Source organism: Streptomyces sp. NPDC051987 (assembly GCF_040680735.1).
Classification (GTDB): Bacteria; Actinomycetota; Actinomycetes; order Streptomycetales; family Streptomycetaceae; genus Streptomyces.
The window spans coordinates 1-40,446 of sequence record NZ_JBFAXI010000078.1 but is presented as its reverse complement, the minus strand read 5'-3'; the positions used below and the strand labels follow the sequence as shown (position 1 = coordinate 40,446).

The following is a 40,446-nucleotide window of genomic DNA, read 5'->3' as shown; positions in this document are numbered from 1 at the left end:
CCTGCGCCCACCCGTGCCGCCCCAGCGGCACGACTGCCCGCGGCAAGGGTGAAGGACACGGCTGGACAGCGCGCCCCAAAGGGGCGCGGGGAACTGCGCGAGCACCCCCCACCCACCCGCAGTCGCGCGACCGCCCCCACCACCCCACCCGCAGCGCACCGCACCGCACCCCCGGCACCCCCCTCCCACACCGCACCCCCCGGCCCACCCCTCCGGTCCGGCAGTGCACCGCACCCCCGGCACCCCCCTCCCACACCGCACCCCCCGCTCACCCCTCCGGTCCGGCAGCGCGCCCCCGGCTCACCCCTCCGGCAGCGGAACCCCCAGTACCGGCAGCAGTCTCGACGGCCCCCGGTTCAGCAGCCACGGCGGCAACAGCAGCAACGGGTCCAGGTACACGTCCCCCCTGAGCAGGCCCCAGTGCACGCACCCCCGCGCTCCGCAGTGCGCGCCCCCCGCCTCCACCCTGCCCACGACCTGCCCCGCCGCCACCTCGTCCCCCGTCCGGACCATCGCCGTCACCGGTTCGTACGTGGTCCGCAGCTCCGTGCCGGTCAGCCGCACCGACACCACGCCCGTCCCCGCGACCCGCCCCACGTAGGAGACCCGGCCCGCCGCCACCGCCCGTACCGGGTCGCCGGCGGACGCCTCCAGGTCGACCCCCCGGTGCCCGGGGCCGTACACCGTCGCCGGGGGTTCCCAGCCGCGCAGGACCGGTGGCCGCACCCCCACCGGCCAGGTGCGGGCGAGCGCCGGCACCGGTGGCGTGGCCGGGGACGGCGGAGCGTCCGCGCCGACCCAGGCCCGGGCCGCGGTCGCCGCCAGGGCCAGCGGCAGAGCCGTCGCCGCCCACATCCATCGCATCGCGCGTCGCATGACCACCATGGCCCCACCGTCCCGCGACCTGGCCGATCATGGCCGGTACCTGTGGATTACTCCCGGGTTGTGGACAGCGGCGTCACCCGCTGCCTCGCCGGTCCCGTACACTTCTTCTGGCGATCCGGGTCACCGGGTCGACTTCGCACGCCCCGACATCCGGCCGTCACCAGCAGATGTCAGCGCTTCTCGGTCCTCAGCGGCACAGCGCACCCGGGCGTCAGGCGCGGGAGCCGTCCGGCCCCCGCGGCACAACCGAGAAATTCAAGGAGATACGGCCATGGCCGTCGTCACGATGCGGGAGCTGCTGGAGAGCGGCGTCCACTTCGGTCACCAGACCCGTCGCTGGAACCCGAAGATGAAGCGCTTCATCTTCACCGAGCGCAACGGCATCTACATCATCGACCTGCTCCAGTCGCTGTCGTACATCGACCGCGCCTACGAGTTCGTCAAGGAGACCGTCGCCCACGGCGGCACGGTCATGTTCGTCGGCACCAAGAAGCAGGCGCAGGAGGCCATCGCCGAGCAGGCCACCCGCGTCGGCATGCCCTACGTCAACCAGCGCTGGCTGGGCGGCATGCTCACCAACTTCTCGACCGTCTACAAGCGTCTGCAGCGCCTCAAGGAGCTCGAGCAGATCGACTTCGAGGACGTCGCCGCGTCCGGTCTGACCAAGAAGGAGCTTCTCGTGCTCTCGCGCGAGAAGGCCAAGCTGGAGAAGACCCTCGGTGGTATCCGCGAGATGCAGAAGGTGCCCAGCGCCGTCTGGATCGTGGACACCAAGAAGGAGCACATCGCGGTCGGTGAGGCCCGGAAGCTCAACATCCCGGTCGTCGCGATCCTCGACACCAACTGCGACCCCGACGAGGTCGACTACAAGATCCCGGGCAACGACGACGCGATCCGCTCCGTCACCCTGCTCACCCGTGTGATCGCCGACGCGGTCGCCGAGGGCCTCATCTCCCGCTCCCGTGTCGCCACCGGCGACAAGGGCGAGAAGGCCGCCGGCGAGCCGCTCGCCGAGTGGGAGCGCGACCTGCTCGAGGGCGAGAAGAAGGCGGACGAGGCCGAGGTCCAGACCTCCGCCGAGACCGAGAAGGTCGCCGACGCCGAGCAGGCCGAGGCTCCGGCCGCCGAGGCTCCGGCCGCGGACGCCGAGCAGGCCTGACCCGTCAGCGTCGACGGCGGGGGCGGCGACATCCCGAACGCCCCCGCCGTTCACCCACAGGTTCGCGCTCTACATCTACGTGTAGATCGTGGATCGGGCAGATCTCCCGACTTCGAGAAAGACTCACAGACTCATGGCGAACTACACCGCCGCTGACGTCAAGAAGCTCCGCGAGCTCACCGGCGCCGGCATGATGGACTGCAAGAAGGCCCTGGACGAGGCCGAGGGCGACGTCGACAAGGCCGTCGAGGCGCTCCGCATCAAGGGCCAGAAGGGCGTCGCCAAGCGCGAGGGCCGCTCCGCCGAGAACGGCGCCGTGGTCTCGATCATCGCCGACGACAACTCCTCCGGCGTCCTCGTCGAGCTGAAGTGCGAGACGGACTTCGTCGCCAAGGGCGAGAAGTTCCAGGCCGTCGCCAACACCATCGCCGAGCACGTCGCCAAGACCGCCCCGGCGGACCTGGAGGCCCTGCTCGCCTCCGAGATCGAGGCCGGCAAGACCGTCCAGGCGTACGTCGACGAGGCCAACGCCAACCTCGGCGAGAAGATCGTCCTGGACCGCTTCGCGCAGTACGCCGACGGTTACGTCGCCGCCTACATGCACCGCACGATGCCCGACCTGCCCCCGCAGATCGGTGTCCTCGTCGAGCTGGACAAGCCGAACGCCGAGGTCGCCAAGGGCGTCGCCCAGCACATCGCCGCCTTCGCGCCCAAGTACCTCTCCCAGGAGGACGTGCCGGCCGAGGTCGTCGAGTCCGAGCGCCGCATCGCCGAGGAGACCACCCGCGCCGAGGGCAAGCCCGAGGCCGCCCTCCCGAAGATCGTCGAGGGTCGTCTCAACGGCTTCTTCAAGGACGCCACGCTGCTCGGCCAGCCGTACGCGCTCGACAACAAGAAGTCGGTCCAGAAGGTCCTGGACGAGGCCGGTGTCACCCTGAAGCGCTTCGTGCGCATCAAGGTCGGCATCTGAGTCCGTACCGCGATCGAGGCGCGACCCACGGGGAAATCCCGATAGGGTCGGTCGACAGCAGTCGTCCGTACGCACCGCCACACCCACGGAGTGACGGACGGCGGCAGATCTGACGAGGAGGCCATTGCCGCGCATGGGCAGCGAAAAGCGACCCCACCGGCAATGGTCTTCTTCGTATGCGTATGTGCAACACGTGAAAGAGGCGGGATCTCCATGACCACCAAGGCCCAGAAGAGCGACGACGGCAAAGTACGCGGCCGGTTTCTGCTGAAGCTGTCCGGTGAGGCCTTCTCCGGTGGCGGGGGCCTGGGGGTGGACCCCGACGTGGTGCACAAGATCGCCCGCGAGATCGCGGCCGTGGTCCGCGACGGCGCGCAGGTCGCCGTCGTCATCGGCGGCGGCAACTTCTTCCGCGGCGCCGAGCTCCAGCAGCGCGGCATGGACCGGGCCCGCTCCGACTACATGGGCATGCTCGGCACCGTCATGAACTGCCTGGCCCTCCAGGACTTCCTGGAGAAGGAGGGCATCGACAGCCGGGTGCAGACCGCGATCACCATGGGGCAGGTCGCCGAGCCGTACATCCCGCTGCGCGCCGTCCGCCACCTGGAGAAGGGCCGCGTGGTCATCTTCGGCGCCGGCATGGGCATGCCGTACTTCTCCACCGACACCACCGCCGCCCAGCGCGCCCTGGAGATCGACGCCGAGGCACTGCTCATGGGCAAGAACGGCGTCGACGGGGTCTACGACTCCGACCCGAAGACCAACCCCGACGCCGTCAAGTTCGACTCCCTCGGCTACGGCGAGGTCATCACCCGCGAGCTCAAGGTCGCCGACGCCACCGCGATCACGCTCTGCCGCGACAACAAGCTGCCCATCCTGGTCTTCGAGCTGCTGGCGGAGGGCAATATCGCGCGCGCCGTCAAGGGTGAGAAGATCGGCACGCTGGTGGGTGAACAGGGCGGCCGGGACTGACCGGCACCGCCTGACGAGCCCTGGCCGGGGGATGGACAATGTCCTGCCGGTCGGGAACCGTCAGGGAAAGAAGACGCGACGCAGCCGGCCGCCGCCCCCGGGCGGAACCGCGGCCGGGCCTTACTCAAGACACGCAGGAGCAAGTGGTGATCGAAGAGACCCTCCTCGAAGCCGAGGAGAAGATGGAGAAGGCCGTCGTGGTCGCCAAGGAGGACTTCGCCGCGATCCGTACCGGCCGTGCCCACCCGGCGATGTTCAACAAGATCGTCGCCGACTACTACGGCGCGCCGACGCCGATCAACCAGCTGGCCTCGTTCTCCGTGCCGGAACCGCGCATGGCGGTCGTGACCCCGTTCGACAAGACGGCCCTGCGCAACATCGAGCAGGCGATCCGCGACTCGGACCTGGGCGTCAACCCGAGCAACGACGGCAACATCATCCGGGTGGTGTTCCCGGAGCTCACCGAGGAGCGCCGCCGCGACTACATCAAGGTCGCCAAGGGCAAGGCGGAGGACTCCCGGGTGTCCATCCGCTCCGTGCGCCGCAAGGCCAAGGACGCCATCGACAAGCTGATCAAGGACGGCGAGGTCGGCGAGGACGAGGGCCGCCGCGCCGAGAAGGAGCTCGACGACACCACCGCGAAGTACGTCGCACAGGTGGACGAGCTCCTCAAGCACAAGGAAGCGGAGCTTCTCGAAGTCTGATGAACGACTCATCCTGGGGAGCCCCGCCGCACGCCGGGCCGCATGCCGGGCAGCCCGGACCACCGGCCGGGTACTGGGCGCCGACCGATCAGGGCACCGGCCAGGGGTACGGCCCCGGCCCGGCCCAGGGGTACGTCCACGGTCCGGCCCAGGGTCCCGGCCACGGGTACGACACGGCTCGGGCCCACGGCTACCACCAGGGGCAGGCCCAGGGAGCCGTCCCGGCGGGTCCCACGTACGATGCGCAGAACGCGCAGCAGACTCGCCCCATGCCCGTCGTGCCCGACGACGTACCCGTGTACGGCTCGGACCAGGACGACGACCGGGGGGCCGCTCGGCTGAGCGGCCCCCTGTTCCGAGACGAGACGTTCCGCAACGACACCCCGTCGGCGCAGCCCCCGCCTCACGCGGCGGCGCCGCAGAATCCGGAGCCCATGCCCGACGTCCCCCAGCCGGCCCCCGCGCCGCAGAAGAAGAGCGCGGGACGCGACCTGGGCGCGGCCATAGGGGTCGGCGTCGGACTCGGCATCGTGATCGTGGCGTCCCTGTTCGTGGTCAAGGCCGTCTTCGTCGGGGTCGTGGCGGTCGCGGTCGTGGTGGGCCTGTGGGAGCTGACCAGCCGGCTCCAGGAGCGCAAGGGCATCAAGGCGCCGCTGGTCCCGCTGGCGCTCGGTGGCGCGGCGATGGTGGTGGCCGGCTACGCCCGGGGTGCCGAGGGCGCCTGGGTCGCGCTCGCGCTCACCGGGCTCGCGGTACTGGTCTGGCGGATGACGGAACCGCCGGAGGGCTATCTCAAGGACGTCACGGCGGGCCTGTTCGCGGCGTTCTACGTGCCGTTCCTCGCGACGTTCGTCGCGATGATGCTCACCGCCGAGGACGGCCCCTTCCGGGTGCTGACCTTCCTGCTTCTCACCGTGGTCAGCGACACCGGCGCCTACGCGGTCGGCTGGCGCTTCGGCACCCACAAGCTCGCCCCGCGCATCAGCCCCGGCAAGACCCGCGAGGGCCTGGTGGGCGCGGTGCTGTTCGCGATGGTCGCGGGCGCGCTGTGCATGCAGTTCCTGATCGACGACGGCACCTGGTGGCAGGGCCTGCTGCTGGGCCTCGCGGTCGCGGCCAGCGCCACCCTCGGCGACCTCGGCGAGTCCATGATCAAGCGCGACCTGGGCATCAAGGACATGGGCACGCTGCTGCCGGGCCATGGCGGCATCATGGACCGCCTCGACTCGCTGCTGCCCACGGCTCCGGTGGTGTGGCTGCTGATGGTGCTGTTCGTGGGGAGCGGCTGATTCGTTTCGCCGGCCGCGGTCGCCCCGGGGCCACGTCGCCGGTGGCCGGCCTGCCGCCGTCGTAGAGGAGCCCCCGTCCGCAGGGCCGGGGGCTCGGTGGTGCTCCGGCCCCGGATGACGCAGCAGAAATCGCAGGGGGACGCCGGTCAGAGGGAGACTCCCTGTGAGGACGCTGTGTTCTCCGACGTGCAGGGAGTTGCCCATGCCCCTCGACCCGGCCCCGGCTTCCGACCCGCGCCCGTCCGCGGCCCCGCCGCCGGTGCGGTTCTGGCCCGTCGGAGATCTGCCCGCCCTCGACCCGGACCCGTTCCTCGACGAACTGCTGCGGGACGAGCCGGTCACCCGGATCCGGCTCGCGTACGGCGAGGGGGACGCCTGGCTGACCACCCGGTACGAGGACGTCCGCTTCGTCACCTCCGACCCGCGCTTCTCCCGGGAGCTGGTCGTCGGCCGGGACGTCACCAGCATGCGCCCGGCGCCCGTGGCCTCCCAGACGTCCGGTCTGCAGTACATCGACCCGCCGGGGCACAACCGGCTGCGCCGGGTCGTCGCCCGTGCCTTCACCGGGCGGGCCATGCAGCGGCTGCGGCCGATGGCGGAGCGGCGAGCCGGTGAACTCCTCGACACGATGGAGGCCGCGGGCCCGCCGGCCGACCTCATGGAGCATCTGCACGGTCCGTTCCCGATCGCCGTGGTCCGTGACTTCCTCGGCGTGGACGAGAAGGACTGGCACCGCTGGGCGGCCACCGGCGAGGCACTGCTCTCCGCCGGCCCCGACGCCGAGGAGCGTGCCCGGGAGGCCGCCCGGACCACCCGGGCCCGGATCGCCGAGCTGCTGCACAGCCGCCGCGAGGAGCCCCGCGAGGACCTCGCCGGGGTGCTGGCGCAGGCCACCGCGGACGGCGAGATCACCGACGACGAGGCGGTCTCCCTGGCCACCGCCATCCAGGTCAGCGGCGGCCACGCGGTTCGCAACAACAGCGGCTCGATGATGTACGCGCTGCTCACCCACCCCGAACAGCTGGACCGGCTGCGCCGTGAGCCGGAGCTGGTGCCGAAGGCGGTGGACGAGCTGTTCCGCTTCGTCCCGCACCGCAACGGCGTCGGCATCCCGCGCGTCGCCGTCGAGGACGTCGAGGTCGGCGGTCGGCTGATCCGGGCCGGTGACGTCGTCTACAACTCCTACGTCGCCGCCAACCGCGACCCCGCCGTCTTCGCCGACCCCGACGACCTGGACTTCGACCGCGCGGACGGCCCCCACCTGGCCTTCGGCCACGGCCCGCACCACTGCATGGCCGCGATCATGGCCCGTATGGAGGCCGAGATCATGATCGGTTCGGTGCTCACCCGCTTTCCCGGCATCCGGCTGGCCGTGCCGGCCGAGGAGGTCGCGTTCCAGCGCCAGGGCCTGATCCGCGGACCGCGTACGCTGCCCGTGACCTGGTGACCGGCGAGGGCCGAGGAGGACCCGACCATGCTGACGACCACCTATGTCCCCGGCGCTCCCAACTGGCTGGACCTGGGCACCCGGGACATCGCCGCGAGCGCCGCCTTCTACGGGGCCGTCTTCGGCTGGCGGCACCGGTCGGCGGGACCGGAGGCGGGCGGCTACGGCTTCTTCGAGCAGGAAGGCAGCACGGTCGCCGGGATCGGGCCGCTCACCGCGGAGGGCGCGAGCCCGTCCTGGAGGGTGTACTTCCACACCCCGGACGCCGACGCCACCGCCAAGGCCGTCGAGCAGGCGGGCGGCAGTGTCCGTATCGCCCCGGCGGACGTCTTCACCTTCGGACGGGCTGCCGCCTTCGTCGACCCGACCGGCGCGGACTTCGCCGTCTGGCAGCCGGGCGAGACCCGGGGCCTGGACCTCGTCGCGGTCCCCGGCAGCCTGGCCAGGGCGGAGCTGTACACCACCGACGCGGACGCGGCGAAGGCGTTCTACGGGTCGGTCTTCGCCTGGCGGACGACCGACGTGCCGATCGGCCCCGCCCTGACGTACACGGTCCTCTTCCCCTCCGCCGGTGACGCGTCCGCGCACGGCGGGCTGATGCAGCTGCCCCAGGCCAACCTCGACGCCGGCTCCACCTCGGAATGGCACCCCTACTTCGAGGTGCGGGACTGCGACGCCACGCTCGCCGCCGCCACCGAGGCCGGGGCCACCGTCCTCATCCCGGCCACCGAGGCCCCGGGCATCGGCCGCTTCGCCATGTTCCTCGACCCCGCCGGCGCCGCCTTCGCCGTCATCACGACCGCCACGGGCTGAACCGGGACCGTCCCGGGCCGCACCGGGCCCCACACCGCCGTCGCGGGCCACCTGAGTGGATCTGCGACACTGGTACCACCATGCCCAAGCCCGGAGAACTCACTTTCGTCGCGCCGCGCGGAGCCAAGAAGCCGCCGCGGCATCTCGCCGATCTCTCGCCCGCCGAGCGCAAGGACGCGGTGGCCGAGGTCGGGGAGAAGCCGTTTCGTGCCAAGCAGCTCTCGCAGCACTACTTCGCGCGGTACGCGCACGACCCCGAGCAGTGGACGGACATCCCGGCCGGCTCGCGGGAGAAGCTGCGGGAGGCGCTGTTCCCTGAGCTGATGACGGTCGTCCGGCATCTGTCGACCGACGAGGGGACGACCCGCAAGACGCTGTGGCGGCTGTTCGACGGGACGCTCGTCGAGTCGGTGCTGATGCGCTACCCGGACCGGGTGACCATGTGCATCAGTTCGCAGGCCGGCTGCGGGATGAACTGCCCGTTCTGCGCGACGGGGCAGGCCGGTCTCGACCGGAACCTGTCCACCGCCGAGATCGTCCACCAGATCGTCGACGGGATGCGGGCGCTCAGGGACGGCGAGGTGCCCGGCGGCCCCGCGCGGCTGTCCAACATCGTCTTCATGGGGATGGGCGAGCCGCTCGCCAACTACAAGCGGGTGGTCTCAGCGATCCGGGCGCTGACCGACCCCGCCCCGGACGGACTCGGGCTCTCCCAGCGCGGGATCACCGTCTCGACCGTCGGACTGGTCCCGGCCATCCACCGGTTCGCCGACGAGGGCTTCAAGTGCCGGCTCGCGATCTCCCTGCACGCCCCCGACGACGAACTGCGCGACACCCTCGTCCCCGTGAACACGCGGTGGAAGGTCCGCGAGGTCCTGGACGCCGGGTTCGAGTACGTCGAGAAGAGCGGGCGCCGGCTGTCCATCGAGTACGCGCTGATCCGGGACATCAACGACCAGGCGTGGCGCGGAGACCGGCTGGGCCGGCTGCTCAGGGGCAAGCCCGTGCACGTCAACCTCATCCCGCTGAACCCGACGCCGGGTTCGAAGTGGACCGCGTCGCGGCCGGAGGACGAGAAGGCGTTCGTCGAGGCGATCGAGGCGCATGGTGTGCCGGTGACGATCCGGGACACCCGTGGGCAGGAGATCGACGGCGCCTGCGGTCAGCTCGCGGCCACCGAGCGGTAACGCCGTCGGCGCCGAGCGGTAGGATCTGGCCAACACATCTTCATATTCCGACAGGGGAGCGCCACAGCGCTGAGAGTGCGGCAACCGGGCCGCAGACCCTCTGAACCTCGCCCAGGTCATTCTGGGTAGGAAGTTCGGTCATCACTCGAGCTGTTGCGCCCTGCCCGCACACCGCGGGCGGGGCCGCGTCTCTTCCTGGACCGCCCCAGGAGGAAAACAACCAGTGCACACCAGGACCTTCGTGGCCGCGGCCGTCGGGCTCGGGCTCGTCACGCTGTCCGCCTGCTCGTCCGCCGCCGACGGCGGCGCCGGCTCCAGGACCGTCACCCTCGTCAGCCACGACTCGTGGGCCGTCTCCAAGAACGTGCTCAAGGACTTCGAGAAGCAGTCCGGCTACCAGGTCAGGGTCCTCAAGGACGGCGACGCCGGGCAGGCCGTCAACAAGGCGATCCTGACCAAGGACAACCCGCAGGGCGACGTCTTCTTCGGCGTGGACAACACCCTGCTCTCCAGGGCCCTCGACAACGGGCTCTTCCAGTCGTACCGGGCGAAGGGGCTCGACAAGGTCGGCGCGGCGTACCAGCTCGACGCGGGCAGGCACCGGGTCACGCCCATCGACTACGGCGACATCTGCGTCAACTACGACAAGGCGTACTTCACCCGGCACAAGCTGACCCCGCCGACGTCGTACGCCGACCTCGTCAAGCCGGAGTACAGGAACCTCCTCGTCACCGAGAACGCGGCCACCTCCTCGCCGGGGCTCGGCTTCCTGCTCGGGTCGGCCGCCCGGTACGGGGACAGCGGCTGGCAGGACTACTGGAAGAAGCTCACGGCCAACGGCGTCAAGGTGGTCGACGGCTGGGAGCAGGCCTACAACGAGGAGTTCTCCGGCTCGGCCGGCGGCAGGAAGGCGGGCGGCGACCGGCCGCTCGTCGTGTCGTACGCCTCCTCCCCGCCCGCCGAGGTCATCTACGCCGACCCGAAGCCGAGCACCGCGCCCACCGGGGTCGCGGCCGGCACCTGCTTCCGCCAGATCGAGTTCGCCGGGCTGCTGAGCAACGCGAGGAACACCAAGGGCGGCAAGGCGCTCATCGACTTCCTGGTCTCCAAGGAGTTCCAGGAGGACATGCCGCTGAACATGTTCGTGTATCCGGTGGTCGACGGGGCGAGGGTGCCCGCCGAGTTCACGAAGTACGGGCCCGCCGCGAAGGACCCCGAGACCATGGCGCCCGACAGGATCGCCGCCGACCGTGACCAGTGGGTCAAGACGTGGACGTCACTCGTACTCAAGTAGCCCCCCGCACCGGGCGCCGGGGGAGCGCGGCGCGGCTCGGCCTGATGGCCGTGCCCGTCGCGTTCTTCGGCGTCTTCTTCGCCTGGCCGGTCGCGGCGATCGTGACCCGCGGGCTGAAGGCCGACGGGGTGTGGCGGCTCGGGAGGATCGCCGACGTCGTCGGGCAGTCCGACATCCGGCACGTGCTCTGGTTCACCACCTGGCAGGCACTTGCCTCCACCGCGCTCACCCTGCTGGCCGCCCTGCCCGCCGCCTACGTCTTCGCCCGCCTCGACTTCCCGGGCAGACAGGTGCTGCGGGCCGTGGTGACGGTGCCCTTCGTGCTGCCGACGGTCGTGGTGGGGACCGCCTTCCTCGCGCTCGTCGGGCGGGGCGGACTGCTGGACGAGCTGTGGGGGGTGCGGCTCGACACCACGGTCTGGGCCATCCTGCTCGCGCACGTCTTCTTCAACTACGCGGTCGTCGTGCGCACCGTGGGCGGGCTGTGGGCCCAGCTGGACCCCCGGCAGGAGGAGGCCGCCCGAATGCTCGGCCTCTCCCCGCCGGCCGCCTGGCGGAAGGTCACCCTGCCCGCGCTCGCGCCCGCCGTGGCCGCCGCCGCGCTGATGGTGTTCCTCTTCACCTTCACCTCCTTCGGGGTGGTGCAGATCCTCGGCGGACCGACGTTCGCCACCCTCGAAGTGGAGATCTACCGGCAGACCTCCGAGATCTTCGACCTCTCCACGGCCGCCGTCCTCACCCTCGTGCAGTTCGCGGCGGTCGGTGCGGTCCTCGCCGTGCACGCGTGGACGGTGCGGCGCCGGGAGAGCGCGCTCCGGCTGGTCGACCCCGCGGTGACGGCACGCCGGCCGCGCGGGGCCGGACAGTGGGCGCTGCTCGGGGGAGTGCTCGCCACCATCGCCGTCCTCCTCGTCCTGCCCCTGGCCGTGCTGGTACGGCGGTCGCTGGACGGCGGGTTCGGGTACTACCGCGCGCTGGGCGACGCCGACGGCGGGACCTTCCTGGTCGCGCCGATCGAGTCGGTGGTCAACTCCCTGGAGTACGCGGTCGCGGCCACCGCCATCGCGGTGGCGATCGGCGGGCTCGCCGCCGCCGCGCTGGCCCGGCGGGACGCGGGACGCATTGTACGGGGGTTCGACGCGCTGCTGATGCTGCCGCTCGGGGTGTCCGCGGTGACCGTCGGCTTCGGGTTCCTGATCGCGCTCGACAAGCCGCCGCTGGATCTGCGCCAGTCCTGGATCCTGGTCCCGCTCGCCCAGGCACTGGTCGGTGTGCCCTTCGTCGTACGGACCATGCTGCCCGTGCTGCGGGCCGTGGACGAGCGGCTGCGGGAGGCGGCGGCCGTGCTCGGGGCGTCGCCCTGGCGGGTGTGGCGGGAGGTCGATCTGCCCCTGGTGCGGCGGGCGTTGCTGATCGCGGCGGGCTTCGCCTTCGCGGTGTCGCTGGGGGAGTTCGGGGCGACCGTGTTCATCGCGCGGCCCGACAATCCGACCCTGCCGGTGGCGGTGGCCCGGCTGCTGTCCCGCCCCGGTGATCTCAACTACGGCCAGGCGATGGCCCTTTCCACGATTCTGATGGTGGTGTGCGCGGTGGCGCTGCTGGTTCTGGAGCGGCTGCGGACCGACCGGACGGGGGAGTTCTGATGCTGCTGACTCTCGACGCGGCCACCGTGCGGTTCGGCGGCCGGGCCGTGCTCGACGCCGTCGGCCTGGAGGTCGCCGAGCACGAGGTGGTGTGCGTGCTCGGGCCCAGCGGAAGCGGCAAGTCGACGCTGCTGCGGGCGGTCGCGGGTCTGCAACCGCTGGATTCCGGAAGGGTGTTGCTCGACGGACACGACCAGGCGCGGGTGCCGGCGCACCAGCGCGGCGTCGGTCTGATGTTCCAGGACCATCAGCTCTTCCCGCAGCGGGACGTGGGCCAGAACGTGGCCTTCGGACTGCGGATGCGCGGCGCCGGGAAGCCGGAACAGGCGTCACGCGTGGGCGAGTTGCTGGACCTGGTGGGGCTGCCGGGTGCGGCCCGGCGGGCCGTCGCCGGACTCTCCGGCGGTGAGCAGCAGCGGGTGGCGCTCGCCCGTGCGCTGGCGCCCCGGCCCCGGCTGCTGATGCTCGACGAGCCCCTGGGCCAGCTGGACCGCTCGCTGCGGGAGCGGCTGGTCGTCGAACTACGGGAGCTGTTCGGGCGGTTGGGGACGACCGTGCTGGCGGTGACGCACGACCAGGGCGAGGCCTTCGCACTGGCCGACCGAGTGGTGGTGATGCGGGACGGGCGGATCGCCCAGTCCGGTACGCCCCTTGACGTCTGGCAGCGGCCCGCCGACGAGTTCGTGGCCCGCTTCCTGGGCTTCGGCAACGTGGTCCCGGCGACCGTCGAAGGCACGGTCGCGGTGACGCCGTGGGGGAAGGTGCCGGTGCCCGAGGGGTCCGGGCAGGGGACGCGGACCCTGCTCGTCCGGCCGGCCGGCGTACGGCTGGTCGCCGCTGACGCGGGGCTGCCCTGCACGGTGGCCGCCCGTACCTTCCAGGGCACCCATGTCACCGTCCACCTCCAGCCCCAGGACGGCCCCCGCCTGGAGGCGGCCTGCGCGCTGCGGGCGGCACCGGAGGCCGGGGACGCGGTGGGCGTCGAGTTCGACGCGTCGGAGACCGTCGTACTGGACTGACCGCGTGCGCGTGTCCGTGCGCGTGTCCGTGCGCGCGTCCGCGTGCGCACGCGTACGGCCGAGGCCCGTCCCCGGGAGAAACGGGGACGGGCCTCGACGGTCCACGAGCGCGTACGAGCGCGTGGGGCGGGTCGGTTACCGCTGTGCTCCACGACGGCGCATGCCGAACCACACCGCGCCACCGCCGACCACCACGAGCGCGGCGGCGATACCGGCGATCAGGCCGGTGTTGGAGTTGGCACCGGTCTCGGCGAGGTTCGACTCGCCGACGGCCGGGGACGGAGCGTTGTCCGACGCGGACGCCGGAGCGGTGCTGCTGCTGTCCGAGGCCGACGGGGTCGGGGAGTCCGACTCGGCCGGGGTGGACTCGGACGCCGACGGGGACGGCGTGGCCGACTCCGACGGGGAGGGGCTGGAGCTCTCGTCGGACGCGCACGCGGTCGACGGGGTCGTCAGGTTGGGCGTGATGTCCGTGTCGATCCGGGTCTTGCCGCTGTCGACCTTGACGTGGACGCGGTACGTCGCGTTGGGCGCCCAGCCCTCGGAGAAGGTGACCTCCGTGCCGGCCCTGGAGCCCTTCACGGTCTGGGCGTCGCCGACCTGCTTGACGTCGGCACCGTTGTTCTCGAGGAAGACGGTGATGGTGGCCGGAGTACCCGTGGCGTCCTGGTCGGTCACCGTGATGACTCCGTTGGAGCCGTCGCAGGTGGCTTCGGCGGAGAACTCTTTGATGTTGCACGCGAGGGCGCTGCTGGAGACGCCCAGGACCAGCGCGGCCGATGCGGAGGCAACACCCAGGATGCGCACGGAACGACGTGCACTGCGGCGGGATATGGACACGTTTGTCCTTACTGAGTGCATGACTGCGGGGGGCAGAGGGGGAGTTGGCGCGACGATGCGGTGAAGCGTCAGAAACCCCAGGAGACTCACAGGTCTATAAGTGTTCCGTAAGTAGTGTCAACGCATATGCGGTCCACGGGTGTTGACTTTACTCTCCGTTTGCCAGCTGAGACGTTTCAGCGCCGGTGAAGCTTGCTCGATCCGGTCAACCAGGGCGATACGGGACGCCATCGGGCGCTGTCCCGCGAGCGAGGTCAGCAACTGCCAGGCGGGCAGCTTCTCGCTCCAGTGCGCCTCGTCCACGAGCACCATCGGGGTCGGTTCGCCCCGCGACTCGTAGTAGTTGGGCGTCGCGTTGTCGAAGATCTCCTGGACGGTCCCTGCGGCGCCCGGCAGGAACACCACACCGGCGCCTGAACGGGCCAGCAGACCGTCCTCGCGGGTGGCGTTGGCGAAGTACTTCGCGATGTGCGCGGCGAAGGCGTTCGGCGGCTCGTGGCCGTAGAACCAGGTGGGGATGCCGACCGAGGGTCCGCCGTCCGGCCAGCGCCCGCGGACCTCGAAGGCGGCGCGCGCCCAGTCGGTGACCGACGGCCGGAACGACGGTGCCTTGGCGAGGAGTTCCAGCGCCTCGTCGAGCATCCCGTCGTCGAAGGGTGCCGCGTACGCGCCGAGGTTCGCCGCCTCCATCGCGCCCGGACCGCCGCCGGTCGCCACCGTGAAACCGGCCCGCGCGAGGTCCCGGCCGAGCCGGGCGGCACCGGCGTACCCCGCCGTGCCGCGCTCCATCGCGTGCCCGCCCATCACACCCACCACCCGGGCGCCGACGAGGAGTTCGTCCAGCGCGTCGGAGACCGCGTCGTCGTGGATCGAGCGCAGCATCGAGCCGAATATGTCGCCGTCCGCCTTGGTCTGCTCGAACCAGGCGTACGAACGGGCGTCCGGGGTGGCCTCGTACCCCCTGTCGAGGGAGTCGAAGAGCTCGTCGGGCGTGTAGACGAAGGCGCGGTACGGATCGAAGGGCAGGTCCGGGACCGGTGGGAACACCAGCGCGCCGGACGCGCCGACCCGTGCGGCTGCCTCGGGCGACATCGGGCAGCCGAGGAAGACGGCGCCGGCGGTGTCCGTGGTCAGCAGGACGTCCGTACGGTCCGTCAGATCGACGGCCTGCACCCGGTACTGGCCGAGCGTGCCGTGCGCGGCGACCACCGCGTCGAACTCCGCGAGGGACTCGATCTCACGGTCGCGGGCGGCCCGGTGGCGCGGCTGCGGGCTCGCGGGGTGCGCCGGTTGCGGGTTCGCGGGGTGCGGCTGGGCGGGGTCTGGCTGGGCGGGTGTCGGATGCACCCGCCCATGCTAGGCGTCAGCCCTGGACCGCCGCCGGGTCCATCCACACGACCTCCCAGCTGTGGCCGTCGAGGTCCTCGAAGGAACGGCCGTACATGAAGCCCTGGTCCTGGACGTCGTCGTTCGCCGTGCCGCCGGCCGCGACCGCCTTCGCCACCAGCTCGTCGACCTTCTCGCGGCTCTCCGCGCTCAGGCAGAGCAGCACCTCGCTGGTCTTCGTGGAGTCGGCGATCTCCTTCTTCGTGAAGTCGGCGTAGCGCTGCTTGCTCAGCAGCATCGCGATGATCGTGTCGCTGATCACGACGCAGGAACAGTCGTCGTTGCTGAACTGCGGGTTGATCGAGTAGCCGAGCTCCGTGAAGAACCTGCGCGACGCGGCGACGTCGTCGGTGGCCAGGTTCACGAAGATCATCTGCTGGTACATGGGGTCTCTCCCTCGGGTGTCGTGCCGTTCGCGGGGGTAGACCGGGGTGTGCGGCGAAAGTCATCGCCGGTTCCGCACTTTTTTCGTACGGCTTTTCAGCGGGCGAGCGGGAGTGCGGCGAGGTCGGCGATCAGCAGGGTGAGGGGGCCGAACAGGGCCAGCAGGGCGCCGGCGCGCAGGGCCGCCGCGCCGCGCAGCACGGTCGCCGGGGCACCGAGGCGGAGCAGGGCCGCGGTGGTGTCGGCGCGGGACTGGCGGGCCTCGACGGCGGCGATGAGGAGGGTGGCGACGGTGCAGCCGGCCACCACCAGGCCGCCGAGGGCGGCGAGGGGGCCGAAGGCGGGGGAGTCGCCGTGGTGGCCGTAGAGCGTGGTGGCGGCGAAGCCTGCCGACGCCACCGCGCAGACGACGCCGAGGGGGCGGCCGATGCGGGTGGCCTCCGCCATCAGGACGCGGCCGGCGAGGAGGCGGCCGGCGCCGGGGCGGACGGACTGGAGGAGGCGGCCGCAGAGGTGGGTGAGGCCGGGGGCGGCGAGGATCAGGCCGAGGGCGGTGAGGGCCCAGCCGGCGAGAACACCGGCGGGGCCGCCCGCCAGACCGCCGGGGAGGGTGGTGTGCGGGGCGGTTTCGGTGAGGTCGGCGTAGGACTCCACGGCGAGGCCGGCGGCGAGGACGGCGACGGCCCAGGGCAGGCCGCGAGGGGTGGCGCCGGGGAGGTGGGGGAGCGCGGCCGGGGTGTCCTCGGTGCGGGGGGCGGGGGCCGGGGTGGGCGGGGTTTCGCTTGCCGGCGCGTGCAGGGTGCCGTCCGCGCCCACCCGTGCCGCCCCAGCGGCACGACTGCCCGCGGGCTGAACCGGTGGCTGGGCGGCGTCCGCGGGCTGAAGGGGTGGGTGGGGGGTGTCCGTGAGCACGCTTGCCCATGCTCGGCTTCGGTCGCGTGAAGGGGCGCCTGTCGCTCCAGCGGCGCGACCGGCCGCGGGACGGTGGGTCCGCGACGCGGCGTGGAAGCGGGCGCCGAAGCGGCCGTAGGTGCCGAAGGTTTCTGGTCTGGGGGTGCGGGCGTAGGTGCCGAAGCGGCCGTATCTGCGGGGGCGGGGGCGGGGGCGGGGCAGGTCCCGGGGGCGGAGGGTGACGGCGACGGTCGTGGAGGCCAGGGCCGGGGGGACCGTCAGGAGGGTCAGGGCCGCCGGGACGGGCAGGGACCTGTTCGCCGCCAGGAAGTCCTTCGCCGCGCCGTCGAAGGGCATGCCCGTGAGGTCGCCGCGCAGGTGGAGGAAGACCAGGAGGGCCAGCACCGAGCCCAGGGCGCAGGCGAGGGCCGTGTTGCGGGCGGCGGTCGCCATCAGCCGGGCCGGTCCCAGGCCGAACGCGGAGAGACCGGTGCGTGGCGTGGCGGCGGGGTCGGTGCGGGCCACCGCGACCGCCAGGTGCACCGTGGCGGCGAGCGGTACCGCGCACCAGGACAGCCGCAGGAGCGCCGCAGTGGAGTGGGTCGGGTGGGTCACCGCGTAGCCGAGGGCCGACAGCAGCAGGAAGCCCGTGCCGGCGGCGGCCGCGGCCACCAGGAGGCGGCGCAGGTGCACGGCCGGCCGGGGGGTGCGGGTCAGGCGGAGAGCGAGCACTCGGCCCGGCCTTCCGTTTCGGTGACCGGCGGCAGGTGGACCGTGTTCACCCGGCGGCCGTCCAGCAGCGCGACCGTGCGGTCGGCGAGGGCCGCCGTCTCGGCGTCGTGCGTGGCGAGGACCACGGTGATGCCGTGCGAGCGGGCCGCCGTGGTGAGCGTGCGCAGCACGTGGGCGCGGTCGGCGCGGTGCAGCGGGGCCGTCGGCTCGTCGGCGAAGAGGACCGTGGGCGCGGGGGCCAGGGCGCGGGCGATGGAGACGCGCTGGCGCTCGGCCTGCTGGAGCTCGGCCGGGTGCTTGCGGGCCTTGTCGCCGACGTCGAGGCGGTCCAGCCACTCCAGTGCGGCCACCTTGGCCCGCCGCCGGCCGCTGCCGCGCAGCATGAGGGGCAGGGCTGTGTTCTCCCAGACGTTCAGCTCGGGGACGAGCACCGGCACCGGGTCGATCCAGCCGAAGCGGTCGCGGCGCAGCCGTTCCCGGGCGAACGGGCCCATCCGGTGCACGGCCTGGCTGTTGAACCAGACCTCGCCGCCCTGCGCCGGGGCCAGCCCGGCCAGGCACTTCAGCAGCGTCGTCTTGCCGCTGCCGCGCGGGCCGCTGACGGCGAGGATCTCGCCCTCCCGCACGGCCAGCGAGACGCCGGTGACACCGGGCGAGCCGTCCTGGTGGCGGAAGTGCAGGGCGCGTGCCCACAGCACGTCGTTGTCCGGCGGGGCCTCCATGGGCGTACACCTCGGTTCTGATCCGTTTTGCCGTGCCTTCCCACGTCCGGGGGAACGAAGGGGGAACGAAGGCTGGGCCGATCGGTCACGTGCACGCTAGGCAGATCCGGGGCCGGAGCCCGGACAGCGCGCGGCCCCGGGCCGCGGTTCTCACTCGAACGGGCGGCGCCGGGGCCGGATCGGACCGATGATCCGATGATCAGAGCTTGGTCCACGCCTCCGTGAGGGTGGCGCGCAGGATCTGCTCGATCTCGTCGAAGGTCTCCTGGTTGGAGATCAGCGGCGGGGCGAGCTGGACGACCGGGTCGCCGCGGTCGTCGGCACGGCAGTACAGGCCGTTCTCGAAAAGGGCCTTCGAGAGGAAGCCGTACAGGACGCGCTCGGTCTCCTCCTCGTTGAAGGACTCCTTCGTCGCCTTGTCCTTGACCAGCTCGATGCCGTAGAAGAAGCCGTTGCCGCGGACGTCGCCGACGATCGGCAGGTCGTGCAGCTTCTGCAGGGTGGAGAGGAAGGCGCCCTCGTTGTCCAGGACGTGCTGGTTGAGGTTCTCGCGCTCGAACAGGTCGAGGTTGGCGAGGCCGACCGCCGCGGAGACCGGGTGGCCGCCGAAGGTGTAGCCGTGCAGGAAGGTGTTGCCGCCCTGGTAGAACGGCTCGGCGACGCGGTCGGAGACGATGCACGCGCCGATCGGGGAGTAGCCCGAGGTCATGCCCTTGGCGCAGGTGATCATGTCCGGGACGTAGCCGAACTTGTCGCAGGCGAACATGGTGCCCAGGCGGCCGAAGGCGCAGATGACCTCGTCGGAGACGAGCAGCACGTCGTACTGGTCGCAGATCTCGCGCACGCGCTGGAAGTAGCCGGGCGGGGGCGGGAAGCAGCCGCCCGCGTTCTGGACCGGCTCCAGGAAGACCGCGGCGACCGTGTCGGGGCCCTCGAAGAGGATCTGCTGCTCGATCTGGTCGGCGGCCCAGCGGCCGAAGGCCTCCGGGTCGTCGCCGTGGATCGGGGCGCGGTAGATGTTGGTGTTCGGGACCTTGTGGGCACCGGGCACGAGCGGCTCGAAGGGGGCCTTTAGCGCCGGCAGGCCGGTGATGGACAGGGCGCCCTGCGGGGTGCCGTGGTAGGCGACCGCGCGGGAGATGACCTTGTACTTGGTCGGCTTGCCCTGCAGCTTGAAGTACTGCTTGGCCAGCTTCCAGGCGGTCTCGACGGCCTCGCCGCCGCCGGTGGTGAAGAAGACCTTGTTCAGGTCGCCCGGCGCGTGGTCGGCCAGCCGCTCCGCCAGCTCCACGGCCTTCGGGTGGGCGTACGACCACACCGGGAAGAACGCCAGCTCCTGGGCCTGCTTGAAGGCGGTCTCGGCGAGCTCCGTGCGGCCGTGACCGGCCTGGACCACGAACAGGCCCGCGAGACCGTCCAGGTAGCGCTTGCCCTTGTCGTCGTAGATGTAGGTGCCCTCGCCCCGGACGATGGTCGGGACGGGCGAGTTCTCGTACGAGGACATGCGGGTGAAGTGCATCCACAGGTGGTCGTACGCGGTGCGGCTGAGGTCCTTCTGGGTCACGGTTATCGGGTTCCCCACATGTAGGTCTGCTTCTTCAGCTTCAGGTAGACGAAGCTCTCGGTGGAGCGCACGCCGGGCAGCGCCCGGATGCGTTTGTTGATGACGTCCAGCAGGTGGTCGTCGTCCTCGCAGACGATCTCCGCGAGGATGTCGAACGAGCCCGCGGTCATCACCACGTACTCGACTTCCGACATGCCGGTCAGCGCGTCCGCGATCGACTCGACATCGCCCTCGACGTTGATGCCGACCATCGCCTGCCGACGGAAGCCCACGGTGAGCGGGTCCGTGACGGCGACGATCTGCATGACGCCCTGGTCCAGCAGCTTCTGGACGCGCTGGCGCACGGCCGCCTCCGACAGGCCGACGGCCTTGCCGATCGCGGCGTACGGCCGGCGGCCGTCCTCCTGGAGCTGCTGGATGATGGCGAGGGAGACGGCGTCCAACTGCGCGGTGCCGTTCCTGGACTCGCGGGACGAGTCCCTCTGGTCTGCGCTTCGACTGGCCACGGGGTCACTGTGCACGACGTCTCGGCGGTTCCGCAAGGCCGTATCGATGAAATTCGTTGTCTGAGGTGTCGTTGATTGCGGATTTCGCAGACGTGGCGCCGGTGGGGGTGTTGAAAACGTGGGATCTCGGATTACTGTGGGTGTCTCAGTGAATGGACACCCGAACCTGGAGGGCCGGCAGTGAGCACCGAGCTGCGTCGTCTGCGCAACTACATCGACGGTGAGTTCCGGGACGCCGCCGACGGGCGGACCACCGAGGTGGTCAACCCCGCGACCGGCGAGGCGTACGCGACCGCCCCGCTGTCCCGTGAGGCCGACGTCGACGCGGCGATGGCGGCCGCGGCCGCCGCCTTCCCGGGCTGGCGCGACACCACCCCCGCCGAACGGCAGAAGGCCCTGCTGAAGATCGCGGACGCGTTCGAGGAGCGGGCCGAGGACCTCATCGCGGCGGAGGTGGAGAACACCGGCAAGCCGACCGGGCTCACCCGCTCCGAGGAGATCCCGCCGATGGTCGACCAGATCCGGTTCTTCGCCGGCGCGGCCCGGATGCTGGAGGGCCGCTCGGCCGGTGAGTACATGGAGGGGATGACCTCGATCGTCCGCCGTGAGCCGGTCGGCGTCTGCGCGCAGGTCGCGCCGTGGAACTACCCGATGATGATGGCCGTGTGGAAGTTCGCCCCGGCGATCGCCGCGGGCAACACCGTGGTCCTGAAGCCGTCGGACACCACCCCGGCGTCGACGGTCCTGATCGCCGAGATCGTCGGGGAGATCCTCCCCAAGGGCGTCTTCAACGTCATCACCGGCGACCGTGACACCGGCCGCCTGATGGTCGAGCACCCGACCCCCGCGATGGCCTCCATCACCGGTTCCGTGCGGGCCGGCATGTCGGTCGCCGAGTCCGCGTCCAGGGACCTCAAGCGGGTGCACCTGGAGCTGGGCGGCAAGGCGCCGGTCGTGGTCTTCGAGGACACCGACATCGCCAAGGCCGTCGAGGACATCTCCGTGGCGGGCTTCTTCAACGCCGGCCAGGACTGTACGGCGGCGACCCGGGTCCTGGTCCAGGCGTCCATCCACGACGAGTTCGTGGCCGCGCTCGCGAAGGCCGCGGCCGAGACGAAGACCGGGCACCCGGACGACGAGGACGTGCTGTTCGGCCCGCTCAACAACCCGAACCAGCTCAAGCAGGTCTCCGGGTTCATCGAGCGGCTCCCGGCCCACGCCAAGGTCGAGGCCGGCGGCCAGCGGGTCGGCGACAAGGGGTACTTCTACGCGCCCACCGTCGTCTCCGGGCTGAAGCAGGACGACGAGATCATCCAGAACGAGGTCTTCGGCCCGGTCATCACCGTCCAGTCCTTCACGGACGAGGACCAGGCCGTGGAGTGGGCCAACGGCGTCGAGTACGCGCTCGCGTCGTCCGTGTGGACCAAGGACCACGGGCGGGCGATGCGGATGTCGAAGAAGCTGGACTTCGGCTGCGTGTGGATCAACACGCACATTCCGCTGGTCGCGGAGATGCCGCACGGCGGCTTCAAGAAGTCCGGGTACGGCAAGGACCTGTCGGGGTACGGGTTCGAGGACTACACGCGGATCAAGCACGTGATGACGTCGCTGGACGCGTAGGTCGTAGGGCGTGGGTCAGGTCGTGTGTCGGCTGCGGGTGCGTGGGGGCTGGTCGCGCAGTTCCCCGCGCCCCTTCCGGGGCGCCGCGCTGCCCGGCCTCGACAAGGTGTCGGGTACCCGTCAGGCGGCTTGACGCAGCGTCGATTGCCCGGCGACGGGCGGGCGCGACATCCTTCAGGTGTGCCTCAGACCACGTCCCGGACGCCCGCGCTCACCCGTCGGTCCCTGCTGCGCGCCCTCGGCGGCACCGCCGCGCTCGGCGCGCTGGCCGGGTGCGGGGTGCCCGCCGCGTACGTCAGGGCCGGCGACCGCGCCGTGACCGACCTGTCCGCCAGGGACCACAGGCTGGTCTTCGCGAACTGGCCGCTGTACATCGACGTGGCCGACGACAACCCGAACAAGCGGCCCACCCTCGACGCGTTCGGGAAGCGCACCGGGATCTCCGTCGACTACATCGAGGAGATCAACGACAACGACGAGTTCTTCGGCAAGATCAGCCCGGCGCTGATGAACCACCAGTCCACCGGCCGGGACCTGATCGTCATGAGCGACTGGATGTGCGCGCGGTTCGTCCGCCTGGGCTGGGTCCAGAAGATGGACCGCGCCCACCAGCCGAACGTCGCGCGGAACCTGGACCCCCTGCTGCGCTCACCGGCCTTCGACCCGGGCCGGCTCTCCACCGTGCCGTGGCAGTCCGGCATCACCGGCATCGCCTACAACCGCAGGAAGCTGGGCCGCGAGATCCGGCACGTCAAGGACCTGTGGGCGAGCGACCTCAGGGGCCGGGTGACCCTGCTCTCCGGCCTCGACGAGGCGTTCGCGCTGCTCATGCAGGGCAACGGCGTGGACATCACCCGGTGGACGGCCGACGACTTCCACGACGTCTGCGACGAGGTGCAGCAGCAGGTCGACCGGGGCCAGATCCGCCGCTTCACCGGCAACGACTACACCAAGGACCTGGTCAGCGGGGACGTCCTGGCCTGCCAGGCCTACTCCGGCGACGTCATCCAGCTCCAGGCCGACAACCCCGACATCCGCTTCGTCGTCCCCGAGGAGGGCGCGGAGCTGTGGTCCGACTCCCTGATGATCCCGGACCGCGCCGCCCACAAGGCCAACGCGGAACGCCTCGTCGACTACTACTACGAGCCGGAGGTCGCCGCCGAGCTGGCCGCCTGGGTCAACTACGTCTGCCCCGTCCCGGCCGCCCAGCGGGTCCTCGCCGACTCCAGGGACAAGGACACCGCGGCCCTCGCCGGCAACCCGCTGATCTTCCCCGACGCGGCGATGCGCAAGCGGCTCGCCGTCGCCCGGGACATCACGTCCACGGAACGGGTCGAGTTCGCCAAGCGCTGGAACGGCATCGTCGGGCTGTAGGCCCGAGCTCAAAAAGAGGGACAGTTGGCACCGAGATCACGAACGTTCTCCGAGGTGGCGGCGCATCACCTCCGCTCGGGCCGTGGCCACGAGCGGCGTGTAGGGCCCCGCGACCGCCGATGCCTCGATCTGGAGCCACGCCTGGTGGAATGCCATCTGAGCCAGTAGGCCGCTGACTTCGTCGGTGAGCTGTTGTCGTACGGCGGAGGAGGACTTGGGGCGACGCCGTATGCGGTACGGCATCTCCAAGTACTCTTCGACCGCCGTCAGAGCTTCGGCGAAGGTCTTGGCGCGGCGTTCCCTGCGTACGGCCCGCTGGTCGAGGGCGTACGTGAGGTAGGCGCCCAAGGGAGCGATACACGGGACGATCAGCGCGGCCGTCTGGGCCCAGGTCCAGTTGCCGTCCGTCGCTTGTGCCGCCGCGACGACCGCCACGACCACTGGGTCAGTACGGTGAGCGGTGTACTCCCAAGCTGGAAGCGACAGTTGATGACTGACGTGACGAGTGACATCGAGGCCGGGGAGGCTCCTGTGGGTGCGACGAGCGCCGTGGATGACGGGCTGGTCGCCGAGCTGGTGGCCCGGGCCCAGGCCGGTGGGGTGAAGCTCACCGGGGAGGGCGGCCTGCTGCAGCAGCTGACGAAGCGGGTGCTGGAGTCCGTGCTGGAGGGCGAGCTCACCGACCATCTGGCCCGGTGAGCGGGCCGAGGGCGGTCGGGAGAGCCGCAACGGGCACCGCTCCAAGACGGTGATCACCGAGTCGGGACCGGTCGAGACCGCTGTGCCGCGGGAACGGGCCGGGTCGTTCGAGCCGCAACTGGTCAAGAAGCGCCAGCGGCGTCCGGGCGGGGTGGACGACGCGGAGATCTCCAAGTCCATGATCTCCACGATCACCGACAGCGTGATGGCCGGCATGACGGTCACCGTCGAGGGCCACCGGGACATCCTGGGCCTGTGGATCGGCGACGGCGGTGAAGGCGCAAAGTACTGGCTCCAGGTACTGACCGAGATCAAGAACCGCGGCGCGGCCGATGTCCCGATGCTGGTCTGTGACGGCCTGACCGGTCTTCCGGACGCTGTGAACACGGTCTGGCCCGCGACGATCGTCCAGCCTGTGTCGTTCACCTCGACGCTGACCAAATCCGACCGAGTTCCACCGTTCGCTATACAGACCCCTCCGGCGGCCTGATCGGTCACCGTTCGGAGGCCGGGTGATTCGGAGGCGCGCGTGACGTCGGCTTTCAAGACGCGATTGCAGTGGCGCGGGGTGCCGCGGTCCCGAATCACCCGGTCACTGCCGGCCCTGGTGGGCCTCACGGAAGGCTCCCGGCGTCACGCCAGTGTGGCGGGTGAAGAACTTGCCAAAGTTGGTGGGTTCGGGGAAGCCGAGGCGGCGGGCTATGGTCGCCACCGGTTCGTCGGTGTGGGCGAGCAGCCGCCTGGCTTCCAGGGCCACGCGGCCGTCGATGACGTGTTTGACGGGCTGCCCGGTGGCGGCGGTACAGGCACGTGTGAGGGTCTTGACGGTGTATCCGAGGCGGTGGGCGTAGTCGGCGGCGCGGCGGGTGGTGGCATAGGAGCGTTCCAATTCGACGCGGAAGCGGGCGTAGACCTCGCCGCCGGCGTGCGGGTCGCCACCGCCGTCGGGGTGGGGCAGTCGGTCGACCTGCAACAGCACGGTCGCCAGCAGGAGTTGGAGGATCTCCGCCGACGCGGTCCCCTTCGGGCGGTCGTACTCTGCCCGCAACTGGCCCAGCAGCGTGGACAGCACGGCGTATTCGGGACTGGTTCCCAGTTGCCGGCACGCGGGCCCGTACCACTCGTTGACCAGCCGGTCGGCGCTGCTGGTGTGCGGCGGGAAGGTGGGTGTGAACAGCAGGTGGGTGCCGTTCGCGGTGCCCGGTCGCACGAAGCGCTGCACCTGGCCGGGGCGGATCCACAGCAGGGTGCCCGGACGCAGGGGATGGGTCACGAAGTCGATGGCGTGTTCGCCGCTGCCCTCGGTGATGAGGGTGAGGGTGTGGAAGTCGACCCGGTGCACCGCGTCCTGGCGACTGCGCCGACGCCGGCGCCGCTCGTGCAGGGTGGCCAGGTCGATGATCTCGAAGCCGGGAACCCGTTCCTCAGGCGGGTTGAAGTCGAGCCGAGGGATGGCGCCGCCCTGGGAAGGGTCGCCGTCGGCAGGATCCGCCGGGATCATCACGATCTCCTGAATGTCCTCGATTCACCATGTCGGGTCTCCAGCCTATCTCGTCTGCCTGCGGTTTCGCGGCGAGAGTAGAACGCGTCAAGGCAGCGCAAGGCCGCCCTCACCGCAAGGAGCATCCATGAACGGCACGGTCACGGTCCTCGACAAGGGCGCCGTCCGGATCCACAGCTACATGTCCCCGGCGGACACCTTCCACACCACCACCCAGCTGATCGAGACCCCGGCACGGATCATCGCGATCGACGCCCAGCTGCTTCCCGCCTACGCCGACGAGGCGGTCGCCTACGCCAAGGGGCTCGGCAAGCCGCTGGACCGGCTGATCGTCACCCACGCCCACCCGGACCACTACAACGGCGCCGCCCGCTTCGGCGTCCCTGTCCAGGCACTTGCCGAGGTGCGCGATCAGATCATCGCGCGCGGCGACAGCCGACTGCCCACCGGCCAGGTCATCCCGGTCACCGACTTCGTCCCGACCGTGGAGCTGACCCCCGGCACCGAGGTCATCGACGGCGTCCCGTTCGTCTTCGAGGCCGTCTCCGGCGGTGAGGCCGCCGACGAACTCCTCGTCAAGCTGCCCGAGCAGGGCGTCCTGGTCGCGCAGGACCTCGTCTACAACGACGTCCACCTCTACCTGGGCAACAACGACATCAGCGGCTGGCAGCAGGCCGTTGCCGCGCTGGCCGCGGAGTCCGGTTACGACACGATCCTCGCCGGCCACGGTCTGCCCACCGGCCCGGAGGTCTACGAGGACGTGCGCCGCTACCTCGCCGATGCCCGCGAACTGCTCGGCGACGACGGCGAGGCGTACAAGAAGGCGATCGTGGACCGATACCCGTCGCATGTCGGCCCGTTCATCATCGACATCGCCAACCGGTCGCTGTTCCCGGCCGACCGCTGACCCCGGCTGCTGGCTTCTCGATCCCACCCCTGACGCACGCCACGCAGGAAGACCCGTCATGTACTCAGCTCGTCTTCGTCAGCCGCGCACCGCAGCCGTCGCGGTGGCCTCACTCCTCGTCCTGAGCGCGGCCGCCCCGGCCCTCGCCACCGCCGATACGACCGGGAAACCGGCCGTGGCTGCGGCCCACCACCGCTCTGCGCTGCCCACCAGCTACACGATTCCCGGCAGCAAGACCTACCCCGAGGGCATCGCCCGCCAGCACGGCACGCCCTACTTCTACGTCGGCAGCACCACCGACGGCACCATCTACCGCGGTGACGTCCACCAGCCGGAGACCAAGGTGTTCGTGCCGGGTGGTGAGGACGGGCGCACCTCCGTCGCCGGCATGAAGACCGACCCCGCGGGCCGGCTCATCGTCGCCGGCGGCGCCACGGGCAAGGTGTTCGTCTACGACACCCGTACCCGCGACCTGCTCCACGTGTTCGACACTGGCCGCACCGACGGCTTCCTCAACGACGTGGCCCTCGCCCCGAACGGCGACGTCTACATCTCCGACTCCACCCATCCGGCGCTGTGGCGCATCACCGCCGCGCAGCTGAAGAGCAAGGCCGTCCGACAGCCCCTGCAGGTGGGCGCGGACCTGAGCCACTCCCCGATCGACTACAACGCCGGTTTCAACGGCAACGGCCTGGTCGTCACGGAGAACGGCCGCTATGTCTTGCTCTCCGACTACAACGACTACGCCTTCTACCGGATCGACATCCACACCCACGCGGTCGTTCCGATCGACCTCTGCGGCGCACAAGGCGTCTCCGGTGACGGCATGCTGCTGCATGGCAACACGCTCTACGCCGTCACCGAGCAGGACCACCCCGAGGGACAGATCAGCATCCTGAAGCTGAGCGACGACTTCACCCGGGCCAGGGTCGTTCGGACCCTCCACGACCACGGCATGCACAGCCCGTCCACGGCCGCCTTCGACGGCCACGACCTGCTGATCGTCAACTTCCAGTTCCAGATCGCCGAACCGCAGCTTCCCTTCAACGTGGTGCGTGTCCCCGTCAGGTGACGACTCGGCAGGACCGCTCGCCAAGAGGACACGGCCACCGTGCCCGGCACCGCCGGCCTCACGGGCGTCAGGGCCGTGCCTCGCGGCGGCGGTGTACATCCCCAGCGCCGCCTACCTCACGAACAAAGACCCCGACCTCCTCCGCGCCCACCTCGACCGCTGAAACCGCCAAGAAGACACCCCTCCCCCCAGCCGGTGGCACCCACCAAACGGACGCCACCGGCACGGGCAGAACTGACAGAAATCCGGCGCACGCCCCACGCTCGGCCACCGGGCAGCCGTGCAGCACATCCAGGCCACCACGACCACACCCCCCGTGCCCACGGCACCGGATCCGCCCCACCCAGCCCTGGAACCGACATGCCCGACACACCACCGACCAGCGCCGAAACAGACGCCTCGCCCCGTCCCCCGACTCCCGACCACAGCCCCCGTCGCCCCGCCCTCGTCCTGATCCTGGGCTCCCTGACCGCCCTCGGTCCGCTCACCATCGACCTCTACCTGCCAGCCCTTCCGCAGGTCAGTTCCGACCTGCACATCTCACAGGCCGTCACCCAGCTCACCTTGACCGCCTTCATGCTCGGGATCGCCCTGGGACAGCTGATCATCGGACCGCTCAGTGACACCGTCGGCCGACGAGGGCCCCTTCTGATCGGGCTGACCGTGTACGTCACAGCAGGCGCCGTGTGCGCACTCGCCCCGAGCCCGGCGGTGCTCATCGGCATGCGCCTGGTCCAGGGCCTGGCCGGCGCCGCGGGCATCGTCATCGCCCGGGCCGTCGTCCGCGACCTCTACGAGGGACTCGCCGCCGCCCGCCTGCTGTCCTCACTGATGCTGGTCTCCGGCACGGCACCGATCCTCGCCCCCGTGCTCGGCGCCCAGTTGCTGCGCCTGACCTCCTGGCGCGGCGTCTTCGCCGCCCTTACCCTGCTGGGCCTGGCCGTCCTGGCCGCTACCACCAGCCTGCTGACCGAGACTCTGCCCAACTCCCGGCGCCGACCCAGCGGACTGGCCACCACGCTGCGCACCATGCGCGGTCTGCTCCGTGACAGCCCCTTCACCGGGTACCTGCTCACCGGCAGCCTCGGCTTCGCCGCCCTGTTCGCCTACATCGCCGGTTCCTCCTTCACCCTCCAGGAGATCTACGGCGCCTCCCCGCAGAACTACAGCCTGCTCTTCGCCCTTAACTCGATCGGCATGGTCACAACAGGTCAGCTCAACGGCAAGCTGCTCCTCGGCCGCTTCCCCTCACACCGCATCCTCGCAGCGGGCCTGGCCGTGCTCGGTGCTGCCGGCACCGCTCTGGTCCTCATGGTCACGGCCACGCACGCGGGCCTGCCCTGGATCGCTGCCGCCCTCTTCCTCACCGCCTGTCCCGTCGGCATGATCCTGCCCACCACCACGGCGCTCTGCCTCCAGCGGGCCCCGCACGCGGCGGGCAGCGCCTCCGCACTGGTGGGTACCACCCAATTCCTCATGGGTGCCCTCGCGCCGGCCCTGACGGGCCTCGGCGGTCGGTCCGCCGCCCTCGCCATGGCCGTATCGGTCCTCGGCCTGGCGCTGGCCGCGGCGGGCTGCTTCCTTACCTTCTGCCGACCCTGGAGGGACGCCCCCGACCCGCTGAGCCAGTGAGCCGGTGCACCAGGGCAGGAACCGCATCCGTCCTTCCGCGCGATTACCAGTGGTTCTCCGCCAGCCGTCTGTGTCCGCCCGCGCCGGGTTCGTTGGAGGAGTACGCGGCCCGGTTCGATGACCTTTTCGCCAGCCTGGCTCAGCGACGGGGGTTTGTGAGTAACTGATGCGGGGTCGGTGACCTCAAGGGCAAGCGGAACGGCATCGGGGTGCCTCACCGTGCGCGGGTCACGGGCCGTGGCGTAGACCTTGCTCCACGCCCGTACAGCTCCTCGACCAGCATTGTGCCGATACCCCGGCCACCTCCGGTGACAAGGCGATAGCGCCTTCGATTGCTGTCACGACTACCTCTTGGCAATGAGAAACCGAGGCGCTCCACCGGCCGGGTCGGCCCGTTGGTCGCCAGCCGGGAAGACCGGGCAGGTCGTGGTGGCGTGGCTGAGCAGTACGGCTTGCTCCTTGAGCACACCTTCCAGCTGATGAAAAGACCCTCGGGTGGCCACCCGGATCCGTCTTCTGCGCCATGACACCGCCGACTTGCGGCGGCCGGGTGTTTCGGAAGGCCACTTGGCCCGAGGAACCGGCGAGCCGCCACCCGCAGGGAGGTGTGCGGTCGCGAGGCCTGGACATGCGGCCGGATTTCTGTCGGTTCTGCCCGTGCCGGTGGCGTCCGTTTGGTGGGTGCCACCGGATGGGGGGAGGGGTGTCTTCTTGGCGGTTTCAGCGGTCGAGGTGGGCGCGGAGGAGGTTGGGGTCCTTGTTCGTGAGGTAGGCGGCGCTGGGGATGTACACCGTGTGGTCGTGGACGGCGACGGAGGTGGGGGTCTGCAGGCCGTCGGCGGCGGTGAGGACGGGGGTGTGGGTGCCGTCGGGGCGGACGAGGTCGACCTGGTTGTCGTCGCGGGCGGCGAGGAGGGTGTCGCCGTGGCCGGTGAAGGCGAAGTCGTCGATGGAGGGCATGCCGGTGGCGCGGACCTGGATGGGGCCCGCGGTGCCCCGGGCGGTGAGGGGGATGCGCAGGACGGTGCCCTTGTCGAGGTTGGTGGCCCAGACGGCGCCGTTGTGGAGCTTGAGGCCGTTGGCGCCGGCGAACGAACTGGGCTCCAGGGCTTTGCCCTTGGCCCACACGACGGCCTTGCCGCCGCGGGCGGGGAGGCGGTAGACGACGCCGTGCACGGAGTCGGTGACGTAGAGGCGGCCGGTGTGCTGGTCCAGGGCGAGGCCGTTGGGCAGTCCGTCGGCGGGAAGGGCGGCGATGCGGTGCGGTCGGCCGCCGCGAGGCACGGCCCAGACGCCCGTGAGGCCGGCGGTGCCGGTGGCGTAGGTGGCGTAGAGGGTGCCGTCATCCGCGCGGGCGATGCCGCCGACGAACGCCTTGCCCAGGTTGGGGGTGTTGGCCTTGGCGGGAGCCGGGAGGGTGGCCAGCACGTGGATCCGTCCGGACGGGGTGACACGGACGATCTGCCGGGCGAAGGAGAACGTGAGGTAGGCGGAACCGTCCCCGCCCACGGTGATGTTCTCGGGCTGCTGCCCGGCGGACAGCGTGAAGTGGGCCGCAATACGGGGACTGGAGAGAGGCTGGGTGGCTGCGGTGGCGTTCGCCGTGGTGGTCAGCAGGGCGGCTGAGGCCGCGAGGACGGTGAGCAGGTATCGGCGGGACATGAGGATGGTTCTCCTGGTGCGGGGTGGTGAAGGTGGATGTTCTGTCGTCGGGTCCGCGTCGCGGCCGACCATGGCAAGGAAGCCGGTGTGGATGGGAGGTACCGGCTCGGGAGGCGACGATCTTGACGGTGCTCGCCCAGTCGTGGCCGTCAGCACGGACCTGCCGTGCTGTGTGCAGCACCTGCTGGAAGCCCTTCAGCTCACGCCCGTGCCTGAGCGCGCCGACGTCGACCGGGTGCGGCCCGCCGGACGGGACTCGCCGGCGATGAAGACTTCCAGCGCCGTGCCGGCCCCCCGTCCGGCCGTCAGCGTCGTGGTGAACGTGGTGTTGTGGGCCCTGACCATACGTGCTGGTTCAGTGACCGCTGATGCCGTGCGGGCGGTAGGGCTGCTGGAGCGCCTCGATCTCCTTGCCGGCGAGCCGGATCTCGACCGCCGCGACCGCGTCATCGATGTGGTGCGGCTTGGTGACTCCGACGATGGGCGCGGTGACGGGATCCTGGTGCAGCAGCCAGGCCAGAGCGACCTGGGCGCGGGGAAGCCCTCGTTCGGCAGCAACCGCGGCAACCGCCTCGACGATCTCCCTGTCCCCCTCCTCGTACAGCTTCCTGCCGAACTCGTCGGAGCGGCTGCGCTCGGTTGCCTCGTCCCAGTCCCGGGTCAGACGTCCGCGGGCCAGCGGACTCCACGGCATGACGCCGACTCCCTGGTCCGTACACAACGGGAGCATCTCGCGCTCCTCTTCGCGGTAGAGGAGGTTGTAGTGATTCTGCATGGAGACAAAGCGTGTCCAGCCGTTCACCCGCGCCGTGTACTGGGTCTTGGAGAACTGCCAGGCGTACATCGAACTCGCCCCGATGTAGCGGGCCTTGCCCGCCTTGACCACGTCATGCAGGGCCTCCATCGTCTCCTCGACCGGAGTCGTAGGGTCGAAACGGTGAATCTGGTAAAGGTCGACGTAATCAGTGCCCAGGCGGCGCAGACTGTGGTCGATCTCAGTCATGATCGCCTTCCGCGACAAGCCTGCGCCGTTGGGGCCCGGCCGCATCGGGGCATACACCTTGGTCGCCAGGACGATCTCGTCACGACGAGCGTATTCGCCCAGCGCCCGGCCAACGATCTCCTCGCTGGTACCTCCCGAGTAGGCGTTGGCGGTGTCGAAAAAGGTGATGCCGGCGTCGAGTGCCCGTCGAATCAGGGACCGGGAGGCATCCTCGTCGAGGGTCCACGTATGGGCGCCACTGCCGGGAAGACCGAAACTCATGCACCCCAGGCAGATTCGGGAAACCTCCAATCCGGTCGACCCGAGCTTCACGTATTGCATATGTCTCTTCCTTCTCACTCTGCCGTCACCTCAGTGCCGGCTCCCCTGTCGATCTGCAAGATGTATTCGCGCGAACTCTTGACGGCGGGGGCGTGCATGGCGCCAGGGACGGGACCAGGGGGCCCGGGGCGGCATGTTCCAGGAGGGCGCGGCTGGTGGTGGAGGGCTGAACACGGACCGCGGTCACCAGCGCTGCCAGCAGCAGGCCGAGAGCTTCTCCATGACGTTGGAGGTCACGCCCTCGGGGGTGCGGTAGGTGCCGGCGAGCGGGAAGCCGGCCATCTCCGTCCACTCCACGTCGGGGGCGAGAGTGCCCCGCAGGGCTGTCAGGTCGCCGGCTGCGGAGGCCAGGTACTGGCGCCGTACGACGTCGGCGGGTGCGCTGGAGGTGACGAAGTCACCCATGCTCAGCCCCACTTCATCTCGCCCTTGGCGACCTTCGAGCCGATCTGCGCAGCGATCAGCATGCCGTGGTCGGGAAAGCGCTTGACCAGGGCGTCGTTGAGCGCGGTCCCGTCGGCGGCCCTGCCCAGTTCCTCCTCGAAGGCGAGGAGGTAGTCGCGGGTGGCGGTGATGGCGGAGGCGTCGGCGGGAGCGCCGGGCAGGCGATGGCCGGGGACGACGAACTGCGGGTCGAGGGCGGTCATCTGGTCGAGTAGGTCGATCCAGGTCGCGCGGTCGCCGGGGGTGGGGGTGTCGGCCACCCAGACGTGCTCCTGCTGGAAGAGCAGGACGCCACCGAGCAGGGCGCGGTGCTCGTCCTGCCACAGGTAGTGCCGGTCGGGCAGGCCGACCGGGCCGCCCTTCAGCTCGAACCGGTGGCCCTCCAGGGTGAGGTCACCGGTCAGCGGCTCCAGGTCGACCAGACGCGTGGGCAGATTCGCCCCGAGGGCCGCCCAGGCCTTCAGCTTGCCCTCGTAGGAGTGGGCGATGTGCTCGATGACGAGGGGGGTGGCGAAGAATTTCGCCTCGGGGAAGGCGTCGGCGATGACCTCGGCGCCGAAGTAGAAGTCGGGGTCGGCGTGGGAGACGAAGACGGTGGTGAGCTTCTTGCCGGAGTCGAGGATCTCGGCGGCCAGGCGGTGGCCGTCGGCGCGGGTGAAGGCGGCGTCGACGAGGAGGGCCTCGTGCTCGCCGGTGACGAGGGTGGCGGTCTTGTTCTTGCTGCCGGCCGGGAAGTCCAGGTCCAGAATCTTGAAGGACAGCGTGCTCAACTTTGGCTCCTTGCAAGGGGCGACGGGACGGCAGGGCCTGGATTCGGGCACGGCGGCCGGCTCGGTGATTCACGCGTCCGCATCGAGCGATACTCCGTGAACATCTCCTAGCCGTTCTCCGCACCGATCCTGAATCCTCCACTTGGAGCCGTGCCGTCGCGTGATCGTCTTGACCGCGTTCAACCCTTTCCCCGCCGGAACGCGGCGACAAGGTAGAAAGGAGACTCCGCGGGGTTAAAAGGCGACAGCGGCAATCAGGGCCCCACCGTGGAGTGAGGACTGTCAGAGTGGAAGGGCTCGCGGAAGGCACCAGGAGTCGAACCTGTGTGCCGGGTGAAGAACTTGCTGAAATTGGTGGATTCGGGAAAGCCGAGGTGTCGGGCGATCGTTGACACGGGCTCGTCGGTGTGTGCGAGCAGCCGCCGGACCTCCAGGGCGACGCGCTGATCGATGACCCGCTTGACGGGCTGTCCGGTAGCGGCCATGCAGGCGCGGCTCAAGGTTCTGACGGTATAGCCCAGACGGTCGGCGTAGTCCGCGGCGCGGCGGGTGGTGGCGTAGGACCGCTCGAGCTCGGCACGGAACCGGACGTACACCTCCCGGCCGCCCGGCGGATCATCGTGCTCGTCGCTGCACGGCAGCCGGTCGATGTGTACCAGCGCGGCGGCGAGGAGGTGCCGGAGCAACTCCGGTGACGCCGTGCTGTCCGTCCGGTCGTACTCCGCACGCATCCCGCGGTGGTCATCTACACCACCCGCACGCCGACCCGTCAACTGCCCGATGCGGCCTCGCCCATCGCCCTGGTGCAGACAGACCGCGGCGGAGATGCCACCTATCACGGTCCCGGCCAGCTCATCGGCTATCTCGTGCTCAGCGTGCGCGAGCTCGGTCCCCGTGGGCTGATCCGCCGTGTCGAGCGCGCGCTCATCGATGCCCTGGACAGTCTCGGTTTTCCAGCGGTCCGCCGGGAGACGCCGCTGGGGTCGGAGAGTCTGGTGGGCGTGTGGACCCCCGATCACCGCAAACTCGCCTCGATCGGCATGCGCATCAGCGGGAGCGTCTCAGTCACGGCTTCGCCCTCGACGTCGACCCCGACCTGAGTGTCTACACCACCTTCACTGCCTGTGCCCTGCCAGGCGTTCGGATGACCTCCCTGGCCGAACGCGCCGCCGAACAGGGCCGGCCGACCCCGTCTCACGCCGACGTACGCGACGCGGTCGCACGAGCAGTCACTCACTGGAGGTGGGGAAGGTGAACCCCGCGGTGAGCTCCTGGGCGGGCTGCGGCCAGCGGGTGGTGACGACCTTGGGGCGGGTGTGGAAGCGGATGCCCTCGGGGCCGTGGATGGGGAGTCGCCGCGAGGGAGTCCTTCCAGCCGCCGAAGGAGCAGTACGACATGGGGACCGGCACCGGGACGTTGATGCCGATCATGCCGATCATGCCGACCTTGATCCTCCGCTGGAAGCGGCGGGCGGCCTCACCGGAACCGGTGAACAGGGCGGTCCCGTTGCCGTAGGGGTTGTGTGGCGCGCGGCATGTGGCGGACGTCGGGCGGTCGGCGGACGTCGGGCGGTGGGCGGGCGGGGTCGGTTTGAATGACGGAGTCGCAGGCGCCGGGCGCCGGCCCGGCCGGAAGGGAGACACCCCACTCATGGCACTTCTTCAGGACAAGGTCGTCCTGGTCAACGGCGGCAGCCAGGGCGTCGGCGCCGGCGTGGTGCGGGCGGCGGTGAAGGAGGGCGCGACCGTCGTCCTCACCGGCCGCCGAGCCGAGACCGGCGAGCGGCTCGCCGCCGAGACCGGCGCGCTCTTCGTACGGGCCGACCTCGCCGACCCGGCCCAGGCGCGCGCCGGCGTCGAACGCACCGTGGACGCGCACGGCCGGATCGACTGCCTGGTCAACGCGGCGGGACTGACCTCCCGCGGCTCGCTCCTGGACACCACGCCGGAGCTGTTCGACCAGCACATCGCGGTCAACCTGCGGGCGCCGTTCTTCTCGATGCAGGCGGCGGTGGCCGACATGGTCGCCCGCAAGGCGCCGGGCGCCGTCGTCAACATCATCTCGAACTGCGCCCACGGCGGGCCGCCGTTCCTGGCGCCGTACTCCGCGGCCAAGGCCGGTCTCGCCGGGCTGACCCGGAACGCGGCCCATGCGCACCGCTGGGACCGGATCCGGATCAACGGCCTCAACATCGGCTGGACGGACACCGAGGGTGAGGACGCCGTCCAGCGCGCCTTCCACGGCGCGGGTGACGACTGGCGGGACCGGGCCGCCGCGTCGCTGCCCATGGGCAGGCTCGGCCAGGTCGAGGAGATCGCCGACTTCGTCGTCTTCCTGCTGTCCGACCGCAGTGGGGTGGTGACCGGCTCGGTCATCGACTGGGACCAGAACGTCTTCGGCACCCAGGGCTGACGGGCGGCTCGCCGGTACCGCCGACGGGTCGGGGCAGGCCGAGGGGCCAAGGGCGGCGCCTCGGTGGGCTGCGGCGGGCGGGCGGGCGGCGGCGGTCGGGTCGCCCCGTTGTGCCCGTCGCCGTCGCCGTCGCCGTCGCCGCCCCCGTCGTCCCCGCTGCGCCCGTCTCGGCGGTGCCCCGGTGGGCTACGCGGTGGCCCGCAGTACCGAACGCAGGTGCTCGGCGCTGGCCCACACGTCGTCGACCGGGCCCTTCTCCGCGGGTTCCTCGGTGAGGATGGTGTCCTGCTCCAGGACGTACCAGCCGTCGTACCCGTGGCTGCTGAGGTGCGTCACGATCGCCTGGACGTCCACGTCGCCCGCGCCCAGCGGGCGGTACATGCCGGCGCGCACGGCCTCGGTGTAGGTGAGGCGGCCGGACTGGACCCGGGCGGCGAGAGCGGCGTCCACGTCCTTCATGTGGGTGTGGGCGATCCGCTCGGGGGCCTGCCGGGTCAGCTCGGCGGGGTCGGTGCCGCCGATGAGCAGGTGGCCGGTGTCGAGGCAGAGGGAGATCGAGGAGTGCTCCAGGACCCGGCGGACCTCGTCGCCGTTCTCGATCATGGTGCCGACGTGCGGATGCAGCACCGCGCGCACTCCGCGCTCGGCGGCCAGCGCGGTCAGCCGGTCGAGGTTGGACAGGAGCAGCTTCCAGCCGTCCGCGTCCAGTTCGGGCCGGGAGTCGTAGCCGTCCTGGCCGGTGATGGCGGAGAGGACGAGGACCTCGGCGTTCGATGCGGTGTAGCCCGCCAGGAGCTGCTCGGCCTCGGGCAGCGGGTCGTGGCCGGGCACGTGCAGCAGCAGCGGGGTGAAGCCGCCGACGGCGTGCAGGTCGTGGTCGGCGAGGACCCGGGCCATCGCCTCCGGGGCGGCGGGCAGGAAGCCCTCGGGGCCGAACTCGGTGGCGGCCAGGCCGACCTCACGCATCTCCTTCAGTACCCGCTCGGGCGTCAACTGGTAGCCCCAGCCGGGCACTTCACACACGCCCCAGGAGATGGGCGCGCCGGCGATCCGGTTCAGCTGCGGGGTGGTCATGCCGTGGCCTTTCGATGGGTCCAGTGGGGGCGTCGCCCGGTACGGCCGTCATGGCCTCGGCCGCGTGAGCGCCACCGTGCCCGGCGTGGCGTCGCCGGCCGGTCTCGCACGGCGGGCGGCCAGGCCGTCGGCGTGCTCGCAACGCTAGGTTCGCGCGAGGGTCAGGTGAAGCCCCCGAATCCATCATTTTCCCGTCATCGGGGCCATCATTTTCCGGACGGCGCCGCTCGGGCCTTCACGTTCCACCCGCGTCGTCCCCCTCAGGCTGCCGGCCGGATCAGCCCCGACTCGTAGGCGAAGGTCACCGCCTGCACCCGGGCCCGGGCGCCGATCTTCGCGAGGACGTTGCTGACATGGGTCTTCACGGTGGTCGGGGCGATGTGGAGCCACTGCGCGATCTCGGCGTTGGTCCAGCCGGCGGCCACGGCGATCAGGACGTCACGCTCGCGCCCGGTGAGGGCGCCCGGCCCCGAGGCGCGGGGGAGGGGGCGGACGGTGTCGTGCTGGCGGACGGCGTCGATGAGCGCGCGGGTCAGTCCGGGGGTGATGACCGCGTCGCCGGCGGCCACCACGCGGATGGCCGCGATCAGTTCGGCCGGGTCGGCGTCGTTGAGCAGAAAGCCCCCGGCGCCCGCCCGCAGGGCCGCCCAGGCGTCCGCCTCCTGCTCCGGCGCGGTCAGCATCAGGATCCGGGAGGCGGCCGCCGCCTCGCCGGTGAAGGCGGGAGCGACGGCCGGGGTGCGGGTCCGGGGCCCGGCGGCCGGGCGGGCGATGTGCCGGATGGTGTCGAGGGCGTCCGCCCGGGACAGCTGGCTGTCCATCAGGACGACGTCGGGGCGGAGCGCGGCGCTCGCACGGATCGCCTCGTCCCCGTCCGCCGCCTCCCCGACGACCGTCAGGCCGGGCTCGGCGGCAAGGAGCGTCCGCAGGGCGAGGCGCTGGAGGGATTGGTCGTGGACGACGAGTACGGAGACCATGCCTGTCTTCTCCATGCGGAGGTCCGTTCTCCTGAACGAAACAGTTTCGTTCAGATGGTACGCCTGGCATCGGCGCTCCGGGAGAGGGGGTCTGCCCGCGCCGGCTCGGTGGGGTACGCCACGGCGCCATCCGGTACGGCCTGGTACGGGACGACGGCCCGGACTCGGCGCCGGTGCCGCAGTGCGTGACGCGGCAGGCGCCGAGTGATCCGGTGACGGTGCCTCAGACGTCCGTCGTGTAACCGCGCACCGCGTTGAGCACGTCCACCCTGTTCGTGGTGATCGAGTCGACGCCGAGATCGAGCAGCCGCCGCATCGAGCGGCGGGTGTCCGGGGTCCAGCACGAGACCAGGTGGCCGCTGTGGTGGACGTGCTCGGCCAGCGCGCGGTCGAGCAGGCTGAAGCGGTAGTTGAGGAAGCGGGGGCGGATCGCGTCCAGCAGCACGGGGCGGGTCGGCGCCAGGGTCTTGCGGGTCAGGGCGATCTCGGCGGACGGGTCGGCCGCCCGGACCGCCAGCATCGCGACGGCGTCCCCGGTGTAGTAGACGCGGTCCGTCGCGTCGCACTCCCGGGCCACCGCCACGATCCGCGCCACCGCCCGCTCGCCCGGCTCTCCGGGCAGGTCGATCATCACCCGGCCGCCCTCCGTCGCTGCCAGCGCCTCGGCGAGGGTCGGGACGCCGCCCGCGGTGAGGCCGCGGACCTCGTCCGCCGACAGGGCGTGCAGCGGGCGGTCGTGCCCCCACAGCCGCTTGAGCGTGTCGTCGTGCAGGAGGACGGGAACGCCGTCACGGGTGAGCCGTACGTCGATCTCCACCGCGTCCGCGCCCCGGCGGAGCGCGGAACGCAGGGAGTCGAGCGTGTTCTCGCGGAAGCGGTAGGGGTCGCCGCGGTGCGCCACGGCGGTCACTGTCTGCATGGGCCCATGGTGTCAGGGCTGCGCGGGGGAGCGTCAGGGGCCGATCAGGGTTCGTCAGGTTCCACCGGGGTCCGCCAGGTTCCGTCAGGTTTCGCCGGGGTCCGTCAGGGGGCGAGCCACGCCTTGGTGTAGGCGTCGATCTCGGCCGAGATCCGCGACATGCCCGTCGGGTCCAGGAAGGACGCCTCCACCGCGTTCTTCGCGAGGTCCGCGACGCCGCGCTCGTCGAGGCCGAGGAGGCGGGCGGCGACGGCGTACTCGCCGTTGAGGTCCGTGCCGAACATCGGCGGGTCGTCGGAGTTGACCGTGACCAGGACACCGGCGTCCACGAAGGCCCTGATCGGGTGCTCTTCGAGGGTGCGGACCGCGCGAGTGGCGATGTTGGAGGTCGGGCACACCTCCAACGCGATCCGGTGCTCGGCGAGGTGGGCGAGGAGCTTCGGGTCCTGCGCGGAGCTGGTGCCGTGGCCGATCCGTTCGGCGCGCAGGTGGGTCAGCGCGTCCCAGACGGTGCCGGGGCCGGTGGTCTCGCCCGCGTGCGGGACGGAGCGCAGGCCGGCCGCGATCGCCCGGTCGAAGTACGGCTTGAACTGCGGACGGGGCACCCCGATCTCGGGGCCGCCGAGCCCGAACGACACCAGGCCCTCCGGGCGGATCCGGTCGTCGGTCGCCAGCCGTGCCGTCTCCTCCGCGGCCTCCAGACCCGCCTCCCCGGGGATGTCGAAGCACCAGCGCAGGACCGTGCCGAACTCGGTCTCCGCCGCCTTGCGCGCGTCCTCGATCGCGTCCATGAAGGCCCGCTCGTCGATCCCGCGCCGGGTGGACGAGAACGGAGTGATCGTCAGCTCGGCGTAGCGCACCTGCTGGCGGGCCAGGTCGCGGGCCACCTCGTAGGTGAGCAGCCGTACGTCCTCGGGGGTACGGATCAGGTCCACCACCGACAGGTAGACCTCGATGAAGTGGGCGAAGTCCGTGAACGTGAAGTAGTCGGTCAGCGCCTCGGGGTCGGTCGGGACCTTCGAGTCGGGGTGCCGTGCGGCCAGCTCCGAGACGATGCGGGGGGAGGCGGAGCCGACGTGGTGGACGTGCAGTTCGGCCTTGGGCAGGCCTGCGATGAAGGCGTGCACGTCGCGCGCGTCCTGCACGTCGGGCGCGTCCTGCGTGTCGCGCAGGACGGCGGGGTCGGTGTGGCGGTCGGTCAAGGGTTCCTCCCCGGAACGGCGCGGGCCGCCTACGGCGGGGTACGGCCGTGGGGCCCGACGCGGTGATCGGCTGATCGGTGATGCGAGGTCATCGTAGGCCGGACCCGCGTTCGAACGGACCGAGCCGTAGCATGACGGCGGCACGCGGTCGGGGAGAGGGGACATCGCGGGATGGCTGACGAGGCGCCGGAGACTCCGAAGATACGGCTGGACAAGGGGGAGGCGGCCGGGACGGGGGCGCCGGCGGTGCCGCCGTCGCTCCCTGACCAGCGGACGGTCGCGGAGCTTCCGGGAGCGGGCGTCCCCGCCGGCCCGGCGCCGCAGGGCCGGGCCGACCCGTACGCCGCGCCGTACGCCGACCCGTACGCCGCGCCGTACGCCGACCCGTACGCCGCGCCGTACGCCGACCCGTACGCCGCGCCGTACGCCGACCCGTACGCCGCGCCGTA

The 40,446-nt window shown here is 71.0% G+C and carries 37 protein-coding genes, 6 pseudogenes and 1 riboswitch; of the genes and pseudogenes, 22 read left to right on the top strand and 21 right to left on the bottom strand.

The annotated features are described in order from the left end of the window. Nucleotides 1-300: 300 nt before the first annotated feature. On the bottom strand, nt 301-876 hold the full coding sequence (locus AB0M11_RS31195; RefSeq protein ID WP_365711393.1) for a M23 family metallopeptidase: 576 nt from the start codon (nt 874-876) through the stop codon (nt 301-303). Nucleotides 877-1,156: 280 nt separating this feature from the next. On the opposite strand from AB0M11_RS31195, the gene rpsB reads away from it, so the two are divergent. The 11 genes from rpsB to AB0M11_RS31140 all read left to right on the top strand — a co-directional run bounded on the left by rpsB (nt 1,157) and on the right by AB0M11_RS31140 (nt 13,382). Continuing rightward, nucleotides 1,157-2,044, top strand: a complete 888-nt coding sequence (gene rpsB / locus AB0M11_RS31190) for a 30S ribosomal protein S2 (RefSeq protein ID WP_365711383.1) — start codon at nt 1,157-1,159, stop codon at nt 2,042-2,044. Between the two features lie 133 nt (nt 2,045-2,177). Further along, nucleotides 2,178-3,014, top strand: coding sequence for a translation elongation factor Ts (tsf, locus tag AB0M11_RS31185; protein WP_365711381.1), 837 nt, complete (start codon nt 2,178-2,180; stop codon nt 3,012-3,014). A 213-nt stretch (nt 3,015-3,227) separates the two neighbouring features. Continuing rightward, nucleotides 3,228-3,986, top strand: a complete 759-nt coding sequence (gene pyrH, locus AB0M11_RS31180) for a UMP kinase (protein ID WP_365711379.1) — start codon at nt 3,228-3,230, stop codon at nt 3,984-3,986. Nucleotides 3,987-4,132: 146 nt separating this feature from the next. Beyond that, nucleotides 4,133-4,690 carry a ribosome recycling factor gene (gene frr, locus AB0M11_RS31175; protein WP_132889831.1) on the top strand — a complete coding sequence of 186 codons (558 nt, stop codon included), beginning with the start codon at nt 4,133-4,135 and terminating at the stop codon, nt 4,688-4,690. Further along, nucleotides 4,690-5,979 carry a phosphatidate cytidylyltransferase gene (locus AB0M11_RS31170; protein ID WP_365711377.1) on the top strand — a complete coding sequence of 430 codons (1,290 nt, stop codon included), beginning with the start codon at nt 4,690-4,692 and terminating at the stop codon, nt 5,977-5,979. The genes frr and AB0M11_RS31170 overlap by 1 nt, the downstream gene beginning before the upstream one ends. Before the next feature lie 202 nt (nt 5,980-6,181). Next, a complete protein-coding gene (locus tag AB0M11_RS31165) occupies nt 6,182-7,426 on the top strand; it encodes a cytochrome P450 (RefSeq protein ID WP_365711373.1) in 1,245 nt (414 codons plus the stop codon). A 27-nt stretch (nt 7,427-7,453) separates the two neighbouring features. Next, nucleotides 7,454-8,239: a VOC family protein gene (locus AB0M11_RS31160; protein ID WP_365711371.1), complete on the top strand. Its 786-nt coding sequence runs from the start codon at nt 7,454-7,456 to the stop codon at nt 8,237-8,239. An 80-nt stretch (nt 8,240-8,319) separates the two neighbouring features. After that, complete coding sequence (gene rlmN / locus AB0M11_RS31155; RefSeq protein WP_365711369.1) at nt 8,320-9,426, top strand: 23S rRNA (adenine(2503)-C(2))-methyltransferase RlmN; 1,107 nt, start codon at nt 8,320-8,322, stop codon at nt 9,424-9,426. A 42-nt stretch (nt 9,427-9,468) separates the two neighbouring features. Then, a riboswitch (TPP riboswitch) is annotated at nt 9,469-9,576 on the top strand. A 73-nt stretch (nt 9,577-9,649) separates the two neighbouring features. Then, the gene (locus AB0M11_RS31150) at nt 9,650-10,720 is read left to right on the top strand and encodes a thiamine ABC transporter substrate-binding protein (protein WP_365711367.1); all 1,071 of its coding nucleotides are present in this window, start codon (nt 9,650-9,652) and stop codon (nt 10,718-10,720) included. Nucleotides 10,721-10,764: 44 nt separating this feature from the next. After that, a complete protein-coding gene (locus AB0M11_RS31145) occupies nt 10,765-12,363 on the top strand; it encodes an iron ABC transporter permease (RefSeq protein WP_365711365.1) in 1,599 nt (532 codons plus the stop codon). After that, complete coding sequence (locus tag AB0M11_RS31140) at nt 12,363-13,382, top strand: ABC transporter ATP-binding protein (RefSeq protein WP_365711363.1); 1,020 nt, start codon at nt 12,363-12,365, stop codon at nt 13,380-13,382. The genes AB0M11_RS31145 and AB0M11_RS31140 overlap by 1 nt, the downstream gene beginning before the upstream one ends. A gap of 135 nt (nt 13,383-13,517) precedes the next feature. Here AB0M11_RS31140 and AB0M11_RS31135 read toward each other — a convergent pair whose 3' ends face one another. From AB0M11_RS31135 to AB0M11_RS31105, 7 genes are all read right to left on the bottom strand, one after another. Beyond that, nucleotides 13,518-14,222 carry an LAETG motif-containing sortase-dependent surface protein gene (locus AB0M11_RS31135; RefSeq protein ID WP_365711361.1) on the bottom strand — a complete coding sequence of 235 codons (705 nt, stop codon included), beginning with the start codon at nt 14,220-14,222 and terminating at the stop codon, nt 13,518-13,520. A gap of 117 nt (nt 14,223-14,339) precedes the next feature. Then, on the bottom strand, nt 14,340-15,458 hold the full coding sequence (locus tag AB0M11_RS31130; protein ID WP_365711391.1) for a Rossmann fold nucleotide-binding protein: 1,119 nt from the start codon (nt 15,456-15,458) through the stop codon (nt 14,340-14,342). A gap of 127 nt (nt 15,459-15,585) precedes the next feature. Then, on the bottom strand, nt 15,586-15,993 hold the full coding sequence (locus AB0M11_RS31125; RefSeq protein ID WP_365711359.1) for a VOC family protein: 408 nt from the start codon (nt 15,991-15,993) through the stop codon (nt 15,586-15,588). 95 nt (nt 15,994-16,088) lie between these two features. Beyond that, a complete protein-coding gene (locus AB0M11_RS31120) occupies nt 16,089-17,615 on the bottom strand; it encodes a hypothetical protein (protein ID WP_365711357.1) in 1,527 nt (508 codons plus the stop codon). Further along, nucleotides 17,597-18,337: an ATP-binding cassette domain-containing protein gene (locus AB0M11_RS31115; RefSeq protein WP_365711355.1), complete on the bottom strand. Its 741-nt coding sequence runs from the start codon at nt 18,335-18,337 to the stop codon at nt 17,597-17,599. Before AB0M11_RS31115 ends, AB0M11_RS31120 begins: the two co-directional genes overlap by 19 nt. 199 nt (nt 18,338-18,536) lie before the next feature. After that, complete coding sequence (locus AB0M11_RS31110; RefSeq protein WP_365711353.1) at nt 18,537-19,901, bottom strand: aspartate aminotransferase family protein; 1,365 nt, start codon at nt 19,899-19,901, stop codon at nt 18,537-18,539. A 2-nt stretch (nt 19,902-19,903) separates the two neighbouring features. Beyond that, entirely contained in the window at nt 19,904-20,422 is a 519-nt protein-coding gene (locus tag AB0M11_RS31105) for an Lrp/AsnC family transcriptional regulator (RefSeq protein WP_365711351.1), read from the bottom strand. Between the two features lie 165 nt (nt 20,423-20,587). On the opposite strand from AB0M11_RS31105, the gene AB0M11_RS31100 reads away from it, so the two are divergent. Together AB0M11_RS31100 and AB0M11_RS31095 are read left to right on the top strand one after the other, a co-directional pair. Continuing rightward, nucleotides 20,588-22,027, top strand: a complete 1,440-nt coding sequence (locus tag AB0M11_RS31100; protein ID WP_365711349.1) for a gamma-aminobutyraldehyde dehydrogenase — start codon at nt 20,588-20,590, stop codon at nt 22,025-22,027. 180 nt (nt 22,028-22,207) lie between these two features. Continuing rightward, on the top strand, nt 22,208-23,401 hold the full coding sequence (locus AB0M11_RS31095) for an extracellular solute-binding protein (protein ID WP_365711347.1): 1,194 nt from the start codon (nt 22,208-22,210) through the stop codon (nt 23,399-23,401). 36 nt (nt 23,402-23,437) lie between these two features. Here the strand turns inward: AB0M11_RS31095 and AB0M11_RS31090 are convergent, their stop codons facing one another. After that, a complete protein-coding gene (locus tag AB0M11_RS31090) occupies nt 23,438-23,836 on the bottom strand; it encodes a hypothetical protein (RefSeq protein ID WP_365711345.1) in 399 nt (132 codons plus the stop codon). 54 nt (nt 23,837-23,890) lie between these two features. Here AB0M11_RS31090 and AB0M11_RS31085 point away from each other — a divergent pair, with 54 nt between their 5' ends. The 3 genes and pseudogenes from AB0M11_RS31085 to AB0M11_RS31075 all read left to right on the top strand — a co-directional run bounded on the left by AB0M11_RS31085 (nt 23,891) and on the right by AB0M11_RS31075 (nt 24,590). Then, a complete protein-coding gene (locus AB0M11_RS31085; protein WP_365711343.1) occupies nt 23,891-24,100 on the top strand; it encodes a hypothetical protein in 210 nt (69 codons plus the stop codon). A 49-nt stretch (nt 24,101-24,149) separates the two neighbouring features. After that, nucleotides 24,150-24,197: pseudogene (locus AB0M11_RS31080) on the top strand (hypothetical protein); the annotation flags it as partial. An 81-nt stretch (nt 24,198-24,278) separates the two neighbouring features. Further along, nucleotides 24,279-24,590: a transposase gene (locus AB0M11_RS31075; protein WP_365711389.1), complete on the top strand. Its 312-nt coding sequence runs from the start codon at nt 24,279-24,281 to the stop codon at nt 24,588-24,590. Nucleotides 24,591-24,692: 102 nt separating this feature from the next. On the opposite strand, the gene AB0M11_RS31070 is transcribed toward AB0M11_RS31075, so the two are convergent. Continuing rightward, the gene (locus AB0M11_RS31070) at nt 24,693-25,601 is read right to left on the bottom strand and encodes a helix-turn-helix transcriptional regulator (RefSeq protein ID WP_365711341.1); all 909 of its coding nucleotides are present in this window, start codon (nt 25,599-25,601) and stop codon (nt 24,693-24,695) included. 127 nt (nt 25,602-25,728) lie between these two features. Between AB0M11_RS31070 and AB0M11_RS31065 the strand changes: the two genes are divergently transcribed. From AB0M11_RS31065 to AB0M11_RS31055, 3 genes are all read left to right on the top strand, one after another. Further along, entirely contained in the window at nt 25,729-26,508 is a 780-nt protein-coding gene (locus AB0M11_RS31065) for an MBL fold metallo-hydrolase (RefSeq protein ID WP_365711339.1), read from the top strand. 58 nt (nt 26,509-26,566) lie between these two features. Further along, the gene (locus AB0M11_RS31060; RefSeq protein ID WP_365711337.1) at nt 26,567-27,580 is read left to right on the top strand and encodes a superoxide dismutase; all 1,014 of its coding nucleotides are present in this window, start codon (nt 26,567-26,569) and stop codon (nt 27,578-27,580) included. A gap of 360 nt (nt 27,581-27,940) precedes the next feature. Beyond that, complete coding sequence (locus AB0M11_RS31055; protein ID WP_365711335.1) at nt 27,941-29,212, top strand: multidrug effflux MFS transporter; 1,272 nt, start codon at nt 27,941-27,943, stop codon at nt 29,210-29,212. A gap of 161 nt (nt 29,213-29,373) precedes the next feature. On the opposite strand, the pseudogene AB0M11_RS31050 reads toward AB0M11_RS31055, so the two are convergent. From AB0M11_RS31050 to AB0M11_RS31025, 6 genes and pseudogenes are all read right to left on the bottom strand, one after another. Then, a pseudogene (locus tag AB0M11_RS31050) lies at nt 29,374-29,554 on the bottom strand (short-chain dehydrogenase); the annotation flags it as partial. A gap of 378 nt (nt 29,555-29,932) precedes the next feature. Further along, the gene (locus AB0M11_RS31045; protein ID WP_365711333.1) at nt 29,933-30,874 is read right to left on the bottom strand and encodes a hypothetical protein; all 942 of its coding nucleotides are present in this window, start codon (nt 30,872-30,874) and stop codon (nt 29,933-29,935) included. Between the two features lie 355 nt (nt 30,875-31,229). Beyond that, the gene (locus AB0M11_RS31040; protein ID WP_365711331.1) at nt 31,230-32,198 is read right to left on the bottom strand and encodes an aldo/keto reductase; all 969 of its coding nucleotides are present in this window, start codon (nt 32,196-32,198) and stop codon (nt 31,230-31,232) included. A gap of 210 nt (nt 32,199-32,408) precedes the next feature. After that, nucleotides 32,409-32,603 (bottom strand): annotated as a pseudogene (locus AB0M11_RS31035) (DUF4440 domain-containing protein); the annotation flags it as partial. A 2-nt stretch (nt 32,604-32,605) separates the two neighbouring features. Beyond that, nucleotides 32,606-33,412 (bottom strand): MBL fold metallo-hydrolase, encoded by an 807-nt coding sequence (locus AB0M11_RS31030; protein ID WP_365711329.1) that lies wholly within the window; start codon nt 33,410-33,412, stop codon nt 32,606-32,608. Between the two features lie 254 nt (nt 33,413-33,666). Further along, nucleotides 33,667-34,143, bottom strand: a pseudogene (locus tag AB0M11_RS31025) (helix-turn-helix transcriptional regulator); the annotation flags it as partial. 6 nt (nt 34,144-34,149) lie between these two features. On the opposite strand from AB0M11_RS31025, the gene AB0M11_RS31020 reads away from it, so the two are divergent. Continuing rightward, nucleotides 34,150-34,512, top strand: a complete 363-nt coding sequence (locus AB0M11_RS31020) for a hypothetical protein (protein WP_365711327.1) — start codon at nt 34,150-34,152, stop codon at nt 34,510-34,512. A 129-nt stretch (nt 34,513-34,641) separates the two neighbouring features. Here the strand turns inward: AB0M11_RS31020 and AB0M11_RS31015 are convergent. Then, a pseudogene (locus AB0M11_RS31015) lies at nt 34,642-34,933 on the bottom strand (aldehyde dehydrogenase family protein); the annotation flags it as partial. A 130-nt stretch (nt 34,934-35,063) separates the two neighbouring features. On the opposite strand from AB0M11_RS31015, the gene AB0M11_RS31010 reads away from it, so the two are divergent. After that, entirely contained in the window at nt 35,064-35,825 is a 762-nt protein-coding gene (locus AB0M11_RS31010) for an SDR family oxidoreductase (RefSeq protein WP_365711325.1), read from the top strand. A 186-nt stretch (nt 35,826-36,011) separates the two neighbouring features. On the opposite strand, the gene AB0M11_RS31005 is transcribed toward AB0M11_RS31010, so the two are convergent. The 4 genes from AB0M11_RS31005 to AB0M11_RS30990 all read right to left on the bottom strand — a co-directional run bounded on the left by AB0M11_RS31005 (nt 36,012) and on the right by AB0M11_RS30990 (nt 39,967). After that, entirely contained in the window at nt 36,012-36,899 is an 888-nt protein-coding gene (locus tag AB0M11_RS31005; RefSeq protein ID WP_365711323.1) for a sugar phosphate isomerase/epimerase, read from the bottom strand. 260 nt (nt 36,900-37,159) lie between these two features. Continuing rightward, nucleotides 37,160-37,876: a response regulator transcription factor gene (locus AB0M11_RS31000; RefSeq protein WP_365711387.1), complete on the bottom strand. Its 717-nt coding sequence runs from the start codon at nt 37,874-37,876 to the stop codon at nt 37,160-37,162. Nucleotides 37,877-38,099: 223 nt separating this feature from the next. Continuing rightward, the gene (locus tag AB0M11_RS30995) at nt 38,100-38,795 is read right to left on the bottom strand and encodes a glycerophosphodiester phosphodiesterase (RefSeq protein ID WP_365711321.1); all 696 of its coding nucleotides are present in this window, start codon (nt 38,793-38,795) and stop codon (nt 38,100-38,102) included. Between the two features lie 104 nt (nt 38,796-38,899). Then, nucleotides 38,900-39,967 carry an adenosine deaminase gene (locus AB0M11_RS30990; protein ID WP_365711385.1) on the bottom strand — a complete coding sequence of 356 codons (1,068 nt, stop codon included), beginning with the start codon at nt 39,965-39,967 and terminating at the stop codon, nt 38,900-38,902. A gap of 201 nt (nt 39,968-40,168) precedes the next feature. Here AB0M11_RS30990 and AB0M11_RS30985 point away from each other — a divergent pair. Continuing rightward, nucleotides 40,169-40,446 (top strand): annotated as a pseudogene (locus AB0M11_RS30985) (hypothetical protein); the annotation flags it as partial.

Bases quoted from the DNA above. Each gene is read 5' to 3' on its own strand.
- tsf (WP_365711381.1), top strand. From the start codon at position 2,178: ATGGCGAACTACACCGCCGCTGACGTCAAGAAGCTCCGCGAGCTCACC.
- AB0M11_RS31060 (WP_365711337.1), top strand. From the start codon at position 26,567: ATGTACTCAGCTCGTCTTCGTCAGCCGCGCACCGCAGCCGTCGCGGTG.
- AB0M11_RS31065 (WP_365711339.1), top strand. From the start codon at position 25,729: ATGAACGGCACGGTCACGGTCCTCGACAAGGGCGCCGTCCGGATCCAC.
- AB0M11_RS31195 (WP_365711393.1), bottom strand. From the start codon at position 876: ATGCGACGCGCGATGCGATGGATGTGGGCGGCGACGGCTCTGCCGCTG.
- AB0M11_RS31070 (WP_365711341.1), bottom strand. From the start codon at position 25,601: ATGATCCCGGCGGATCCTGCCGACGGCGACCCTTCCCAGGGCGGCGCC.
- AB0M11_RS31010 (WP_365711325.1), top strand. From the start codon at position 35,064: ATGGCACTTCTTCAGGACAAGGTCGTCCTGGTCAACGGCGGCAGCCAG.
- AB0M11_RS31000 (WP_365711387.1), bottom strand. From the start codon at position 37,876: ATGGTCTCCGTACTCGTCGTCCACGACCAATCCCTCCAGCGCCTCGCC.
- AB0M11_RS31160 (WP_365711371.1), top strand. From the start codon at position 7,454: ATGCTGACGACCACCTATGTCCCCGGCGCTCCCAACTGGCTGGACCTG.
- AB0M11_RS31045 (WP_365711333.1), bottom strand. From the start codon at position 30,874: ATGTCCCGCCGATACCTGCTCACCGTCCTCGCGGCCTCAGCCGCCCTG.
- AB0M11_RS31040 (WP_365711331.1), bottom strand. From the start codon at position 32,198: ATGCAATACGTGAAGCTCGGGTCGACCGGATTGGAGGTTTCCCGAATC.
- AB0M11_RS31085 (WP_365711343.1), top strand. From the start codon at position 23,891: ATGACTGACGTGACGAGTGACATCGAGGCCGGGGAGGCTCCTGTGGGT.
- AB0M11_RS31055 (WP_365711335.1), top strand. From the start codon at position 27,941: ATGCCCGACACACCACCGACCAGCGCCGAAACAGACGCCTCGCCCCGT.
- rlmN (WP_365711369.1), top strand. From the start codon at position 8,320: ATGCCCAAGCCCGGAGAACTCACTTTCGTCGCGCCGCGCGGAGCCAAG.
- pyrH (WP_365711379.1), top strand. From the start codon at position 3,228: ATGACCACCAAGGCCCAGAAGAGCGACGACGGCAAAGTACGCGGCCGG.
- AB0M11_RS31075 (WP_365711389.1), top strand. From the start codon at position 24,279: ATGATCTCCACGATCACCGACAGCGTGATGGCCGGCATGACGGTCACC.
- AB0M11_RS31115 (WP_365711355.1), bottom strand. From the start codon at position 18,337: ATGGAGGCCCCGCCGGACAACGACGTGCTGTGGGCACGCGCCCTGCAC.
- AB0M11_RS31125 (WP_365711359.1), bottom strand. From the start codon at position 15,993: ATGTACCAGCAGATGATCTTCGTGAACCTGGCCACCGACGACGTCGCC.
- AB0M11_RS31165 (WP_365711373.1), top strand. From the start codon at position 6,182: ATGCCCCTCGACCCGGCCCCGGCTTCCGACCCGCGCCCGTCCGCGGCC.
- AB0M11_RS31005 (WP_365711323.1), bottom strand. From the start codon at position 36,899: ATGACCACCCCGCAGCTGAACCGGATCGCCGGCGCGCCCATCTCCTGG.
- AB0M11_RS30995 (WP_365711321.1), bottom strand. From the start codon at position 38,795: ATGCAGACAGTGACCGCCGTGGCGCACCGCGGCGACCCCTACCGCTTC.
- AB0M11_RS31170 (WP_365711377.1), top strand. From the start codon at position 4,690: ATGAACGACTCATCCTGGGGAGCCCCGCCGCACGCCGGGCCGCATGCC.
- rpsB (WP_365711383.1), top strand. From the start codon at position 1,157: ATGGCCGTCGTCACGATGCGGGAGCTGCTGGAGAGCGGCGTCCACTTC.
- AB0M11_RS31145 (WP_365711365.1), top strand. From the start codon at position 10,765: ATGGCCGTGCCCGTCGCGTTCTTCGGCGTCTTCTTCGCCTGGCCGGTC.
- AB0M11_RS31140 (WP_365711363.1), top strand. From the start codon at position 12,363: ATGCTGCTGACTCTCGACGCGGCCACCGTGCGGTTCGGCGGCCGGGCC.